43 protein-coding genes are annotated in these 53,945 nt (G+C 47.0%); 20 read left to right on the top strand and 23 right to left on the bottom strand.

The window, feature by feature from the left end:
• Positions 1–26 precede the first annotated feature (26 nt).
• The gene (locus QUA90_RS21830) at positions 27–614 is read left to right on the top strand and encodes an RNA-guided endonuclease TnpB family protein (RefSeq protein ID WP_445300133.1); all 588 of its coding nucleotides are present in this window, start codon (positions 27–29) and stop codon (positions 612–614) included.
• A 134-nt stretch (positions 615–748) separates the two neighbouring features.
• A complete protein-coding gene (locus QUA90_RS21835) occupies positions 749–1,369 on the top strand; it encodes a chromophore lyase CpcT/CpeT (protein WP_333322727.1) in 621 nt (206 codons plus the stop codon).
• Between the two features lie 245 nt (positions 1,370–1,614).
• Here QUA90_RS21835 and QUA90_RS21840 read toward each other — a convergent pair whose 3' ends face one another.
• Both QUA90_RS21840 and hemF read right to left on the bottom strand, forming a co-directional pair.
• Complete coding sequence (locus QUA90_RS21840; protein WP_006631392.1) at positions 1,615–1,977, bottom strand: STAS domain-containing protein; 363 nt, start codon at positions 1,975–1,977, stop codon at positions 1,615–1,617.
• Positions 1,978–2,034: 57 nt separating this feature from the next.
• Entirely contained in the window at positions 2,035–3,078 is a 1,044-nt protein-coding gene (hemF, locus tag QUA90_RS21845; protein WP_333322726.1) for an oxygen-dependent coproporphyrinogen oxidase, read from the bottom strand.
• 190 nt (positions 3,079–3,268) lie between these two features.
• Between hemF and QUA90_RS21850 the strand changes: the two genes are divergently transcribed.
• From QUA90_RS21850 to QUA90_RS21860, 3 genes are all read left to right on the top strand, one after another.
• Complete coding sequence (locus QUA90_RS21850) at positions 3,269–4,339, top strand: Mrp/NBP35 family ATP-binding protein (RefSeq protein ID WP_333057242.1); 1,071 nt, start codon at positions 3,269–3,271, stop codon at positions 4,337–4,339.
• A 131-nt stretch (positions 4,340–4,470) separates the two neighbouring features.
• Complete coding sequence (locus QUA90_RS21855) at positions 4,471–4,662, top strand: NAD(P)H dehydrogenase subunit NdhS (protein WP_293145052.1); 192 nt, start codon at positions 4,471–4,473, stop codon at positions 4,660–4,662.
• Positions 4,663–4,927: 265 nt separating this feature from the next.
• Positions 4,928–5,596: an HAS-barrel domain-containing protein gene (locus QUA90_RS21860; RefSeq protein ID WP_333040001.1), complete on the top strand. Its 669-nt coding sequence runs from the start codon at positions 4,928–4,930 to the stop codon at positions 5,594–5,596.
• Between the two features lie 192 nt (positions 5,597–5,788).
• Here the strand turns inward: QUA90_RS21860 and QUA90_RS21865 are convergent, their stop codons facing one another.
• Positions 5,789–5,977, bottom strand: a complete 189-nt coding sequence (locus tag QUA90_RS21865; RefSeq protein WP_333107600.1) for a peptide ABC transporter substrate-binding protein — start codon at positions 5,975–5,977, stop codon at positions 5,789–5,791.
• A gap of 426 nt (positions 5,978–6,403) precedes the next feature.
• Here QUA90_RS21865 and QUA90_RS21870 point away from each other — a divergent pair, with 426 nt between their 5' ends.
• Positions 6,404–6,640 (top strand): helix-turn-helix transcriptional regulator, encoded by a 237-nt coding sequence (locus QUA90_RS21870; protein WP_333173917.1) that lies wholly within the window; start codon positions 6,404–6,406, stop codon positions 6,638–6,640.
• Positions 6,641–6,739: 99 nt separating this feature from the next.
• Positions 6,740–7,042, top strand: a complete 303-nt coding sequence (locus QUA90_RS21875) for a Rieske (2Fe-2S) protein (RefSeq protein ID WP_333447700.1) — start codon at positions 6,740–6,742, stop codon at positions 7,040–7,042.
• Between the two features lie 205 nt (positions 7,043–7,247).
• Here QUA90_RS21875 and QUA90_RS21880 read toward each other — a convergent pair whose 3' ends face one another.
• Positions 7,248–10,148, bottom strand: a complete 2,901-nt coding sequence (locus QUA90_RS21880) for a TIGR02921 family PEP-CTERM protein (RefSeq protein WP_333447702.1) — start codon at positions 10,146–10,148, stop codon at positions 7,248–7,250.
• Positions 10,138–11,712: an exosortase O gene (gene xrtO, locus QUA90_RS21885; RefSeq protein WP_333447704.1), complete on the bottom strand. Its 1,575-nt coding sequence runs from the start codon at positions 11,710–11,712 to the stop codon at positions 10,138–10,140. Before xrtO ends, QUA90_RS21880 begins: the two co-directional genes overlap by 11 nt.
• 127 nt (positions 11,713–11,839) lie before the next feature.
• Between xrtO and smpB the strand changes: the two genes are divergently transcribed.
• From smpB to QUA90_RS21900, 3 genes are all read left to right on the top strand, one after another.
• On the top strand, positions 11,840–12,307 hold the full coding sequence (gene smpB, locus QUA90_RS21890) for an SsrA-binding protein SmpB (protein WP_006631384.1): 468 nt from the start codon (positions 11,840–11,842) through the stop codon (positions 12,305–12,307).
• 834 nt (positions 12,308–13,141) lie between these two features.
• Positions 13,142–13,867, top strand: coding sequence for a tetratricopeptide repeat protein (locus tag QUA90_RS21895; protein WP_333081773.1), 726 nt, complete (start codon positions 13,142–13,144; stop codon positions 13,865–13,867).
• Entirely contained in the window at positions 13,864–14,091 is a 228-nt protein-coding gene (locus QUA90_RS21900; RefSeq protein ID WP_333081774.1) for an Osc7112_2153 family protein, read from the top strand. The genes QUA90_RS21895 and QUA90_RS21900 overlap by 4 nt, the downstream gene beginning before the upstream one ends.
• 123 nt (positions 14,092–14,214) lie before the next feature.
• Here QUA90_RS21900 and QUA90_RS21905 read toward each other — a convergent pair whose 3' ends face one another.
• Positions 14,215–14,385, bottom strand: coding sequence for a hypothetical protein (locus tag QUA90_RS21905; protein WP_333447706.1), 171 nt, complete (start codon positions 14,383–14,385; stop codon positions 14,215–14,217).
• Positions 14,386–15,121: 736 nt separating this feature from the next.
• On the opposite strand from QUA90_RS21905, the gene QUA90_RS21910 reads away from it, so the two are divergent.
• Both QUA90_RS21910 and QUA90_RS21915 read left to right on the top strand, forming a co-directional pair.
• Positions 15,122–15,865, top strand: a complete 744-nt coding sequence (locus tag QUA90_RS21910) for a hypothetical protein (protein ID WP_333322719.1) — start codon at positions 15,122–15,124, stop codon at positions 15,863–15,865.
• Positions 15,866–16,070: 205 nt separating this feature from the next.
• Positions 16,071–21,719 (top strand): AAA family ATPase, encoded by a 5,649-nt coding sequence (locus QUA90_RS21915; protein WP_333447708.1) that lies wholly within the window; start codon positions 16,071–16,073, stop codon positions 21,717–21,719.
• A 286-nt stretch (positions 21,720–22,005) separates the two neighbouring features.
• On the opposite strand, the gene QUA90_RS21920 is transcribed toward QUA90_RS21915, so the two are convergent.
• From QUA90_RS21920 to QUA90_RS21955, 8 genes are all read right to left on the bottom strand, one after another.
• Entirely contained in the window at positions 22,006–23,466 is a 1,461-nt protein-coding gene (locus QUA90_RS21920; protein WP_333447709.1) for an IctB family putative bicarbonate transporter, read from the bottom strand.
• Between the two features lie 284 nt (positions 23,467–23,750).
• On the bottom strand, positions 23,751–24,638 hold the full coding sequence (locus tag QUA90_RS21925) for a histidine kinase dimerization/phospho-acceptor domain-containing protein (RefSeq protein ID WP_333081781.1): 888 nt from the start codon (positions 24,636–24,638) through the stop codon (positions 23,751–23,753).
• 156 nt (positions 24,639–24,794) lie between these two features.
• Positions 24,795–26,237 carry a 1-acyl-sn-glycerol-3-phosphate acyltransferase gene (locus tag QUA90_RS21930; protein WP_333447711.1) on the bottom strand — a complete coding sequence of 481 codons (1,443 nt, stop codon included), beginning with the start codon at positions 26,235–26,237 and terminating at the stop codon, positions 24,795–24,797.
• A 446-nt stretch (positions 26,238–26,683) separates the two neighbouring features.
• A complete protein-coding gene (locus QUA90_RS21935) occupies positions 26,684–28,690 on the bottom strand; it encodes a ribonuclease R family protein (protein WP_333447713.1) in 2,007 nt (668 codons plus the stop codon).
• A 314-nt stretch (positions 28,691–29,004) separates the two neighbouring features.
• Positions 29,005–29,220 carry a 30S ribosomal protein S18 gene (gene rpsR, locus QUA90_RS21940; RefSeq protein ID WP_006631377.1) on the bottom strand — a complete coding sequence of 72 codons (216 nt, stop codon included), beginning with the start codon at positions 29,218–29,220 and terminating at the stop codon, positions 29,005–29,007.
• Between the two features lie 168 nt (positions 29,221–29,388).
• Positions 29,389–29,577 (bottom strand): 50S ribosomal protein L33, encoded by a 189-nt coding sequence (gene rpmG / locus QUA90_RS21945; RefSeq protein WP_006631376.1) that lies wholly within the window; start codon positions 29,575–29,577, stop codon positions 29,389–29,391.
• Between the two features lie 38 nt (positions 29,578–29,615).
• Entirely contained in the window at positions 29,616–30,149 is a 534-nt protein-coding gene (locus QUA90_RS21950; RefSeq protein ID WP_333447715.1) for an RDD family protein, read from the bottom strand.
• Positions 30,150–30,262: 113 nt separating this feature from the next.
• Positions 30,263–30,505 carry a DUF7219 family protein gene (locus QUA90_RS21955; protein ID WP_190658612.1) on the bottom strand — a complete coding sequence of 81 codons (243 nt, stop codon included), beginning with the start codon at positions 30,503–30,505 and terminating at the stop codon, positions 30,263–30,265.
• A gap of 361 nt (positions 30,506–30,866) precedes the next feature.
• On the opposite strand from QUA90_RS21955, the gene QUA90_RS21960 reads away from it, so the two are divergent.
• Positions 30,867–31,721 carry an SGNH/GDSL hydrolase family protein gene (locus QUA90_RS21960; RefSeq protein ID WP_333447717.1) on the top strand — a complete coding sequence of 285 codons (855 nt, stop codon included), beginning with the start codon at positions 30,867–30,869 and terminating at the stop codon, positions 31,719–31,721.
• Positions 31,722–31,837: 116 nt separating this feature from the next.
• On the opposite strand, the gene QUA90_RS21965 is transcribed toward QUA90_RS21960, so the two are convergent.
• The 3 genes from QUA90_RS21965 to QUA90_RS21975 form a co-directional block, all read right to left on the bottom strand.
• A complete protein-coding gene (locus QUA90_RS21965) occupies positions 31,838–32,737 on the bottom strand; it encodes a DUF4436 family protein (protein WP_333322712.1) in 900 nt (299 codons plus the stop codon).
• Positions 32,738–32,968: 231 nt separating this feature from the next.
• Entirely contained in the window at positions 32,969–34,465 is a 1,497-nt protein-coding gene (locus tag QUA90_RS21970) for a carotenoid oxygenase family protein (RefSeq protein WP_333322711.1), read from the bottom strand.
• Between the two features lie 129 nt (positions 34,466–34,594).
• Complete coding sequence (locus QUA90_RS21975; protein ID WP_333322710.1) at positions 34,595–36,049, bottom strand: folate/biopterin family MFS transporter; 1,455 nt, start codon at positions 36,047–36,049, stop codon at positions 34,595–34,597.
• A gap of 148 nt (positions 36,050–36,197) precedes the next feature.
• On the opposite strand from QUA90_RS21975, the gene QUA90_RS21980 reads away from it, so the two are divergent.
• The 4 genes from QUA90_RS21980 (at position 36,198) to QUA90_RS21995 (ending at position 41,567) form a co-directional block, all read left to right on the top strand.
• Positions 36,198–36,677, top strand: a complete 480-nt coding sequence (locus QUA90_RS21980) for a hypothetical protein (RefSeq protein WP_333322709.1) — start codon at positions 36,198–36,200, stop codon at positions 36,675–36,677.
• A gap of 45 nt (positions 36,678–36,722) precedes the next feature.
• Positions 36,723–37,184 (top strand): cupin domain-containing protein, encoded by a 462-nt coding sequence (locus tag QUA90_RS21985; RefSeq protein WP_333447720.1) that lies wholly within the window; start codon positions 36,723–36,725, stop codon positions 37,182–37,184.
• A gap of 6 nt (positions 37,185–37,190) precedes the next feature.
• Positions 37,191–37,859 carry a class I SAM-dependent methyltransferase gene (locus tag QUA90_RS21990; protein WP_333447722.1) on the top strand — a complete coding sequence of 223 codons (669 nt, stop codon included), beginning with the start codon at positions 37,191–37,193 and terminating at the stop codon, positions 37,857–37,859.
• A gap of 351 nt (positions 37,860–38,210) precedes the next feature.
• Positions 38,211–41,567: a Calx-beta domain-containing protein gene (locus tag QUA90_RS21995; RefSeq protein ID WP_333322706.1), complete on the top strand. Its 3,357-nt coding sequence runs from the start codon at positions 38,211–38,213 to the stop codon at positions 41,565–41,567.
• 289 nt (positions 41,568–41,856) lie between these two features.
• On the opposite strand, the gene QUA90_RS22000 is transcribed toward QUA90_RS21995, so the two are convergent.
• From QUA90_RS22000 to kdpA, 6 genes are all read right to left on the bottom strand, one after another.
• Entirely contained in the window at positions 41,857–43,095 is a 1,239-nt protein-coding gene (locus tag QUA90_RS22000) for a sodium:proton antiporter (protein WP_333322705.1), read from the bottom strand.
• A gap of 175 nt (positions 43,096–43,270) precedes the next feature.
• Positions 43,271–44,413, bottom strand: coding sequence for a universal stress protein (locus QUA90_RS22005; protein ID WP_333322704.1), 1,143 nt, complete (start codon positions 44,411–44,413; stop codon positions 43,271–43,273).
• Between the two features lie 174 nt (positions 44,414–44,587).
• Positions 44,588–45,217: a K(+)-transporting ATPase subunit C gene (gene kdpC / locus QUA90_RS22010; protein ID WP_333322703.1), complete on the bottom strand. Its 630-nt coding sequence runs from the start codon at positions 45,215–45,217 to the stop codon at positions 44,588–44,590.
• 41 nt (positions 45,218–45,258) lie between these two features.
• Positions 45,259–45,528, bottom strand: a complete 270-nt coding sequence (kdpF, locus tag QUA90_RS22015; RefSeq protein WP_333322702.1) for a K(+)-transporting ATPase subunit F — start codon at positions 45,526–45,528, stop codon at positions 45,259–45,261.
• Positions 45,529–45,685: 157 nt separating this feature from the next.
• The gene (kdpB, locus tag QUA90_RS22020) at positions 45,686–47,779 is read right to left on the bottom strand and encodes a potassium-transporting ATPase subunit KdpB (protein WP_333322701.1); all 2,094 of its coding nucleotides are present in this window, start codon (positions 47,777–47,779) and stop codon (positions 45,686–45,688) included.
• A 69-nt stretch (positions 47,780–47,848) separates the two neighbouring features.
• Positions 47,849–49,609 (bottom strand): potassium-transporting ATPase subunit KdpA, encoded by a 1,761-nt coding sequence (gene kdpA, locus QUA90_RS22025; RefSeq protein ID WP_333322700.1) that lies wholly within the window; start codon positions 49,607–49,609, stop codon positions 47,849–47,851.
• A gap of 434 nt (positions 49,610–50,043) precedes the next feature.
• Here kdpA and QUA90_RS22030 point away from each other — a divergent pair, with 434 nt between their 5' ends.
• From QUA90_RS22030 to QUA90_RS22040, 3 genes are all read left to right on the top strand, one after another.
• A complete protein-coding gene (locus tag QUA90_RS22030; protein ID WP_333322699.1) occupies positions 50,044–51,144 on the top strand; it encodes a HAMP domain-containing sensor histidine kinase in 1,101 nt (366 codons plus the stop codon).
• Positions 51,141–51,833, top strand: coding sequence for a response regulator transcription factor (locus tag QUA90_RS22035; RefSeq protein WP_333322695.1), 693 nt, complete (start codon positions 51,141–51,143; stop codon positions 51,831–51,833). The genes QUA90_RS22030 and QUA90_RS22035 overlap by 4 nt, the downstream gene beginning before the upstream one ends.
• Before the next feature lie 205 nt (positions 51,834–52,038).
• Positions 52,039–53,945 (top strand): DUF4347 domain-containing protein (locus QUA90_RS22040; RefSeq protein ID WP_333322692.1); only part of this gene is annotated, 1,907 nt, incomplete at its 3' end.

A 53,945-nucleotide genomic window follows, 5' to 3' on the forward strand; every position in this document is an offset into this window, starting at 1 on the left:
TTGGTTAATATTAAGCACTTTAAAAACTGGTTTACAAGCTGCTGCTACTGTACTTCATAAACCTGGAATCCCCTGTAAAAAGGAAGCAAAAAGCTCTAGCCAAAAAGCAAAAAGGAAGTCGTAACCGTGAAAAAGCGCGGGTGCAACTGGCTAGAGTCCACGCACAAATAGTCGATGTCCGCAAAGATTTCTTGCACAAGCTAACAACTCAAATCATTCGTGAAAATCAAACGATTTTCGTTGAGGACTTGGCTATCAAGAATATGGTGAAAAACCATAAATTAGCTCTTGCTATTAGTGACGCTAGTTGGGGCGAGTTAATTCGCCAGCTAAGTTACAAGTGCCAGTGGTATGGGCGAGAGTTTGTAAAAATAGACCGCTGGTTTCCCAGCTCTAAACGCTGTGGAAACTGCGGTCACATTGTTGAAAAATTGCCGTTGAATATTCGAGAATGGGAATGCCCTAAGTGTGGCGCAAACCACGATCGTGACATTAACGCAGCAAAAAACATTTTGGCGGCTGGGCTAGCCGTGTCAGTCTGTGGAGGGACCGTAAGACCCGAACAGAGCAAATCTGTTAGGGCGGGTGCTATGAAGCAGAAATCTAATCGGTGACGATTGGGAATCCCTGTACCTTTAGGTCAGGGTGGATGTCAAAAATCTAATCTTCTGACTTGCCCCGATCGGCTAACCCTTTATCACAATTAAGTTTTTTTTGTCAACCCCTAATCCTGAAACATCAAACAAACATGACAATTTCTCCTGAATTAATAGCTTTAGCCCAGTACATGGCGGGCGAATTTGACAACCGGGAACAAGCGCTAGCAGAGCCGACGTGGTACGTCCACCTTCGTATGTGGCAAAGACCCCTGCCGGTTCGGTTATTTTCCGAACCCAGCATTGCCCTGTTTGCCGAACAAGCCAACATTCTGAAATTAGACAACCCATACCGCCCTCGAATCGTGCAACTGAGGCACTCACAGATAGCGCCAGGACTGATTGAAGCTCAGTATTATATGTTCAACGACATTACAGCCGTCAAAGGAGCCGGTTGCAACCCCGACTTGCTTAGAAAGCTAACGAAGGAGCAAATCCAACTCCTCCCCGGCTGCACCCTCTCGGTTTCAGTGGAAAATTTAGCCTCAAACAGCTATCGCTTTCGCGCATCTTTGCCGGAGGGCACTCGCTGCGGCTTTGCCTACGGGGGGCAAAATTACCAAGTAGACTTGGGATTTGAAGCCGCAGGCGAGGAATTTCTCAGCTACGACAAAGGAATAAGCCCCACGACAGGCAAGGCTATCTGGGGAGCTTTAATGGGCCCTTTTAGATTTGTCAAGCGTCAGGATTTTGCTCCTGAGATATTGGTTTGAAGCAAGAAGCAACAAGAAACAAGGAAGAAAAATTTAGCTATCTAGGATAGAAGGCAAGACTTTACCTGGACCTATTCTTCTACTTTAGTGTTTTGGTGAACCTCTCAATCTCTCAAGAAAGAAAGAAAACATAAGGAAGCTGGCAAGAATTTACCTGCTTCCTGTTCTTGTGCAGGGCTCCGGTGCATTTTGTGAGCCTCAAGCTTAAATTGAGCTTACACCGCAACCGATGCCAGCGGGAGTGGTCAACTTGCGCGTGGCACCCCCTCTAGAGCTTCTTCTTCCGTTTCAAAGATTTCAAACACAGAATCCATCATGGTGACTTCAAACACCAGTTTGGCTTCGGGATGAACATTGCAAATGCGGAAACTTCCCTTAACTTTATCCGCATCCCGCATACCTGCTACAAGTGAGGTCAGGCCAGAGCTATCGATAAAGTTAACCTGACCAAGATTCACTACAACATGGCGGCTAAGTTTGGAAATACACTCTTGCAACTTGAGGCGGAATTGCCAAGCTGTAGTGATGTCCAACCGTCCTGTCGGTGCTAAGACGATAACTGTTGTACCGTCTTGAAGCGTGTGGGTTTTTTGATCAATATGAATCACTGACCCTTCCCTCAAATTTATTATCTATCGCGGTGGTTACTGTCCCAGTAGTTTAACTCAGGTCGGTGACTGCTGAGGCATCCAATTCGCCCAATCTTGCGGTTTTAAGAACTTGGAGTAGAGTTCGGCTTCGGGAGAGTTGGGTTCTGGCTCGTAACAATATTCCCAGCGTACCAAAGGTGGCAGGGACATGAGAATCGATTCCGTGCGTCCGTTGGTCTGCAAGCCAAAGGTCGTGCCTCGATCGTACACCAAGTTAAATTCAACGTAACGGCCGCGACGGTAAAGTTGGAAATTACGCTCGCGCTCGCCGTATTCTTTCGATCGGTGCTTTTCAATAATAGGGGTGTAAGCCGGCAAAAATGCCCGGCCACAATCCTGTACGAAGGCGAACAGCGACTCCCAAGTTCTAGGTTCCGGCACGCCGATGTTGTTGCTGCACTCAGCCGCTTTGCCTTTGACATTATGGTCACGGTAAAGCGCGCCTTGAGCGCTTTGGTAGTCAAAAAACAGGCCACCCACGCCGCGGGTTTCTTGGCGGTGGGGGAGATAGAAATATTCGTCGCACCAAAGTTTAAATGTCGGATAATATCCGGGATGGTGGCGATCGCAAGCCGCTTTCAGAGTTTTGTGAAAATGAGCTGCATCCTCAGCCAACGGGTAATAAGGAGTCAAATCCACACCGCCGCCAAACCACCAAATCGGGCCGGCCTCAAAATAGCGGTAATTCAAGTGAACCGTAGGCAAGTAGGGATTGCGGGGGTGCAGCACCATCGAAGTGCCAGTTGCATAGAAATCGTGACCTGCGGCTTCTGGGTGCTTTGCCAGAATCAAAGCCGGCAAACTTTCGCCCCAGACTTGGGAAAAATTGACTCCCCCTTGTTCAAAAACATTGCCTTCCCGCATGACGCGAGAACGTCCGCCGCCGCCTTCGGAGCGTTCCCAAGAGTCTTCCTTAAATTTGCCAACGCCATCGAGCTGTTCGAGGGATTGACAAATTTCGTCTTGTAGGGTTTTCATAAATTGGCTGACTCTAGCTCTAGAGTCAGCGGGCGGCAAAAACGGGGAAGTGGCGGTTTTAAGTGTTGTAGAAACTGTCATAAAATTTTCTGTTGTCAGATTTGAGTTTTAGATGGGCGATGAATCCCAAATCCAGTCGTCATGTAATTATGCCACCGTAGGTCTGCAAATGATCGCTATGAAGTTACATTAAAAAATAGCAATAAAAATATACTTAAACGTGCGATCGAAAATTCGCTAACCCAATTGCAGAGCTATGGTGGAGAACACAATGCCCAATACACTCGATGTTAGTTCAGTCTTAGAAATCCTGCGACCCGTGCAAGACCCCGAACTGCAAAAGAGTTTGGTGGAATTGAACATGATTCGTAACATAAAAATTGACGGCGGTGTCGTCAGTTTTACTTTAGTGCTGACAACGCCTGCTTGCCCACTGCGAGAATTTATTGTCGAAGATTGCCAAAAAGCGGTCAAACAGTTGCCAGGAGTCGAAAAAGTGGCGGTGGAGGTGACAGCCGAGACGCCACAGCAGAAGGGAGTGGTCGATCGCCAAGGCATTGAAGGCGTTAAAAATATTATCGCAATTTCCAGCGGCAAAGGCGGCGTCGGCAAAAGCACGGTGGCGGTAAATGTGGCAGTAGCGCTGGCCCAAACCGGCGCTAAGGTGGGTTTGCTGGATGCGGATATCTATGGGCCCAACGACCCCAATATGTTGGGTTTGGGGGACGCAAAAGTGATGGTTAGGGACGGGAAAAGCGGCGAAAGCCTCGAACCCGCCTTCAACTACGGCGTCAAATTAGTGTCGATGGCGTTTTTAATTGACAAAGACCAGCCCGTCATTTGGCGCGGCCCAATGTTAAACGGGATCATTCGGCAGTTCCTGTATCAGGTGAATTGGGGCGATTTAGACTATCTGATTGTCGATATGCCTCCGGGTACTGGAGACGCGCAGTTGACAATGGCGCAAGCGGTGCCGATGGCTGGTGTCGTGATCGTGACCACACCGCAGACTGTGGCATTGTTGGACTCCCGCAAGGGCTTAAAGATGTTCCAGCAGTTGGGAGTGTCGGTGTTGGGAATTGTGGAAAACATGAGCTATTTTGTGCCGCCGGATATGCCCGATAAGCAATACGATATTTTCGGTTCTGGTGGTGGGGAAAAGACTGCTGCTGAGTTGGGAGTGCCGCTGTTAGGCCGCATTCCGCTGGAAATTCCGTTGCGGGAAGGTGGCGATTCGGGGGTGCCGATCGTGGTGGGGCAACCGGGTTCTGCTTCAGCTAGGGAGTTGCGGGCGATCGCGGGCCGCATTGCCGGTAAAGTTTCCGTAGCAGCTTTAGCCTAACAAACTCTCGTTTCGGGGCTTTGCCTCGCGTCTTCCGGTTGACGAAGATTTGCCTAGTTCTCAGGCTCTGCTTGGGAACTAGAAACGATAAACGGTAAGCTATAAAGAGCAAACTTAACATTCAAACAATTATGATTTTTCCAGGTTCGGCAGTTCGAGTTAAAGATAAGGGTGAGATTTACTACGCCTTTCAAGGACAAGTCCAGCGAGTTACCGACGGAAAAGTCGCGGTACTGTTTGAAGGCGGGAATTGGGACAAGCTGATTACGTTCCGCCTGTCGCAGTTGGAACTTGTCGATGCTACGGCTGGCCGCGCGAAATAGTCAGCGGTCATTAGTCATTGGTAATGGGTAATATAGCAATCCTAAATCAGTTGTAAAAATATGTAGGGGTAGTGCCCCCGTGCCTACCCCTCACGGATCGGGGCAACCACGGGGGGTTTGCCCCTACAACAATTACACAATTCATTTAGAATCGCTATATGTAATTTGTAATTGGTAAAGTACCCAAGACCAGGCTACTAGATGAAAACCCTTGACTAATGACTAATGACTGATAACTGATGACTAATGACTAATCACTAAAACTATGCGTTTACCTTTACCCCAATTTGCTATAAAAGAGCGCCATCCCGATCGCATTGCTGAGGTAATCGAGACCGCAACTTCGGAGTTTCTGGCTCAATGTTTAGAACCGGAAGACTTAAGCTTTCCCGTGATGCCACCTTTTGGGAGTTGGGTGAAGGCCGAGGATGAAGAGTCGAAAAATCAAATTTACGGCGTGGTTTATTATGCCACGACTAGCCCGATCGACTCGGTGCACAGAGCTCGCGCTTTGGGTTTGTCGCTGGAAGAGTTGCGGGAGGAACAACCGCAGATTTTTGCGATGCTAAAAACCGAGTTTCGAGTGGCGATTGTCGGGTATGAGGCTGCGCCGGAAAGGTTGAATGGTCACGGCCCATCTAGGGGTAAAATTTATCAGTATTTGCCGCCGCGCCCGCCGCAAATTCACCAGGCGGTTTATCGCTGCGAACCCGATGAGGTGATTGATTTTACGGTGCAGTTGGATTTTTTGAGGACGCTGCTGGGGGTGGCTAATGCGCCGGTGGAGGCGCTGACGGCGGCGGCGATTCGGGAGATTTATCAGTTGCGGATGCGCGATCGATCTTGGTTGGTGGAAGCGGGGAGGAGTTTGAGTGTTTTGTTGAAGGATGATTACGATCGGTTGCGGGTGATTTTGAGTCAGATTCATCCGTAGGGAAAAGCTGAATAGTATGTTTGAGGCCGATCGTCAAATAGTGAGGCGATCGCACGAGCCAGACTCTGGTATTTGAGCGACCTTACAATTAAATTGAGAAAGAAGAAACGATCGCACTTAATTTAAAATGCGATCGCCCCCTTCAGTTTTGCAGAACACTGCGTCTGATGTCAAAGAGCATTTTTGCCCAATTTAATCTAAAGAAACATAGCGAATCAAACTCCGCATGAGCTTGCCGATAGTCGGGGCAGGTAAGATCTGCGACCATTCTTGAACTGCTGCAAAACGACGCAAGTAGAGTGCGCTAACAATTTTATCGATTCCCTTCTGCGAGCCAATCACTAGGATCAGCACAGGTTCCCGGTCTGGTTCAGCAGGCACAGGATTTGGCTGTGATGTCGGCGAGGTCGGGATTTCGTTGATATCTGTCCCACATTCCGCACTTCTTAATATTATTCTGAGGACTTATATCAATAAATCGCTGTCAACCTTGATCAGCAAGGCTTACACCATTATTAAACTACATTGCTTTTTATAAAGAATCATTATCTATTTCCCGGACAATAATTATTATTGAGAAATAATTGCAGATTAAAGCCCTGGAATAACGGTTTTCCGTAAAAGCACTTCTGACTATGTTAAGAAGTGCGGAATGGAGGATCTGTGGAAACAAAAAGCTGTGTTTGAGTCATTGCGGTCTATCTCCTCGATCTAATAGGTGCTAATTGTCAACTGAGCGCAGTATACCGCATTAGATGACAATCAGCAACCTTTACAGGAGGCTGACTCTCTGACACAATCGGGAGCATGGGAAGAGCAGGTAAAGCCCTCAAAAAAATATTAGAGGCATACGATATCAGTCAATATCAATTGGCGGCAAAGATGGAAATCGATCGCTCAAACGTTAGCCGTTGGGTGAGCGAAGAACGAGACCCATCTGCCGAGGCGGTATTTGCGATTAAGCAAGCGTTGCAGACCTTCAATCGGGAGGCGGCTAATGAATTCGTCAGGTTGTACCTGGGAAATGGCGAGGAAAACGATTAGGTTATCAGGTGTGGATGAGACCTCACCGATCGCCCTTGCTGCATTCAAGGGCGATCGCCTATTAGTTTGCAATCATTTATTTAAAGCGAGAAAGATTATATGTGGGTAGAGATAACAGGGATCAATCAAGTTCCCGAATGGGGTGTGTTGAAGGTAAAAGTTGAGGGGACTTCGCTGATTTTGAATCGTCAAGGGGTGAATGTCACTTGTTACCGCAATGCTTGCACTCATTTAGAATATCCGATCGACATGGGTAAGGTAAATAACGGTATCATTACCTGTCCGTTTCATAAGTATCAGTACAAATTAGATAGCGGTAAATGTTTGAATGCACCCGCCGATTCCCTGGAATCTTATCCGGTAAAGATTGAGGGCGATCGCATTTTTGTGGAGATAGATTAGTTATTCGTTATTCGTTAAGTCCGACAGGGGTTTAAACCCCTGTCTCATAGCTCAAGTCGTCTCCAGACGACTGTAAATTAATATGTGATATCAAATCCGGCTTAAATACCCCCTCACTCTCTTAGTCTGCGGAGGCCGACTTTGCTTTTGTAGTAGCGGTTTCAACCGCCCAATCATCGAGGGAGTAGCCAACCCGGATTTACTGTCAACCTACCATTTTCGCGCGCCGCTGACGGAAGAAAATGACCAAAAGCCCGATCGCACCTACCACCAACAGCAGCCATTCTTCCGGTTCAGGAACCCCCGAAACATTCAGAGGATTATTCGGCTTACTTAACTGTTCCTTACCGGATTCTACCTCGCGTTCAAATCGATCGCTCTTAGCTTCCGCTGCTTTTAGCTGTTCCCTTTGCGCGTCATTAACTAACACAATCATCGAAGAATAAGGCGTCACCACTTTGAAAATTTTAGCTACTGCGTGCATCGCATCCAGTTGCGTTAATTGATTGGAACTTTTCTGCTTGCTAAGTGCCGTTATCAACTGCCGCGCAGCTATCGGTTTAAAGCCTTCATTTCCAGCATTTTTTTGCTCTGCAATTACCGCCGATTTTGCACTTTTTTTCGCCTGTGGTGTTTTGGCATAACTCCAAACATAGCCATCAACAACGCTAACTGTAGATTTATCCGAAGCTGCTGTCGTTGCTACTCTTTGCATCGCCTCTTTCATATCAGTAGCAACTCCGCCGCCACTATCTTGAATCACCTTTAAAGTTGCGTCGTCGTAGCCGGGGGGAAAACCTCCCAAATGCACTGTCCATAGAGGTGCAGAGATGGAAAGTTTAAGTTTGCGATCGTCCGACAATTCGTAACTGTGGCGATCGCTCACCAAAAATACAGTATCATAACTTTTCTCGCCCCGCAACTGTGTAAACTGTTGCAGCATATCTTTGAGCTGGATTGTACCGTAAAATGTCACCTTTGCCGCATCGAAACTGCGTAAATCTTCCACAAACTTAGGTGGCATTCCCGCAGCGCTGGCGACATACAAATCAACAGCATTTTTGCCTGCTGCATTAGCTTTCAACCATTCAAAAGTCTCTTTTACTTCCTTACTTTCCGCCGCCATGCTGCGGGAAGTATCGAGAATAACTGCAAATTTTTTGCCTTGCGGTAGCGAGTAATTTGCATCAGCCAGCGGCTTAGCAGAAATGATATTTCCTCCCGGTAGAATCGCCTGCTGCGCTGTTAGCGGTTGCTGTGCGACTGCGGGCAAAAAGGGTGGTAGCCAAGTTTCTCTGGCTTCTTTCCCGCTGTATTTTACCTCTTTTCCGGCGATCGTGCGGCGAGTATTTTGGTTCCAAAAAATGTTACGTTTTTCAGCCAAAACAGGCATCGCCCAACCCTGCGGCTGGCGCATGACTTTGTAAGTCAGCCACAGGTGCATTTCCGTTGGCCCCTCAGTTTGGGTGAATTCTCGTTTAGCCGGGATTGGAAAAGCCCGCAAACGGTATTGTTTGGGGCCAATTTGTTCTAGCAAAGCCGGATCGACTCTTTCTACTACCTGTTGGTTGTAGACTTGCTGGGCCGCACCGCGAGGCGATACCGTAAATACAAAACGTTTGTTTAAATCCCCAGTATCTCCCAGCCAAACTCCTGTAACTGCGGCGCTTTCAGGCAGGGAAAAGTAGTAAAATACTTCTTGTAAGTTCGGCGTTTGATTTTTGTAAACTTCGTAGAGTTGAACGTCAGCCCAGTCGCCGTTTTCTTTGACTGTCACTTCTTGCGACTGCAACCATACTTTTTCTTGATTGACATTCAGCAAACCTGCTTTAGCTTCTTCCCGGTTTGATGTTGACTGTACCGCGTGTTTTACTGCTTCTCTGTCGCCTTTTTGCAGTTCCGTATCGAAGAATTCGCCGTAGAGTTTTTCGGCTTTTTCCACATCAGCACTAGAGCCTTGATACAAAAACGGCGACATTAAAAAATTATAGCTGTTCTGCAAGGTGTGAGCCGCTTCGTCAGGGAAAATCCAAATATTTTTGTACATCTCATAAATGTGGTTGTTTTCTCCTACAGTGCTGAGGTAGCGGTAAGGGGACAAATAAGCGTTAACTAAGCCGGATCGAATTGCATCAGATTTGGCTAATAAAGTTTGGCGGCTGCTGTCGTTTGCGGGGGGAGTCGCCAACATTTTCAGTGCTGCAACTTGTGGCTGCTGCTGCAAAGCCGAGAAAATAGCCAGCCAAGCTGCTATGACTCCCAAACTTCCGATTAGCGCTTTATTTTTCCCGTATTGTTCAGCAAAACTCTGCCATATTTTCCGGCCGGAATGAATGTAGAGAAAGCCGTACAGCGAAGGCATAACCACGAACAAGCTACAGGTTAAACCAAACAATATAAACGATAGCGGTATCCAAATTAAAGCAGAGGCCCACGCCCCGTATTTAAACATCTCCAGAAATGGTGAAACCCATGTAAACTTGAAAAATTGAATGACGAAAAATAAGAATCCATAAAGTGTATACAATGCCACAGGTACAGCGTAATAAAGCAGCAATGTTGCCGCCCAAATACCAACTACTAGCATTAAACTGTGGCATCCTAATTGCAGCCATGCACTTCGTTTTTTTCCGTTTGCTTGTAAATAACGAGGCTGTTTATTATGAGAAGTTTGAGAATCTGAGATATTGTGAACATTTTCTCTTTTACCCAGATATCCGTATAGCATTTCCACTGAAAATGCCGCGATGCACAAAACAATAGTAGCGATGATTAGAGAACTAGCTGGAGTGAGTTCTCGCAGCAGGAACAAGCGGAGCAAACAAAGCAAAAATAGCGGTGCTTCTACGCCGTAAAACCAACGCATTAGCTGTAGGGGTTGCTTGCCAAAACGCCTACCTCCTATTACAGTACATACAGTGGGTACTGCGATCGTAGCTGCCATGGTCAAAGAAAACTCTAGGGGGATGATGCCATCGATTGTGGCTTTAATTAATGGCACTCCTATAATAGGCAAAAGTCCCAAGTAAACAATCGATAAAAACGTCAAATTCCACGCCCAAAAAATTGTTTTAAAAATTCCATCAAATACCTGTTTAATTTTCATTCATTTCTCCTTGTAAGCTTTGTTTAATGGTATCGTATACGTTACCAGCAAACTCTTTTACTTCATGATTTTCTGCTTGTACCGGACTGTCAAATAAAATAGAAACTAGCACCCAATTGTGATTTTTGTGAGTGAGATCGCTGCCGATGCGCGACAAGAAGTTATCGGTAGTTTGCTGTGCAGATTGCAGCCAGTATGTAGCGGATAGTTGGTTGTCTTGGAGAGACAGCCAGCGCCCCGTTACAGCAGGAGTTAGCTGTGTTTTTTCTATGCGATTGACGGGAATTCCGCTCGCTACAAAACACAACTCGGGGGCGTGATAAGTTTGCCACGATGTGCTGGCTACTGTGAGCATGGAACCGCGCAAGTTGCCGGCGACAAATCTGATTTTTTGTGTTTGCGTGTCCGGATAGTTGCCAAAGAATTTTTGTTCGCTAGCATTCAGGGGAATCGACTCTGATTTAATATATTCAGGCAATCTTAAAGGTGTGATCGCCATTTTTGACGTTTCTACATGAGACAGTTGAGCCATGACTGCCAAAACTATGACTGCGGCAATTATTCCGGGTTTGGCTAAAGGGTGATTCTGTAGTATTTTTGAGTTGGATTTTGCAGAAATACCGCTGGTTTTTTTTGGCTGAAATTTCGGTACTCGTTGCAGCATTAACCAGGTTACAAAAGAAGCACATACTAAACCGACAATTCCCAGAGGAACGTGCATAATTTGTGCTAGGTTTGGCTGGTTAAACACTTCTGAAACCAGGACTAACACGGCAACCCGGGCAGTGTTAGCAGACACTAACATTAAGAGATTAGCAGCGCCGACGGCTAGCCATCTTAAACTTAATTTACGCCCTTCCAGCCAGGTAGCAGCTAGCAAAAATAGCGTTCCGACTAAGAGGGTTTTAATGCCGCTACAAGGCACGTCAACGTGAGCGATGCCGTTTTCCAAAACGATAATATCGTAAGAAGAAATAGCGCCAACGTGCAGCATTGACAGCAACTGTTCTACTACCTGAGCAGTCAGCACTCGCGCCGGCAAACCTAAGCCGCTATTAAACTGACTGTTGAATGGTAAAATACAAGCCAGCAAGCCCGCCACAGGCAAGTTTTTTTGCCAAAAGTTCTGCTCGACGAATAAGCCGCACAGCCCGTAAGTTCCGAGGATAAATAGCAGGACAGTAACTTGTTTGATATCAATTATGTACTGAAGGGCGATCGAGCAAATACCCGCACTCAACATCAACAGCAGCGGATATCGCCTCAAAACGAAATTGGGCGAAAATCCGGGCGGGCGATCCTCTTCGAGGGCTGCGCTAACGCAGTTCCCGCTCGATCGCACTACTAATGCTACAATCAGAAAGCCAATTACTATTTTATATAGTGTGGGTATCTCAACAAACGAGGATAACAGCCACTTAACAGCCGAGATATTGGCCCAAAACCAAGCAAGCGCCAGCAAAAAAGGAGCCAGCCAAACCAAATTAACCGCAGGATGAGGAGTAACAGAATCTGGAATTGCAGAATCAGTGATATTGGTGCGCTGCATGATACCGCTTGACATTCACGTTGGTGACATCTTAGCTCAGCCAAATTGGTAATGTCCAGACCGATTATTTAAGTTTTGTCAAGCTTCGATTTTCTCTACAGAGAAGCTAGCGTTATAATAATTAATTTTAGCGGAGGTAAAAATGAGCGAAAAAAGCCCAGGATACAAAATTGTTAGCGATAACCGACAAGCGCGCCATCTCTATGAAATTATAGAGACATACCAAGTGGGAATCGAATTGAAGGGAACCGAAGTCAAATCAATTCGGGAAGGAAAAGCCAATTTGCGGGACGGATATGGTTTAGTTCGGAACGGGGAACTGTGGCTAATCAACGTTCACATTTCGCCTTGGAGAAGTGCTAGTAACTATTTTAATCACGAACCCCGCCGCACCCGTAAATTGCTGATGCACAAGCAGGAAATTCGCAAATTAATCGGCAAAGTGGAAGAAAAAGGCTTGACTTTAGTGCCGTTAAAAATGTATTTGAAAGGCGGCTGGGTAAAACTTGATATCGGTTTGGGTAAAGGGAAAAAACTGTACGACAAGCGCGAAGATTTGAAGAAACGCGAAGACAAGCGGGATATGGAAAGAGCGATGAAGCAATTTTAGTCATTAGTCATTAGTCATTAGTCATTAGTCATTAGTCATTAGTCATTAGTCATTAGTCATTAGACATCTCCGAAAAATCAACTCAAACCTTTGATACTCGAAGGTGGAAATTTAATTTATGGAGATGTTTATTAAGCTGTTCTGCATTTAAATTGTCTGTCAAAAAAAATTCAATTATTGTGGGGTGGGCGTCCCGCCCGCCCTGAATATACAATTTAAATGGGCGACAGCTTAGTCAGGAGTCATTAGTGGTTCATGATTGGTGATTGCTGATTAATGATTGGCTATTTTAAATCGATTTCGGTTCATTACTCATCATAATATTTTTCAAAATCCTCAAGGGAGGATTTTGAGGACTTCCACCGTCACTACAAACTTAATTAGAGTTATTTCACCGGAGTCCGTCTTACAGCAGATTCCAGGTTGATGAACTAAACCCCAGCTCGTTCCATCCCCGTAGGGAAACGGCCCAGGGTAAGTCCCTACACTTCATAAACCTGGAATACGCTGTATCTCCTCATACAGTCGCATACTGTCGATCGACCGACCGCTGACTAAGTATTATTACTTAAGCGAGGGGAAGAGTTCTACCTTCTTCCTGCTTCCCGCTTCTTTTTCCTGAAAATATCCGGATGGCTTGTGGAGTCTCATGAATGATTAACCTATGCTCGAATACCTCTGGCTAGTGGGAGCATTACCCAAGCATTCGGCTGTGGACTGACAAACTCTTATGAGAAATAGGCTCAAACCTGAGTCATTTCTTAAGATTATGATGCCATTAGGGTGGCAATTAAATCTGGTAAACAAAATATCGCCCAACTCTCAAGTTAAAAAATGCTAAAAATGACACCATTAGCTAACATTTTCAATGCTATGAAAGAGCCAGCGAAAAAGCATCACAACTCCAAGTGGGGAGCCTTCTTGCTGATGCTAGCAGTAGGCTTTGGCGGCTGGCAAATTGGGTTGCCGGAACTGGCATCTTTTTTTAATAATAGGGCTTTTGAAAACTACAAAGCCAATCGATTCGCTGATACTCAAGAAGCATATGAGTTAGCGCTCTGGGTAGATCCAAAAAGCCGAACAGCTCTTTACAATTTAGGATGGCTTTGCGAAGAGGTGCAAGATTTACAATGCGCCAGAGCAAAATATCTGCAAGCTGCCAAACTCGGTCTGCCTGCTGCTTACAGCAACCTGGCTAGGTTATATATAGTTGATCAAAAAAACTATCCGGCTGCGGTTCACTTCCTGTGGCAAGGTTTGAAATTAGCTGAGGACGATCGAGTAAAATATTCTTTACTCAAAAACTTGGGATGGGCTCGCCTGGAACAGGGTCGATATTCAGAGGCATTGCAGCATCTGGATGAAGCGATTAAACTTGATAGTGAAGGACCAGCAACTTACTGCTTAAAAGCGCAAGTCCTAGAAAAGATGAAAAATACTAAGGAAGCGCTACCGCAGTGGAAAATTTGTCTAAAGTATGCGGATTCTCAAGAATTCGATGAGGATATATGGATAGGGATGGCACGTCAACGATTAAACGAGGAAAAAAGAAATAAATGAAACGCACAGTTTTGCTTTCATCAACCCTACTGGCAATTATAACGGTCCTGGAGCTAAGTCAAGCCTCAAAAGCAGTGCCAACTCCTGCGACTGTTAAACCTGCCCTTAATCAATCAGTGGAAATGCTGTTCAGCTCGAATCCGTCGATGCGACAGTGCAGAGATAGAAATGGTGGAAAATATGCGTGTCCGAGATTCATCATGACTCCGGAGAGCGAAGAATAAGAGTTATTTTCAATAAATTTTGTAGAGTGTACCATCACCACTTTACACAAACAGGTATGTAGTATGTAGTAGTAGTATGCAGGGTGCGCACTGCGCACCTTACTATCGATCATTGCTGTGTCCTTACAGCCACGATGTAGCGATCACTTCGATATCCGCTAAAGGCTGATTTGTCCAATTTACTCGTCCCACCTTCTGAGCCGCTTTTTTCGCTGCTTCGCCGGAAATAATATCATCGGCTTCAACTTGCTTCAAACCTCCGTCAACTTTGTCAAGGAAGTAAACCCTATTCATAACTTCCTCAAAAGTAATCTCTGGTGGGATTTCCTCTACGACCTTTAAGACTCTATATTTTACTGTAAGTAGTTGGACAGAATTAATTACACAAAATAGAATCGGAAATTCTCTTCCTGTGAGGCTTGCAAAATTATATCTGTGTAAATATTTCTGTCCATGTACTTAATATCTGACATGACCCAGACTTTTTTGTTGAGTCTGCTCTAGGATAACAGTCTCTGTCCTCCTATCACAGTAGTCCGTGTCAGTATATCTACATAATCGTAGATTTACTTAGTTAGGCTAACAAATTTAGACAGGACGAAACCTAGACTGAAACTGGATTATATAAATTTGAGATTCAAATTTTACCGATAACCTCTAATTTTCAAAGTGCTTCAGATAGATAAAAAGCAATCAGTAGCCTCCGTATAATTACTGAATAATGGGAAATACTCAGTATTGAATGAGCAGTTTGGACAGTTGGCTAAACAGTAGTTTTCCCGATGGCTCTAACAAAAATTTTAAGTTACAATTGCTTGCAGCGATGAAAGTGCCTTCACTCATTTTTAGGGACTCCAAGTTGTGACTGCATCAGTCTGATTTTATTTGACTGATTGCCCTTAATGTGAGGAGATTTTAAAGGATTTCCTGTTACGAATAAGCCGCTACTTCAAATTCCTTGGAAGAGGGGAATTTTGGTATAGCTAAATTCAACTCCTAAATAGTTGCCCATTACTTGAGGAAAATTGAGATGAAAACACTTCTAGATATAATAGAGAAAAAGAATCAGGAGTTTGCTCAGTTGCCGTTTTTCGAGTATATGAAAGATGAAAGTGTGGAGCCTCGCCAAAAACTGGCATTTGCGCCAGTGATTACCCCACTGGCGCTGGAGTTCAGCGAGTTGTGCAAGCGGGTTTTGCGACAGGAACCCACGACAAACAAGATTCAAGAAATCGTGAATCGGCACACTTATGAAGAACATTTTCACTGGCAATGGTTGCTGGAAGATATGGAGAAGATGGGCATGAATTATTCCATGCCTTTCAGCGACGTTGTGCGATTCATTTGGAGTGAGCACACCAAGGTATCTCGCTCCATGCTTCCTCTGTTTGAACGCTACACCTACCAAGCCGATCCGATCATGAAGCTGGTGGCGATCGAGGTTTCTGAAGTCACAGCCAATGTTTTTTTCCGGGCAACCAATCCGGTGGCAATGCAACTGCAAGCCATGACAGGGGATGAATTACGCTATTTTGGTATGTGCCACAATCACATTGAAAATACCCATACGCTCCATACTCCAGCCTCTTTGCAAGCCATCAGAGAAATTGAAGTGCCAGAGGAGATTCGCCAACAAGCGATGGAGTTTATTGATGTCGCCTTTGACTATTTTGCAGAACTGGTCAATGAATTTTTGGTTTACATCAAAACTCATTCCTACGAAAATCCGTTTGGCAAGGCGGCTCTTTCAGAGCCAGTGTTGAGCGCCGTCTAATTTATTGCCATTGGTCAGTTGTTGTAGCGATGGTAGAACGGATAACGCTGCTGTTCTACCATCGTTTTTCAGTAGTATTAGTTTTATACTTACAAATGGCTTGTGCTCTATCTATTCCATCGGTTTATGCTGAAAAAAATATGAGTGTAGTGTGAAAGTAACCTTGAGAGTGGATAGAATGAATCCATTGTCTTGAATAGGGTTTATGCTAAAGAGCTTGATTGGAATTCCAGGATATCGAATTCATGAAATGATTTACACCAGTTCCAGAACGGTGGTTTACCGGGGCTGGCGAGAGTGGGATCAAACCCCCGTTGTGATCAAACTTCTAAAAACGGCTTATCCCAGCCTGGTTGAATTAGCACAATTCAAGAACCAATATGCGATCGCCCAAAGTTTGAACATGGCTGATGTTGTCCGTTTCTATAGTCTGGAAACCTACCAAAATCAGCTTGCTCTAATTATGGAGGACTTCGGAGGAATTTCACTCAAGGAGTATGCAGCGCTTTGGGGCCAGCAGTCTGAAGTGAACACCTCACTTGATAAGGCTCCTCGCTACGAGCCACTGTTTCTCACCGAATTTTTGCAGATTGCGATCGCCCTTGCCCAATCGCTCCACAATCTCTACCGTCATCGGATTATTCATAAAGATATCAAGCCTGCCAATATTTTAATTCATCCCACCACCAAGCAGATTAAGCTGATTGACTTTAGCATCGCTTCCCTGCTGCCCAGAGAAACGCAACTTTTGACCAGTCCTTCAGTGCTGGAAGGGACGCTGGAGTATTTATCCCCCGAACAAACCGGGCGGATGAACCGGGGCATTGACTACCGCACCGATTTCTATTCGCTAGGCATCACCTTCTACGAATTGCTCACTGGCCAGTTACCGTTTCAATCGGACGATGCGCTCGAACTGATACATTGCCACATCGCCAAACAAGCCCCCGCCGTCCATAACCTGAATCCTGCCGTGCCCCAGCTCCTCTCGGAGGTGGTGAGCAAACTGATGGCGAAGAATGCCGAAGATCGCTATCAGACCGCCTGGGGACTGAAGCACGACCTGGAAACCTGTTTGCATCAATGGAACGCAACGGCCATCATTGTGCCGTTTAAGCTGGGATACCGGGATACTTGCGATCGCTTCGTGATTCCTGAAAAGCTCTATGGTCGGGAAGCGGAAGTGACCATGCTGCTGGCAGCCTTTGAGCGGGTGCTGCAGGGTGCCACCGAACTGATGCTGGTGGCGGGCTTTTCCGGCGTGGGTAAAACGGCCGTCGTCCACGAAGTGCACAAGCTGATCGTGCGCCAATACGGGTACTTCATCAAAGGCAAGTTCGATCAATTCCAACGCAATATCCCCTTCTCGGCGTTGGTGCAGGCGTTCCGCGACTTGATGGGGCAACTGCTGACCGAGAGCGATGCCCAGATCGATCTATGGAAGACCAAGATTCTGGCGGCACTGGGCGAGAATAGCCAGGTGATCATCGAAGTAATTCCAGAACTCCAACGAATCATTGGTGAACAGTCTCCTGCGTCGGAACTGTCCGGCAGTGCAGCCCAAAATCGCTTTCATCTGTTGTTCCAAAAGTTCATCCAGGTTTTCACCACGCAAGAGCATCCCCTGGTGGTTTTTCTGGATGACCTGCAATGGGCAGACTCCGCCTCGCTCAAGCTGATGCAACTGCTGATGAGCGAAGCAAAAAGCCACTATTTGCTGCTGGTGGGTGCGTATCGGGATAACGAAGTTTCGTCCGCGCATCCGTTAATGCAGATGATCGAAGAACTGCAGCAGGCATCGGTCACGGTCAATAAAATTGCTCTAGCTCCCTTGACCCCCATCCACCTGAATTACTTGATTTCCGATACTCTAAATGCCTCACCAGAGCAAGCAATGGCCTTGACAAAGTTGGTGCATCAAAAGACCCAGGGGAATCCTTTTTTCAGCAATCAATTTATTAAATCGCTTTATGACGATGGACTGATTATATTTGATGCCTCGGTGGGCGGTTGGCATTATGACATCGCCCCAATCCGGGCTATGAGCCTGATTGAGGATGTGGTGGAATTTGTGGCCAAGCAATTGCAGAAGTTGTCGCTGGAAACCCAAAATGTCTTGAAACTGGCGGCTTGTATTGGCAACCAGTTTGACCTGGAAACGTTGGCGATCGTGTATGAGCAATCTCCCACAGAGACGGCTGCTGCTTTGTGGCAAGCCCTCAAAGAAGGAGTGATTTTGCCTTTGGGCGGCGAGGGATACAAATTATTCCCGGCCGATGGTTGGACACTTGTGACAGAAAATGCACCCATCCCTAGCGCTCAGGAAAAACCGATCGTCTCCTACCACTTTCTTCACGATCGCGTCCAACAAGCAGCCTACTCGTTGATTCCAGACGATGACAAACAGGCGACTCATATCAAAATCGGGCAACGGCTGTTGAACAATGTGCCAGAAGCCGAGCGAGAAGCCAACGTTTTTGAGATTGTGAATCACCTGAATATCGGTATCGAGTTGATTCGATCGCAGGACGAGCGGGAGCAACTCGCTCAACTCAACCTGATCGCAGGACGAAAAGCTCTCGCTTCCACCGCGCACAAAGCTGCTATGGAGTATTTGACCGGGGGAATCCGCTTGCTGCGATCGGACTGCTGGCATCGTCAGTATGTGTTAACCCTGTCTCTGCATGAGTCAGCGGCTGAAGCGGCTTATCTCTGCGGAGCCTATGAGCAGATGGAGGAACTGGGTGAGGCCGTGATGCAGCAAGCCAAGACTTTGCTCGATCGCGTGGGCATTTACGACATCAAAATTCAGGCCTATACAGCCCAAAATAATGTGCTGGCTGCGATCGCGATCGCTCGGCAAGCAATGGCACAGTTCGGCCTGGTTTTTCCTCTTGAACCCACCCCGGCTGACATTCAGGCAGCCCTCCAAGAAACGGCTGTTCTGCTGGGCGGGCGTAATCCAGAAGAACTGGTCGATTTGCCGATGATGACGGCGGCAGACAAACTGGCGGTTGTTCAAATTGTGGCCAGTGTGGCTCCCGCTGTTTATATTGCCACCCCGAATCTGTTTCCGTTGCTCATTTTGTCGCAGGTGAAAGCCTCGATTCAGTATGGTAATGCGCCCTTTTCTGCGTTCTGCTATGCCTGCTACGGGATTCTTCTAAACGGGATTTTGCAAGACGTTGAAGTGGCCGATCGGGTGGGCAAATTGGCGTTAGGGTTGAATGCCAAGTTGAATATCAACGTCATCAAGCCCACGGTTTTATATGTCGTGGGTGCTTTCCTCATCTATCTGAAATCTCATCTCCAGAATGCTGTGCAGTTGATGTTGGAAGGCTATAAAATTGCGCTCGACACGGGAAATATCTACTACGTCGGCTTCAATGCGAAAGATATTTGTCAGTATTCCTATTTCCTGGGGCGGGAACTGCCTCGGCTAGAGGAAGATATGCAGGCTTATAGTCTTGTCCTGAAGAATTTCCAACTAATTACCACCCTCAACTACTGCCGGATCTATCATCAAGCGGTTCTTAACTTACTAGGCAAGGCCCAGAATGCTTGTGTTCTGACTGGTCAAGCATTGAACGAGGAAGAATTATTACCTCAGCTAATTGCTGCAAATGAATTTACAGGACTTCACTATTTCTACGTTCATAAACTAATTCTCTGCTATCTGTTTGGGGATCTGTCTTTGGCGATCGCAACTGCTACTCAAGCCAGACAGTATCTAGGAGGAGGTACCGGATACGCCACGATTCCGGTCTTTCAGTTTTATGATTCGCTCACTGCGCTGGCTGCCTATCCTACTGCTACACCGTTTGAACAGGCAGAATTGCTGCAACGAGTGACTGAGAACCAGCAACAAATGCAAACCTGGGCCAGTCATGCGCCCATGAATTATCTGCATAAATTTGAGTTGGTGGCAGCGGAACAGTGTCGGGTGTTGGGTCAAACGGCGGTCGCGCTCGATCACTACGATCGCGCGATCGCGGCGGCCAAAGCCAACGAATACACGCAAGAAGAAGCCCTTGCCAACGAACTTGCAGCTCGATTCTATCTAGACTGGGGCAAAGAAGCGATCGCTCAGGTTTACCTGACGAATGCCTATTATGCCTACGGACGCTGGGGCGCGAAGGCAAAGCTAGATGACCTGGAACACCGCTATCCCCAAATCTTGACTCCGATCGTGCAGGGCGACGACGCAAGCTTTCCCATCCGGGCCGTTCGCTCCACCACCACCGGGGCGGGACGTAGTAGCAGTTCCAGCATTTCCGAAGCTCTAGATTTGGCAACGGTGATCAAAGCATCTCATGCGCTGGCCGGAGAAATTGAGTTGGAGAAGCTACTGGCAACGTTGATGCAGGTAGTGGTTGAAAATGCCGGAGCCGAAAAATGTGTACTGCTGCTGCGACATGAGGAAAATTGGGTGATTGCGGCCCAAACCGCGACCAATATTGAGCTCGAAACTCCGTTAGGAGTGGGGACCCAGCGCTCCCAACTCGGTGAAAATTCGGCGTTTGGCTTGCGCTCGCGACCCCTGCGATCGAGCCGCGACATTCCCCACTCCGTTGTCAACTATGTTTCCCGCACTGCCGAGCCTTTAGTGCTGGATGATGCCCGACTGGAAACGACCTTTGCCACCGATCCCTACATGATTCAAAAACAGCCCAAAAGCTTGCTGTGTATGCCAATCTGTAATCGAGGCAACCTGATTGGCATGGTGTATCTGGAAAATAATTTGACCATCGCCGCTTTCACCCGCAGCCGTATGGAAGTTCTGCGGTTGCTCACGGCGCAGGCAGCGATCTCGCTACAAAATGCAATGCTATACAACAAGCTTGCCCTGGCAAAAGCGCAACTGGAGCAAGCAAACCACACGCTGGAAGAGCGAGTGGAGCAGCGAACTCAGGAATTGCACGAGAAAAATCAACATCTCTCTGCCACCCTAGAGCAACTGCAACGCACGCAAACCCAATTAATTCAAACTGAGAAAATGTCAGGGTTGGGGCAACTGGTGGCTGGAGTGGCCCATGAAATCAACAATCCAGTGAACTTCATCTACGGCAATCTGATCCACACTGCTGAGTATACGGGGCATTTACTGGACTTAGTGGAGCTTTATCAACAGACCTATCCAGCGACCAACCGCCAAATTGAGGAGAAGATTACAGAAATCGACTTAGAGTTCCTGATTGAAGACTTGCCCAAGATACTGAGTTCAATGAAAGTAGGGGCCGATCGCATTCGTCAAATAGTCCTATCCCTGCGAAACTTCTCGCGACTGGATGAAGCAGAAATGAAGCCTGTTGACATCCATGAGGGAATTGACAGCACACTCATGATTTTGCAAAATCGGCTGAAAGCAAAACCCGATTGTCCTGCCATTGAAGTTATCAAAGAATACGGCGATTTACCAACGGTAGAGTGCTATGCAGGTCAGTTGAACCAGGTATTTATGAATATTCTGGCAAACGCGCTTGATGCTTTAGATAACTACAACGCTCAGCGTTCTGCAAAAGACGCACTCAATAATCCAAGTTGCATCACAATTCGGACTAAGTTATTTACTAACAATACTCACCCTAGTCATTCTAAAAGAGTGGTGATTCAAATTCAAGACAACGGTTCGGGGATGACGCAACAGGTTAGACAACAGTTGTTTGACCCCTTCTTCACCACAAAACCTATTGGTAAAGGGACTGGATTAGGACTGTCAATTAGCTATCAAATTGTAGTTGCTAAACATGGTGGCTCCCTCCAATGCTTTTCTGAACCCGGTCAAGGGGCTGAATTCTGGATTGAAATTCCTGTTAGCCAAAGCAGTAGTGACTGTACTGCCGTGGCTAACTGAGTATTCGTAGGGCTTGGAGGAGCGGTATTTGAGAAATAATATCATTTCCGGTTACACTCCTTATGATGTTGACGGTTGACGGTTGACTGTTCACTGTCCACTGTCAACCGTCAACCGTCAACAGCGAACTTGAATTTACTATTCCGATGCTAACGGATTGGATATAAGGGGTGGAATCCTTGCTGGACAATGGTTTCAAGTGCTGCGAAAGCGGATGATGTTAGGAGCAACACCCTCTTGCTCGCATCCGCACCGGGCGGGGAGAAAGCCCCGCCAGCAATTCTATCTACTCGCCCTCTGTCAAAGCTGAATCTTCCTTATGGTGCGAGTTGCTGTAAAAACTAGCAATAATCGCCACCATCAACCACCACAGCATATTAACTTCCGGCCGGTACCAAACTGTATCGACAAAACCGTGGGCCATCATGCCGGCTAAAGTTGCGATCGCCCCAATCAACCAAAACCCCTGATTCGATTTGAGATTTGGGATTTGAGATTTGGGATTTCGGGATTCTTCCTCTAAATTAGAGATGTTAAATTGTGCATCCCGCAGATTTTTGATCTGCAACAAACCTTGATTGACGGTGACAGTCATCAGCCAAAGGAAACACATTAAACCGATAAAACCGGTTTCCACCGCAATTTCCAGCAGCACGGAATAAGCGCTCAAAGCAGTGAATCTCGGCTTCATATAAAGCGGATAAACTTTATTAAAAGCAGTGTTTCCCGGCCCAATTCCGAGAATTGGCCGATCGCGAATCATGTCAATCACCGCCGTCCAAACATTAATCCGAAAATTGTTGCTGCTGTCACCTCGGCCGATAAACATACTCGAAACTCGATCGCGCAGAGGCTCGACTAAAGCCACTCCCAAAATTAAGGCTCCAGCCAAACCTCCTAACCCTAACGGCAGCGCCCAAGTTCGCCAGAACCGAGGCATCAAAGGGCTGTACCAGTACCACAGCAGCACTAAAAATACCACCAGTAGAGCCACAAAACCGATCCAAGCACCCCGGCTGTCCGTGTAGCGCAAACACGCGCAATTCACTATCAGCATCGTCAGCGCTAAAATTTTTGTTCCCCATCCTTTCCACACAAAAAGTGCGGCGGCGCTCAATGCAATAGCTGGCAGTAAATAGGAACCCAGCAAGTTAGGATTTCCCAGAAAGCTGTAAACTCGCGTGACATTGGCTTGAGTAGAAGTCGGATCGTTCCAAGTAGCTAATGGCGGCACTTTGTCAATCCACTGCCGCACGCCGTAGAAACTGACAACTAGAGAGACGTTCAAAAATACGGCAATTAACCACGATCGCCAACGGGGCGATCGCAATATCCGAGCCATCAGCGCAAAAAACAGCAAATACAGCGTTAGCTTGCTCCAACCAGTAGCAGCGGCGACTTTCACCGGCGACATGGCGGTTGCGACGGTGGCAATGCCCCAGTACAGCAGTACCAGCAAGTGAATCGGCGTGAAGGGGATCTCGCGATCGTCCGAAACAGTCAGCAGCACCCAAAATGCAGCGCTCGCCGCCATCAATACCCCCACCAAGGCATTGTTTACAAACGGCGCAAAACCGAAAGTCAAGGCCAGCAAAACAAAACCCAAGGGTTCTGCCCACTGCATCAGCCAGCTACTTTGTCGCCAACTGCGTAAAGAGCCGATCGCCAAATTGAATAAATAACTTCTACTTTGCCACTGAGAGAGTGGCAAATTTGCCAGAGTTAACTGTTGCCAAACTGAATTCATTTTTAGATTGATTATTGGGAATTGGGAATGGGGAATTGAGTCTAAAAGCATGGACAATTGGTACTAACTCCAATCTTGCGCCATTCTTCCTGAAGGCTTTTCTGGTCGGCTCCCCAAAGAATAAATTTCTTGTGGGTGGGGCACGCGAGCCCGCGCCTAAAAGGCTTATTGAGAATGGTGCAACATCTCAGTATTAATTAACAAATGACTTGTTTCTTCTTCCTTCTTCTTTCCATCCGTTACATCCGTTAGAAAATCCGTTGCCGAACTTCCTTCTTCCTTCTTTAGCCTTCCAACAATTCCGTAGCATTTGTGCAGGGCAGCCAGAGCACGTAGCGATATCCAGATTCCGGGGTTCCTTGAATCGAGAGTTGACCGCCTTGAATTTCCACCAATTGGCAGCAAAGCAGCAGCCCCAAGCGTTCCCGCGCCCCGTAACCAGCTAAAACAGGTGCGCTATCCTCTGCATTCTGTGCCACCAAAGCCGCCAACTCAGAAAACGCCAGCGTTAAGCGCTGCGAACCCTGTGTCGGGAATTGCGGTTCGAGTCCGAGGGAGTCGGTTTCGGAGTTCGATGGCGAACCGCTACCAGATCCGGCATTCAACAAGTAGTCGGTGTAGAGTTTAGCATGGGGCAAACTTTCCCCTAACCAAGGATGAAAAACCCAAACTCCGATGTTGATACCGTCTTCTTTCCGAGAAACGTGGACTCGAATCACGCTGCCTGCCCCAGCAGATTGAATAATGCTAAAAATTAAGTGGTGCAGCATTTGCTGAACCTTATCTTTATCTACCAACCAGATGCGCGACCCGGGCCCCATCGACAAATTAATTTCTTGCTCTCGTCTACTTGCCGCGGAGGACAGGATGGTCACAACCTGCTGGCACAAAGTTTCTATATCGACTGCGGTTCGCTTCAAGGTGAAAGCGGAATCATCTAGTTCTGCCAGTTCCAAAATTTCTTCAACTAGCGATCGCAAAGAGCGGCTGCTGTCTTGGATCACGTCAATATATTCTTTTTGCTTGCTCGTTAAGGGGCCATAAATTTCTTGTTTCAACACGCTTGCCATGCCGAGGACAGAAGTGAGTGGTGTGAGCAATTCCTGCGCTAAATTATTTAGCAGTTTTACCTTAATTGAGTTAGTAGACAAATCGATAGGTTTGTTAGTCATCGCTAATTTTTATTGGTTCATTGTCGAGCGAGGTTTTGCGGTTCATTAGACCTCTTCCAAAAGTCTATAACAATTTGTTTATAATTCACCAAAAAAAACGTAGTGAATAAACATATATATTCCTTCTTCCCTAAAAGCTCTTGTTTATCTGAGTAATTAAGATTTAATCATTGCTTCTAAAGCTGATTGCAAGTCTTGAGTGAGTTCGGCAACTGCTAACCTGCGGCTGGTTTGATATCGATCCCAACGATCGCTCACTGATATGGGTTCGCCCACGGTCATTTGTACTTGCTGTTTGCCCAACTTGGGGCGACCGAAAGGATTTCCCCCTTTGATGCGAGCCAGTACGTCCCACAGCAGTAAAGTTGTTTCTGCCAAACGTTCTGCTGTCAGTTGTTCTTCGACGTACCTGCCCGTGACGGACACGAAACTTTCTACAAGTCTCATGTGCCACATCCGAAGACTTGCTTCTTCAGCGAGGCGATCGGCTAATCCTCTTTCTAAGGGAGAAAGTGCTGCAATATCTTTGATATCTTCTCGATAAATATACTCCCAGCCTGCTTGTTCCAGACGGCGGCAGCGGTCTATTAAACTGCCTTTGGGCTTTAAGTTAAAATATTCTTCTGCTACTTGCAAACCCACGTCTAACAAAGCTTTCAGTCGAGCCATCATTACTTCATTGCCCGAATCATTTCCCGTTTTTTCTGGTAGCGATAGTGATGTCAAAATAGATGTTTCAGGCAGTAAAGTTTTATGATAAAAACGGCTGTAAAATTCTTCCATTACTGCTAGCAAATGGCTGCCAAGTCGAATCAGGCGCAGATATTGGAATTTGTGATTGTGGTTTTCGGAATCGGAATTTGCAGTCTTTAAATTTTCGATGTCGGTGCGATCTAATGGTGGCAGTCCGCAATCAATTTCTAATTGAGTTAAAAGTTTTTCTAGGGGTTGCCAAGGTGGGTTGATATAGCGGTATTGAATGCCGATCGGCACAATTAAAACTTTTTCAGTGCGTCCGGCTTTCAGCAAATCTTCAACGCACCAGAAGCCCATTTGAGCAATTCCCGGTTCGAGGGGGCTAACTATTTCATTGTGACCGTTGGTAGCGCCTTCTGGGGCGGCGGCGATCGGGAATTGGCTGTTGGCAAATAAATTGCGGGCCGATCGCAATCCGACGCGATCGATTTTACCGCGAACAATCGGAGTGCCACCGAGTTGGGAATACAACCAGCCGACTCCCGCACCGGCCCACAGGGGAATGCCGCGATCGTAGATAAAGTGGGAATGTACGGGGAATTGCAAGGGAATGCCTTTGGCGCGCGCTGCCTGGGGAACGAGTTTCCAAATTAGTTGTCCCAAACAGTAGGGATCGTCTGAGTTGGGATGGCGGAAGGCTAGCAAGAAGCGAACTTTCTGATTTTGAAATTGGTGGAATAGTTCGGCGAGGGTTTCGACGTTTTCGGCTTGAACGTGGCTGATACTCGTCCGAAATCGCAGCCACCAGGGGAGTATTTGCTTACAACCTTGCATCACTAGCGGGTTGTAGGCTGGGGGTATAAATTCCAGCGGCGGCTGAACTTGGCTAATTGAATTGGGCATTTTGCGATTTTAAATTTTAGATTTTAGATTTTAGATTACTAGGCTGCGGTAAAATTTTCCAATTTTTATGATGCTGAAGTTTTTTTATTAACCGCAGAGGACACAGAGGACACGGAGGAAGAGAGGAGATAGCAAAGCGTGTCAATTTAACGTCAAAAGTATTACCCGTCTTGGATTGAATATCATGTCCAGTCGATCGACCCCAATATTTTGGTCGGGGCGGGTTTAGGGGATTTCTGGCTTATATTACAGATCGGGGGTGAACTAGCCTTGACCAGAATTAGGATTATTTTACAGGACTAGATATGAAACCATCATCTTTTTTACCCCCCTACCCTTGACAAGGGGGATGCGAGGGGGTCAGAAACTCGACTAAAAACGAGATTTATCCTCAGTTTCAGCCTTCACCACAGCTTTTTGCAATCTAAAATCTAAAATCTAAAATCCTATTGTGCGGCTTCAAATATCATTTCCTGGAAGTTAATGACATCCGATCGCGGATCGCAGTGTGTGACTTTGACTTCTAGTCGATCGCCTATTGCGACCGATCGACCAAATCGCATTGCCAATTCTAAACCCAAATCTTCCAATAAAATCAATCCGAGATTGCTGTCTTCCCTCAGCCAGCGCAGCATTAAAGCTTCCCAAACTTCATCGGGGTTGCGCCGCAAATATTCCAATCCCCAATAGCGGTTGGTTTGGCGTTCGACGGTGGATGCTTCTTTAACTGCGGTGCCGAGACACATCACAATGTCCTGTATTTCTTCAGCGGAAAAAGGCAGTGATTCGCCCCGCAGGTGGGCTTTGATTTGGAAGTGCGTCAGCAAATCGGTATAGCGGCGGATCGGGGAAGTAACTTGAGTGTATAATTCCAAACCCAAGCCGGCGTGGCGTCCGGGGGTAAGGCCCATTTCGCTGCGGGGCATACAGCGGCGCACGGCGCAAGCGCGGGCGGGGCCTGCAGGTACGGCCAGCAGTTCTTCATCGGGAGGGAGTTCGGGCTGTGGCTGATAGCGGTAGGGTATGGGCAGGCTATGGGCTTGACCGTAGCGGGCGGCTAGTTCGCCGGCTAAAATCATCATTTCGGCTACTAGCATCCGGGCTGTGGAGTCGTCGATGACGTGGATTTTGATGTCGTCGCCGTTGACTTTGATGACGGATTCGGGCATGAAAATGCTGATTGCGCCTTGGGCTTCCCGCCATTTTTGGCGCAGTTTTGCCGCAGAGGCGATCGCTGCTATTTCCGGTTCTGCTTCGATTCCCAACTCCAGCATTTCGTCTACGTCATCGTAGGTCAAGCGGTAGGTGGGTTTTATGGTGCTGATGTGGATGCTATAATCTTGAGCCGCGCCGATTTCGTCTAAGGTGACGCTGAAGCTGAGGGCGCTGCACTCTTTGCCTTGAATTAAACTCATTGGCCCGGTTGCCAAAGCTGGGGGAAACATGGAGATCATTCCCGTGGGCAGGTAAACCGTAGTGGTGCGCTTTCTGGCTTCGAGGTCGAGTTCGTCTCCGGGGGAAAGCAAGCGGGTGGGATCGGCGATGTGTATCCAGATCCGCTGCTGGCCGTTTTCGAGGAATTCTAAGCTGAGGCCGTCGTCGATTTCGGTTGTGCTTTCGTCGTCAATCGTGTAAACCTTGAGGTGAGTTAAATCGAGACGATTTGTGTCGGAGTCGGTTGGGGGATTTTCTAGGCAGCGTTGGGCCACTTCTAATACCTTTGCGGAGAATTGTAGGGGAATTTGGCTTCGCCGCAAAAACAGGTTTTCGTGGGTACTCCAGAGGCCGAGATCGACTAGGAGGCCAAATGCTGCTTCGGGGTTTTCGGACCGTTGTAAGCTGGCTAAAGTTTCTAAGGCTGGGGTGCGGTGTGTTGCTTCTTCTCCGAGGAGGGCAAAGCGTTCTAGGGCGTCGAGGCGAGTTCGATCGCTATTTTCCCAATCTACATTTTCCCCTGCCAGCCGCTGTTTGACTCGATCCCAAAATCCTTGGGATTCTTGGTGTCGCTGCTGTTCTACTTCTTGCTGGTGTTTGATTTCGGCTACTTGGGCTGCCGGTCGCGGTTCGTAGCGATCGCCCTTTTGTTTGAAATACAGTTTGTCTGTTGATAGCAAACAGTAAGCCGCGTAACACTGGGCCGCACTACTCTCCGAAAATAGCAGCATTGCCAGGGATTCGGGATCTGCTGTTTCTCCGTCACCGACTAAAAGTTCCCAAGCTACTTCTAAACTCGACGGATCTGAGTATGCTTCTACTTCTTTGAGAAATTTGGGAATATCGGAGGGTTTGTATGTTTCTCCGACTACTTCGTAGGTGATTTGTTTGGGCGGTATGCTGTGCGGTTGACTGTTTTCGTCTACCACCACCCAGTTTTTCTTGCCGTCGGGGCGATCGGCAACTGCCAGACGGCGGTCGCCGTGCACTCTAAATTCTACTAACGTTCCCTTCTCCACTTGCCAGCTTTATATTTGAGATTTTGGATTTTTACAGTAGCCACTTATCGAGTTTCGAGCTTGCGATTTTAGATTTTGGATATTGGCAATTTTTCTGGTCAATTGTGAAAGTTAAAATCTAAAAAGTTGTTTTTTCTTCTTGCTTTTTTTTTTAACTTTTGACTTGTGATTAAGACTTGCGCTGCGGCGACTCTTAACCCTATTTCGCGATTATTTCGCTGCATTCTTGCTGCACTACTAATTACAGAAAGACGTTTTTTTCGCGCAAGTCTTATTCCCAGTCCAAAATCTAAAACCCAAAATCCCAAATCCTGTTAACCTTCTTGGTTTACGAAGGGCATCAAAGCTACAATTCTTGCTCTTTTGATGCTTCTGGTCAGGTCTCGCTGCTGTTTTGCGGTCAAACCGGTAATCCGGCGGGGCAAAATTTTACCGCGTTCTGTGACGTATTTTTTGAGCAAATCGACATCTTTGTAGTCGATCGGGTCTCCTGGTTTGATGGGCGAAACGCGCCGGCGAAAATAAGTCATGGTTTGTTGTTTGTTGACTGTTGTTTGTTGACTGTTGATTGTGAGTTTTTAGTTATTAGCCGTTAGTTGCTAGCCGTCAGGAAAGCATTGGTTAGTTATTTGCTTTTCGCGGCTCAATATCAATTGCCAACAACTGATGACTGATGACTAAGGACTAATGACTAATCACTACTTGATCTCTTTGTGGGCAGTGTGGCTGTTGCAATGGGGGCAGAACTTTTTGAGTTCCAGCCGCGCCGTCGTGTTGCGACGGTTCTTGGTGGTGGTGTACCGAGACACGCCTTTTGAGCGTTTGCTTACGTTTGTACGGCACTCAGTACACTCTAGAGTAATTATGATGCGGACGCCTTTAGCCATAATTCTAAATAAATTTCGACTAATTTAAACACAATTTATTATCTTCTCACATTGCTCTGCACTTGGTCAAGCAATCTTCTAACTTTGATGTCGAGGGAGTAGCCACGGCGGGTTCCGACGACGATCGTCCCGCCGATGCGATCGTGGAAAGCTTGGGGAAATCTTTCGGCGGAGGTGAGGGCAACGCTACAGTCGATCGCCAGGGGCAGCATCAGCAGCAAGACGGCGGCGTTGGTAGATGTGAGTCCACCTATACCTGCGAAGGCTAAGGCGGCGCCAAAGCCCAGTAAGGCTTCGCGCTTGCAGAGTTCTTGCACTCCGGGAGTCCGGTGGAATCTGGTATCGGCAATTTTCATGTCCAAGGCCCAGCGCCCCAGACTTTGACCTTGGTTTTTCCTGACGATGGCTACGCGCATGATCAGCCACAGCAGGACAAAAAATATGGTTTGGACAATCGCATTATTGCCCAGAAGCAAACTGGGCAGCCAAACTGCGATTCCGTCGATGCAGAGGGCCGCGGCGCGGCGGCCGACGGATACTTTGGGAAGGAGGGGTACTAAATCAGAACTCATAGGCAAAAAGGTCGATCGCCACTAGCTACTTTTTCATTTTTCATCTTAAGCTGTGGATTAATCGATCGGCATCAATGGCGCGTAACTCAACTTCCAAGCCAACCGCTAATTATTCAAGCTGAAAATGGATTTTCGCCAATTCCCAACTGCTTTTTCGACTTTTCCACCTGTTCCCACAGTGTTTGGATCTGAGTAAATGCCTGTTCCACAGAGATTTTACCGTTAGATGTCAAGGAACTGATGTAACCCACTCGCTGAGAAAACTCTTGTAAATTCGCATTAAATACCAAATTCTCTGGTTTTACCTCACCGTAATAGCGATTTTGAGGATATAAAAAATTTGAATTTGCTACCATTGCTTTAACCTCGCATGAAAAGTTGTTTCCTGAACTAATCAATAATATTATAAACTGCGAACACCTGCTCAAGTTGTGCCGTAAGTAGCAGAAATCATGTGACATTGGGCGAACTTTTTTGTGATGGGAATTACACGGACTGATCGGGGCAACAAAAACCTCAGTGATTTCACCTGTACAACTTACGCAGGCGGGGTCAACAACCAGGTTTCTGCCTTAAGGCTTATAACTTAGGATGTGGCGTCCAAACCAGGTTTTTGTTAGTCCATGACTGAGTTATTGAAATAAGTGACAAAAACCCCTGCAATGGATAATATTATTGCAGACATAAATAGTTAGAGTTTTAATAGGAATCTGCGTAATGTCTCCCAATGCGCTATCGCCCCGTCCCAAACCCCGGCTGAGGCAATTTTTAATTAGACTTGCCATTGCCGTAATTGCTGCTGTTATCGCCTTCAACCTTCCTCACTCCTTAATTCCAGTGTTTAAAGAATCCGTATCCCAAGCAACGCCGGCACCAGAAATCCAGAACTTGCTCACTGGCAAGCGCAAAATTGTGATAGTGGGCGACAGCATCACCGAGGCGGGGAAATACCCCGGAGGTTACGTTTGGCTGCTGGAACGCTATCTGAATGCCCTTTATCCCGATCGCAAAATCGAAATCATCAACGCCGGGATCGGCGGTAACAAATCGACTGATATGCAAGCGCGCTTCCAGAAAGATGCGATCGACCAAAAGCCAGGTTTAGTGATGATTAATGTCGGAGTCAACGACGTTTGGAACGCTTTCATAGACTTCCCAAACAATCAGTTTTATCCGGAAGGCAACTGGTCCGCGGGAGTGCAAGTGGCAGAATATCGGGAGAAAATAACTCAAATGGTGCTGGCCGCAAAAGCCGCAGGAATTCGACTTGTACTGCTTTCTCCTACTCTGATAGGGGAAAGTATCGACGGCCCAGAAAATCGCAGGTTGCAACAGTATGTTGCCGCGATGCGAGAAATTGCGTTAGAGAATCAGTGCTTGTTTATAGATTTGAATACGCCTTTTCGGGAAGTTATCGGCACGTATCAAAAGCACGCGGGCAAGACTCTGAATTTGTTGGCTGCAGATGGAGTGCACCCCAATCAATCGGGATATCGAATTATGGCTTTTACTATCTTGCGCGGTTTGGGCGTACCCGCAAAGGATATTGAGAATTTGGAAGTCAAAAATTGAATCTTTGAATTTAGTTAACAGTTGACTGTTGGCTGTTAATTGAAAGTATCAAAGCTACAAGCCCCCTGATTTATATCGGGGGTAAATTCTTCCAATATAAAATCTAAAATCTAAAATCATTCAATCGGCGGATGATACCGCTTTAACCAACAGCTACCGATAATCACCAACGCCACCACAACTATAATTTCCGTCCAAAAAAAGGAAAGGAAATCGCTGGCAGTTCCCACGGGAGGCACCCCCGGTTGAGCGTTGCGAATCGCGGGAAAAGCAAACAGCATGACAGCAGTCCAACTCAACATTCCCACTTCCGGCAACTTGCCTGATTTCATCACTTTCAATGCTAGCAAAAGCGCCATAATTGACAGCACCCACATGATCACAATTATCACTAACGCAAAGAATTTCACCGGCAGTGATCGAGTTGCAGAAACATCGATATAAATAAAGATAGATGAATTCTCTTCCATCGGCTTATAGCTGATGTCGAAACCGGGAACATCGGCATTAAACTTAAATTCCAGCGGCACGGGATTCAGTTCAAAGGGAGCAAACTTTTTCCCAATCGAAGGCAGCGGGTCAATCGAAATAGCTACTTTAGCAATGTGCCTATCAAACGGGTAATTGTTAATTTTTCCTTTGACTAAGTTAAACTTCAATGCAGGGACAATCATCGGTTTACCTTCTTTAAAGGTAATTTCCGAATCCGGTACGTTTGCGCCGTTAACTGTCATTAACAAGTCTTGAGCTGGGTAAGTTGGCCCTTTTTTATAGATACCTTTTAGTTCAAACTGCAAGCGGGCTTCTAATTCGTTTTTAATGGGATCAACGGCTATTAATGTCATTTTGACCTCAACCAAGCCTTTGGACGCTACAGTGCTTTCTGGAGATAGATTATAAGGCTCTTGAGCGTTAGCATTGTGAGAGTAAATAGATAAGATGATTGCGAAAATTGCGAGGAAAGTGCCAATTAAAATAAGTATTTTTTTGAAATTAAATATGTTGATAGTTTGCATTTATTATGATATTTTACATCTTGAATAGTTGTTAGCACTCCCAGCAGTCCGCCAGGGGTTTAAACCCCTGGCTCATAGCTAAAGTCGGTTGAAACCGACTAAAGAAACTCGATCGATAATAAATCTTGGTTTTAGTCCTCTTTTAGAGGACTTTCGCTGTGAGCCGGGGGTTTAAACCCCCGGCGGGCTGTGGCGCTCATCGGCGCAAGAACCAGGCGAATCAACGGGCAACTACGAACCGATAGGAAGCAGTACATTTGGTGTGAAACTTCCGTGCAAACCGTAGGGAATGTGCTGTTTTAAATGCAAGCGCGCTACCGGGCCTTTGGTGATGTCGCGAGCATCTAAAATCACTAAGGTCGATCGATGATTAGCTGCATCATACATTAAAACCAGCAGCCAGCCGTCATCCTCCGCAACAGCATCGGGACGGGTAACAAACACCGGTTCCCCCGCAAAACCGCGTGGTGCCGCACTCCAAATGTGCCTTTCACCAGTCACGAAATCAATTTTGAGGATAGCTTGCAAAGGAGCATTTCCCGTGGGAGCATCAGCAGCACCGATATAAAGATATCGGTAAGGCTGTCCGACATTATTGGGATGCAGAGTCGGAAACTCGCAGCACCGAGTTTCAACAACTTGATGCTGCACGGTTTTGTCTTGCAAATTTAACTTAAACCGCCACAATTCGCCTGCGGGGACGCTCTCAAAATCAACCTCGCGAAAATCGCCGTCCGCTTCTACTGTGGGAAATGATTCGTAACAAACTGAGTCAACAAAAACTTCGTCTCCTTCTTCCCAGGCGTTGCAGTGGTGGAAGACAAAACAAGGTTCGGTTTCTAATATCTTTACCTCGTCAGTGCCGTTGCGGGGAATTAAAATTGCTTGCGTTGGCTTGTTTGGCGAAAATTGAATGCACTGGGATGCACTCCGAAATCCTAACACGAAAAGCAGCGGATTGAAGCTGACGGGATTTTGGAAGAATATGCAGTAATTCGGGGTAATTACCATGTCGTGCAGGAAGGCAAAACCCGGTATTGCGTGGGCGTGACGCTGCAAAAGTTTGCCGCTTTCGTCGAGTTCGTAAATCGTGATGGTACTCGACAAACCGGGCTTGACCGAAAAGTTTACTAATCTGTCTCCTTTGCCATTTTTCCCTTTTTCAATTCTGGGGTGGGCGGCGAAGGCTTCACCGGGTTGTAAAATGCCGTCTAGAGTGTCTAAGCCGAGTGTTTCTAGGGTGCGGGGGTCGAGTCTGTAGGGCTGTGCGGCTTCCCAAAGTGCTAGCAGTTTGTCGCCCCAATAAATGATGTTGGTGTTGGCAATGTTTTTGATTTTGACATCAAAGATGTTGGCTAGCCAGCCCCCTGGCTTCTGTGTGCCGAAAACGCCTCGGTGGAGGATTTTTCCGGCTTTTTGTTCGGCGATATAGCCTTCTGTGTGTATGAATCGGTTGCGGAAATGGGCGCGACCTTCGGATATTGCGATCGCACAAACCATCCCGTCACCGTCAAACGGGTGGTGGATGCGCTGGCCGTTGACATCCAATAATCCCGGCCCGTTGCGAAAGAATGTGCCTTGCAAGCCAGCGGGGATTTCGCCTTCTATGTCGTCAATCCAGTAGTCGGATTCGTTGGGTTGGGATTCGTAACCGCGCTGCCAGTCTGTGCGATCGTATGATACGTTTTGAGCTGCGGTTTGAGATGCGGAAAGTTGTAAGTCTTGCATTGGTGTTACGGGAGCGAATTTTTTAACCGCAGAGAACACAGAGGGCGCAGAGAGAAGGAAAATCGGAGAATTTGGAAACACAGTTAAATTCATCCGTGTATCCGTGTCAAAATCCGTGTGTGCCTGCCTTTATTTGCTGTCTGCGGTGCGGCTTTGTGACCTTACTGTCGGTACTAAGTCGGGAAAGTATTCGGGCATGAAATGCTGTCCGCCTGGTTTGGAACTGCCGATTTCTGGTTCTAATACGGGAAGAGACTTTTGAGAATTTGGATCGGCGCTTTCTGTACTATCGGCGGGCAGCCAATTTAAGAAGGGTAGGGGCAGAAGTGTGGAGAGGTTTGTGATGACAATTAGCAGCCAGAGGTTATCGAAATTGCGATCGGTAATTCCTAGCAAGTGGGTCAAAAGTGCGCCGCCTTCGTGGGAAATAAGTCCTGCTAAGTTGGTGACTGACATCAATACGGCAAATAAAGTTGCTTCCACGCCTGGGGGACACAATCTGGCGGAGAGTACGAGCACCGGCATATAAGCAATTTGTCCGATTACTGTCAGGATCAGGCTGTCTCCGATGCTGAACCATTGATCGTCAATTCCTAAAGCTCTGTTGGCATGAGTTACTAATAATAAAGTAGTCATGCCCAAAGTAGCCGCAAGGACGGTTGACCAGCCAAAAATTACTCGAAATGGAACTGTTTTGAGGAAGCGTTGAAACAGCCAGATGCCGGCGAGGGCGGCAATGCTGGTAACGAGGCGCACTCGGCCCAGAAATTCTGGTTGAAAGCCTAATTCGTTGGTGGTGAAAAAGAAGAAGGCGGAGTCTGAGCTTGGGGTGGCTTGCCAGAGGAAGAGAAAGGCGGTGGGCAGCCAAATTGTTTTTTGGGTAACAGCTTGCCGCAGTTGTTTGAATTGGTCTTTGACTGTTTCAAAGTCGGTTCTTTTGTCGGTTTTTTCTTCGGCAATTAACCAAGCTGTTGCTGATACAATTAGCGGGAAAGATGCGGTGATTAAAAAGATAGTATGAGTGCTGAAGTGTTGCAGCAGGGAACCGCTGAGGTAGGCGGTAATTAGTCCGCCGAGGGCTGCAGCGCCCCAAGACAAGGATTGCAGGGAACCGGCGTCGGTAACGGATTCTTTTCTGGCCCTTTCGACTACCAGGGAGTCGGCGATTACGTCACTGACGGCGAGGGAGAGGGAACTCAGGGCGATCGCGCCTGTAGCTGCAAGCGGTGTGTGTACAATTGTTGCGAGGCTCACCCATGCTAAGGTTCCCAGCAGCCCGGAGAGGACGATGTAAGGGCGTCTGCGGTAGCCGAATATCGGTAAGCCGTCCGACATGAAGCCGAACACGGGTTTGATAATCCAAGGCAGGGCTACGACGCCCAGCATTGCCGAAACTTCTGCCGGACTCATACCTAGTTCGTCTTTGAGAAAGAAGCTGACGGCTAAGCGGGCTAGTCCGAGAATGCCTTGGACGAAGTAAATCAGTAAGATGGCTATGAGTTCGGGGGTTGGCTCATTCCCAAAGAATACTTTTTCTTTTAAAGATTCTTTGAGTTTGCTGACGCCGGAGGAGGAAACGAGCATTTTAGCAATATTTCTTAATGAATCTCAATATTTATAACACATTCTTAATGGCTTGCGGGAACTGTCGGAGGTGGGATGCGGAAGTGACGGGGAAGTGGCAGGTAATATAAAATTATGATGAGCTCGAATTAAAGGATTTTTGGTAGCAATGAAAGCAGAGATTAGAATTGTCTTTCTCGCAGCGACTTGGATTTTAGGAATGGGGGCTAATTTAGCCTCAGCAATACCCGTTGCTAACAAGCAAGGTGATTATCCGGTGCCACCTGCGAGACAGCGGGGCAACAGGCAGGTAAATTGGTTGGTTGTTGACTCTGATTCTAAAGGGTTAAATTGCCGGATGGCTCAGAGATTTCGATCGATTTCTGTAGACGGTTTGGATGCGCCTGCTGAGTTGTTTGAAAGAAATAAACATAATGTTTCGCAGTGGCCTGTGGTGACTGTTTTTCGGCGGGGACAGCGCTTGGAAGCGGTGACGGGAAATAATGCTAATCAAATTATGATTTCTGACTCTCAGGGCAAACCTTGGCTGCCGATTTCTACTGATAAGGGTAATTGTTTTGTGCGGGCTAACAGCCGTTTTATTAAACCGATTCGGGAAAATCCTACTACTTTGAAACCGTTAGAATAGCTAATTTTTTTTATAAAAGTGGGCAATTGGTGAAAGGAATGTTTTATGATTATCGATCCTAAAAATGTGCCACAAATTACGGGTTCCAAGTACCCTCAGCAATTCCAATCTGCTGTTGCGGGGAGAGTTAAAAAACGATTGGGCGATGCTGCCGGGTTGCAGAATTTTGGGGTGAATTTGGTGAGACTTGCGCCGGGAAGTTGTTCTGCTCTCAGGCATTGGCACACTCGTCAAGATGAGTTAATCTATGTTCTGGAAGGGGAAGTTACTCTGATTACAAATTCGGGAGAGCAAGTGCTGAAACCGGGTATGGCGGCGGGTTTTCCGGCGGGTGATGCAGACGGGCATCATTTAGTCAACCGCAGCAATGCAGATGTTGTTTATCTGGAAATTGGCGATCGCACTCCGGGAGATAGTGCCGAATATCCCGATGATGATTTAATTGCCAAAGCTAGCGATAATGGTTGGATTTTTACTCGTAAAAATGGCGAGATTTATGAGGATTAAAAATTTATGAGTCAAGTGAATCTTTGGACTTCTGCGGAACACGCTTTGTGGTATCTTGCTAAAGCTGATGGAATTCCTCACCGCACTGAAGGTGAAGCGATTTTGTTGGAGGAAGTGCCGAAAAATGTGAAGCGAATTCTGGATGTGGGCACGGGAGACGGGCGGTTGCTGGGTCTGCTTAAGTGCGATCGACCAAATGTTGAATGTGTGGCGATCGACTTTTCGCCGACAATGCTGGAAAAAGCCAGAATTCGCTTTGGTGATGACCAGAATGTCACGGTAATTGAGCACAATTTTGACGAATCGCTACCGGCGGATTTGGGCAAGTTTGATGCGGTTGTTTCTAGTTTTGCGATTCATCATGTAGCAGACGATCGCAAACGTTCGCTTTACACCGAGATTTTCGAGCTTTTGGAGCCCGGAGGCATTTTTTGCAATTTGGAACACGTAGCGTCAGCAACTCCCGCTTTGCATGATAAATTTCGAGAGGCAATTGGTATTAGCGATTCGCCAGATGATCCGTCTAATCAATTGCTTGATGTAGAAACGCAATTGCGCTGGTTTAGAGAAATTGGTTTTACCGATGCAGATTGTTATTGGAAGTGGCGGGAACTCGCTTTATTAGTTGGGGTGAAACCAGTCACCCCTGTCAACGTGGTGCAGAAGGCTCCCTAATGCTTGAAATTTCGTTGCAGCCGCAAACTCGCTTTGATTTTTTTCAATCGCGCGAGACAATAAACTTTGTTTATTATTGATCTGCAACCGATAGGATGACGTAAAGTTGATCGATCGCACCAGCTACACGGGCTGGGTGAAACCAGTTTCATAGCTAAACAAAACATTAGTAGATTGCAAAGCCTACGCACTTCCTTTAGCCAGCCCAACAGTGGAACTTAATAAAGTTGGTAGCGTCATAGATTCTAATTTGCAATATCGCACTACGCGCGATGGAAATCGCGATCGCTTCCGCTAACCCGCGAGATCCGCGCTAGAGCAACTCCGCTCAGTTAGCATCTATCAAAAAAAATGGCTACACTCGAAGGTACCCCCAACAACGATGTTTTAATTGGCTTTCCTGGAAGTAACTCCCTCTCCGGCAAACAAGGCGATGATACGCTGTTTGGCGCAGAAGGGGACGATCAAATCTTTGGCAACCAAGGTAATGACTACATCTTGGGCAACCAAGCCAATGATACCCTCTACGGCGGCAAAGACAGTGACAAGGTTCAAGGCGACGCAAACGAGGATTGGGTGTTTGGCGATAACGGTAATGATACCCTCGAAGGAGGGCAGGGCAACGATTTTGTGCGCGGCGGCAAAGAAAATGATTTGCTATCTGGAAATGAAGGCAATGATGTCCTATTTGGAGATAGCGGTGCCGATACCTTAAGGGGTGACGAGGGTGACGACATTTTTGTCATCGGGCGAGTACAAAATAATTCAGTTAATACCGGCAGTTCTACTCTTGCCAATGCTGACTTGATTGCCGACTTTAGCCTGGGTACAGACTTAATAGGACTCGATGGAGGCTTGGAATTTCAAGACTTGAATATCTCTCAAGGAACAGGCGATTTTGCCAGAGATACGATCGTTCGAGATAACGTGACAGGCGAATATCTCGCTATTTTAAAAGGTATTAACAGCAGCAGTATCCGAGCCGCCAATTTCACCACCTCACTCACTCCACTTACCTCAAACTCAACCCCCAGTATCTTAGAATTCAGCACCTCTAGCTACAGTGCCGACGAGGGCAAGAGTGGCACTTCCGAAATAGTCGCCACACTTCAACGCACTGGCAGCACCGAGGGGGCAGTCAGCGTTCAAGTGGAACTAGATACAACTTCCACAGCTACTGTTACCGAAGACTACATTAACAATCTGCCAGTTACTATCAACTTTGCCAGTGGCGAAGAATCCAAAACAGTATCAATTCCTCTTGTGGGAGATACGATTGTCGAACCAGACGAACAGATTAAAGTGAAATTGGTTAATCCTGTAGGTAGGGTAACTTTAGGAAGTCAGCCAACTGCTACTTTAACTATTATTAACGATGACATATCAATCCCCAGTCTCTTAGCATTCAGCACCTCTAGCTACAGTGCTAACGAGGGCAACAGTGGCAGTCCCAATCAAGTTGTCGCCACAGTTCAACGCACGGGCAGCCGTGAGGGGGCAGTCAGCCTCCAAGTGGAACTAGATACAACTTCCACAGCTACTGTTACCGAAGACTACATTAACAATCTGCCAGTTACTATCAACTTTGCCAGTGGCGAAGAATCCAAAACAGTATCAATTCCTCTTGTGGGAGATACGATTGTCGAACCAGACGAACAGATTAATTTGAAATTAGTTAATCCAGTAGGCAGGGGAATTTTAGGAAGTCAGCAAACTGCTAGCTTCACTATTATTAACGATGACATTTTGCCAACGGTCAGCATAGCTGCTATAGATGAGGCAGCATCAGAAACAGGCAACAATCCAGCCACTTTTCGCATCAGTCGCACGGGTGAGGGTGGCGGCAACTTAACAGTCAACCTAGCAATAGACGGTAGTAGCAACAATCCAACTAAACCTAGCGACTACACCCTCAGCGGTGGTGGCTTTTCTGTCAACAGTTCAAATGTCACTGTCACCATCCCGGAGGGACAAAATTTTGTAGATGTGAGCCTCACGGCTGTCGATGATATCCATGCTGAGGCACAGGAGACGCTGAAGCTGAAACTAGCAGATGGGAATTACCAAGTTGATGCTAACCAAAACAATACTACTGTCGCGATCGCAGCCAATGATACTGTAGTTGTCAATAGCAATGACAGCCTGATAGACTACAGTCTGGCAGAAGGTTCGTTTCGACAAGCACTGCTGAATGCTAACGCTTTTACTGGGAATGATACTATTACTTTCAATCTGCCAGCCGGGCCACAGACAATCAATCTCACAGGAGTATTACCTGAGATTAGTGGCGATGTCACTATTACTAATAACACTGGTTCTAGCAACTTGACAGTACGGCTGGATACGGGCGGAATTTACCGGATTTTCAAGGTAAACAGTGGAGTCAGTGCGACTTTTGATGGATTAACCATCGCCAATGGTTATACAAGAGACGGCGCCGGCATCTATAACGACGGTGGCACAGTCAATGTGACCAACAGCACTCTCTCTAACAACACTGTGACAGGTGACACTGTGACAGGTGGCAGGGGTGGTGGCATCTACAACAATGGCGGCACAGTAAATGCGACCAACAGCACTTTCTCTAACAACCGTTTGAGCAATTTCTTTAACCCCAATTTGAATCCCATCCCCAGTGGTGGTGGCATCCACAATGAGGGTGGCACAGTAAATTTGACTAACAGCATTTTCTCAGGCAACAGTGGCTTCGCACCAAGCAGAGGCGGTGCCATCTCAAACAATAGCGGCACAGTAAACGTGACGAACGGCACTTTCTCAGGCAACCGCGCTACCAATGGCGGTGGCATCTCTAACAATGGCCCAGGCACAGTCAAAGTAGCAAACAGCACTTTCTCTGGCAACGTTGGAGTGCGTTTTACCCTAGGGGTTCCGGCAGGAGTAAATGGTGCTGCCATCTCTAACCAAGGCGGTACTGTGGAGGTGACAAGCAGCACTCTTTCTGGCAACGATGCGGGCGGTGGCAGTGGTGGCGGCATTTATAACCGTGAGGGTGGCACAGTCAAAGTCACGAACAGCACTCTTTCTGGTAACACTGTCGGTAGTTTTTTTGAGAGTGGTTTGTTTGGTGGTGGCATTTATAACGATAACGGCACAGTAGAGGTGACGAACAGCACTCTCTCTGGAAACACAGCAACCAACGCAGGTAGCAGGGGTGCTGGCATCTATAACAAAGCTGGCACGGTAACGCTGACAAACAGCACTCTCTCCGGCAACAAAGCAAACCCCTCCAACAGTGTGCCATCATTTCCCTCGTTGTCTTCCCCTGCAAGTGGCGGTGGTATATGGAACGGCGGCACGGTGAATGTCAAAAATACTATCATCGCTCTCAACAGTGCCACCACTGACCCTGACGTTTTCGGCAGCTTCGCCAGCGGTGGCTACAACTTAATTGGCGACGGTACTGGCAGCACGGGTTTTACTGCTGTTGGCGATCAAGTTGGCACTGCTGCTGCACCTATTGACCCCCTACTAAACCCCCTGGCAGATAACGGCGGTTCGACTCAGACTTTGGCACTGCAACCGGCTAGTCCCGCTATTAATGGTGGCGACCCAGCTTTTGTTTTAACGTCTGGACCTTTTATCGGTCCTCCCTTCTACGACCAGCGGGGTATCTCTCCTTTTAATCGCGTTAGCGGGGGAATTATTGACATCGGCGCTTTCGAGTTCGAGTCTCCTCTTGTCCCTTAACACCTGTAAGATGCGTTGCAATGCCTTTGCTTTCAACTTAAGAGTGAGGGAATAACTCACGCACAGAAAGCAACGGTGTGCGCTTTGGGGGCGATCTAGAATTAAGATTTAGTAGGGTGCGTGACTCTCAATCATCTCACTGGTAAGTGAAGAACTCAAAGTCACACACCTTACTCAATTAGTCCTGGACGCAGAAACCAGTTTTTTTTAGGAAGAGACTGCATGGTTAATCTTTAATAGAAGCGAAAAACCCTGTTTTTAAAGGTATTTATGCGTCTAGGACTATGAATTAAATTAAATCCGGGACTTTAGGTTTGATTTGGCGCTCGTACCAGTTCATTAACGGGGTGGAAGTAATGCCGTGCAAAACCACAGAAATTATGATTGTTGTAAAGGTAATCCAGGCAATTTTTTCGGCGGTTTCGCCTTTTAAACCGTTACCAAAAGCATAGGTAAGATAATAGATAGAACCGACACCACGGATACCGAACCACCCGCAGAGCCAGCGGCTGGCGGGGTGCAAAGGACTGCCGATCGTACTAATCCAAGCTCCCACAGGCCGGATTATAAAAATCAACAATCCAGCTACTAGGAGGGCGTAGCCTCCATATGCCAACATAGGCTCTAAGCGCAAAAGTGAACCTAATAGTAAAATAGTTCCTACTTCCATTAACTTTTCTATACGCTCGGTAAAGTGCAGTTGGGAAAGCGGCTTTTCTGGGTTGCGGTAACTCCGCTGCACGACAATTCCTGCTACAAAAACGGCGAGAAATCCGTAGCCGTTGACTACTTCTGTGAGGGAATAGGTAAGCAGAATTGTGCTGAGGGCAATGAAATCTTCCATTAATTGATCGGCCGGTCTATAGTGTTGGAGTTGCCGATCGATCCAGGTGACGGCTTTAGCTACTAAAATACCCATAACGATACCTGCGGCGATCGCCCAAATCAAGTCAACTGCTACCCACTGCGCAAACCAGTTCGACCAGTTGTTATCTTTTAGCGAATAAATGCCGAAATAAACAAAGGGAAAAGCTAAAGCATCGTTCAAACCGCCTTCCGATGTTAAACCAAAGCGCAATTCATCGCGATCGTCTAGATGAGCTAACTGAACTTCTGAGGCCAAAACTGGATCGGTGGGAGCGAGAATTGCTCCCAGTAAAATCGCCGGGCCCCAATCTAATTTTACAAACCAATGACCGATAGCGGCCACTGCAAAAATAGAAATCGGCATTAAAAAACCGATCAGCCGCACTGTGGAATTCCAAGCCCAAAATTGCAGCGGGCGATTCATTTTTAAGCCGCAACTGAACAGAGAAACAATAACTACAAATTCTGTAAGCCTTTCTAAAAATTCAGCTTCGGGACGCAAGTCAATCAGCTTGACGCCGTAGGGTCCCAATCCGATACCGACAATTAGATAAATTAAGGCATAAGATACAGGCAATCGCGAAATCCAGCCGGAACCCAAGGTAACGGTAAGCAGGAGGATGCCAATAACTAGCAAGTTGAGAATGTAATCATCCACCATAGCGATTGCATTTTTAATCAGGTTACTAAGTGCGATTCTGGCACGTAAAATCTTCGGGTGCATCCACCGCCCGCTAGATTCAGCTATCCTCCGAAAGTTGCAGTTTTTATGCTAAATGACTAACAACTCACAACTCACAACTACTGACTACTGACTGCTGACTAATAACTAATGACTACTGACTTTTTTCGGTAGCGATGATGTGCAAATCTACGTGTTTGAGCGATCGCACTAACTGTTGAGTCAAAGAACCCCGCAGCAGCAAATGCCAGCGGGATTGCTGGCTTTCGCCGATCACAATTTGAGTAATGCGATACTGTTTAGCTACCTCCGAAATCACTTTGGCTATATTAGTCCCGTTTACCCGCAAAAATTGCCCCTTAAATTCTTGACATAGTTTCTCACAAGTTTCAACGTGCAAGCTTTCTGCTTTTGTTAAAAATCGGTCTGGATCGTTGACAAACACAGCATAAAATGGAGCATTCATGTAGCTAGCAATCCTCGCGCCCCGCCGCAGCAGTTGCAAGGAGTTCGGATAAGTTGAGATGCACACTAAAACTCGTTCGTGAATGTTGCAAGATTGACCTTTTAAAGTTGCAGCATCATCTTCCACATTGTCTGCGACTTCTCGCAGGGCGAGTTCTCGCAAAGCGATTAAATGACGGCGCTGGAAAAAGTTTTCTAAAGATTGTTCAATTTTTTCTGGAGCATAAATTTTGCCTTCTAGCAACCTTTCTTCTAAAGTTTCCGGCGTGACATCGACAACGACTATTTCGTCAGCATCTTCGAGGACGCGATCGGGCACTCGCTCTCGCACTACAACTCCGGTAATTCGAGCTACTAAATCGTTGAGACTTTCTATGTGCTGAATGTTGAGGGTGGAGAAAACATCAATTCCAGCCTTGAGAATTTGTTCGACATCTTGATATCGTTTTTCTCTCAGAGAACCCGGAATGTTTGTATGAGCCAGTTCGTCTATTAATGCTAATTGAGGACGGCGTTCGATGACAGCATCTGTATCCATTTCGGTGAGCATTTTTTCGCCGCGCCGCATTGTTTTTTTGGGTACTATCTCCAATCTTTCTGCTTTAGCTGCTGTCTCTTTCCGGCCGTGAGTTTCTAACAGTCCAATTACCACATCAATGCCTTCAGATTTGAGCCTGTGTCCTTCTTCCAGCATTCGGAAAGTTTTGCCGACACCGGGGGCCATGCCGATAAATATTTTGTGCTTTCCCCGGCGGGTAGTGCGATCGTAAGTGCGGTTCGGTTGGGCGTAAACCGCGTCTGGATTGTTGGTAAGTTCGCTAGAGTGAATCATAGCTGAGTAGTGAGTTGTGAGTTGTCAGTTGTCAGTTGTTAGTTGTCGGTTGACAGTTGTCGGTTGTCAGTTGTCAGTTGGCGGTTGTCAGTTGGTAGTTGGCGGTTGCTATAAATAACAAGTAACAAATGACTAATGACTAATGACTAAGGACTACTGACTATTGACTGTAAACTATTGTAAACGATCGAGAGCCAAATTCAGTTTCAGGACGTTAACTCCCGGTTCACCGAAAATGCCGAGAAATCTGCCATCTGTATTTTTGGCTACCAACATTTCTACTTGATTTAAATTCAGCGATCGTACTTTTGCTATCCGCTGAATTTGCGTGCGAGCTGCCTCTACACTAATGTGTGGATCGAGGCTAGAACCAGAGGTGTACACTAAATCAGCAGTTGGTTTGATACCAGCTTTGTTAAGGCGATCTAATTCAACTTTCACCCCTTTAAAACCATCTTTCTCATTGCCTCGCTTCAGCAAAACCGAGTTACTGGGGGCAAGGTTGCTAGCACCGGAAACGCCTGTTCTTTGACTAACATTTTCTCCCTTTGTCGGATCGTAATTTTCTGTCGCAAAGCTGCTGTAATTGGTGGTGCTGGGACGGCTCCAAAAATATCTTTCCGAGGAGAAAGGCTGACCGATTAAAGCAGAGCCAACTACAACTCCTTGGTTGGTAATTAAGCTGCCGTTTGCCTGGGAGTTGAAGGCCATTTGGCCGATTACTAGCAAGATTAAAGGGTAAATAAGGGCTGTAATTCCCCACAAAACCAGGGTAAGGCGAATGGCTCTAATTATTTCTCTCATAAATTACCTCGATCGGTTATTTGCTAAGGGTTAATTATTGACTAAAATCTTTCCGGCTGAAAGATGACTACGAACAAGTAAATAGAAAGGGCGATAATCACCAAACCTAGGAGACTTAAACCCCAGACAGCTTTTCGGGTCAAATCTTCACCCGCAGCAGCGTAGACAGCGGGGGCAACTATAGCATTGAAACACATTACTAGAAATAGCTGCACCGGGATTGGGTGGCGCTGCCAAAGCCTTTGTGTTAACTCAAGATTTTCTTGGAAATCTCTGGGAAAAACATCCTTTAGCAAATCATTTCGTTTCATAAATTCTCCTGATTTTGGGAATAAATATCGGTCTTTTTATTGGATGATTTTTTGGGTAAAATCGAGGCAGAGCCTCTGGATCTGCGTTGCCCGGCAGAGCCGGGGAACGAGATTAATCCGTGTATCCGTGTCAAAATCCTTGTCATGCTTTCCCGATCTATGCTAGCCCAACGGCGGTAATCAAAACATCAATAACTTTGATGGCGATAAACGGCGCGACTGCTCCGCCCAATCCGTAGATTAAAATATTCCGCTGCAACAGTTGATTTGCAGTCAAGGGTCTAAACTTTACACCAGTTAATGCTAGTGGAATCAAAGCGGGAATAATCAAAGCATTGTAAATTAATGCCGACAAAACTGCGGATTGACCGCTGGCTAAACCCATGACGTTTAAAGCCCCAACAGGGGAAAATATTGCCGGAATAATTGCAAAATATTTAGCGATATCGTTGGCTAGGGAAAATGTGGTCAGCGCGCCGCGAGTAATCAGCAATTGTTTGCCAATTGTAACTAAATCAATTAGTTTTGTGGGGTCTGAATCTAAGTCCACCATGTTCGCTGCTTCCTTCGCTGCTTGGGTTCCCGAATTCATCGCGAGTCCTACATTTGCCTGGGCTAGTGCGGGTGCGTCGTTGGTTCCGTCTCCTGTCATTGCTACTAATTTGCCTTCGGCTTGTTGCTTGCGAATTACGTCGATTTTGTCTTCGGGAGTGGCTTCGGCAATGAAGTCGTCAACGCCTGCTTCATCGGCAATTACTGATGCTGTAATTCGGTTATCTCCGGTGAGCATAATGGTGCGAATTCCCATTTTTCGCAGTTGGTCAAATCGATCGCGAATTCCCGGTTTGATGACATCTTTTAAATAGATAATGCCGTAGGTGTCGCTGCCTTGACAAACAGCTAAGGGTGTGCCTCCCAAGCGGGAAACTCGCTCGTAAGCTGCATCGAGATCCGGCCCGAAATTGCCGCCGCGCGATCGCACAAAACCCTTCACCGCATCAACCGCACCCTTGCGAAGCTCCGTCCCATCGGGCAAATCCGTGCCAGACATCCGCGTTTTTGCGGAAAAATCCAGCCCAGTGGCGTTAGCGCGATCGAAATCCACCTGTGCGCCCAAATTCTGAGCCAAACGGACGATCGACTTTCCCTCTGGAGTATCGTCAAACACGCTCCCATCCAAGGCTACCTGCGCCACTTCTTGCAGCGAGTGACCGTTAACCGGAATGAATTCTTCGGCTAAACGGTTCCCCAGCGTGATCGTCCCCGTTTTGTCCAAAATCAGCGTATTCACGTCGCCGCAAGCCTCCACAGCGCGTCCAGAGGTCGCTATCACGTTAAACTGAGCGACGCGATCCATGCCCGCAATGCCGATCGCGCTCAGCAAACCTCCAATGGTTGTTGGAATCAGCGCCACCAGCAGCGAAATCAGCGTCACCACGCCCACGGGAGTTTTCACATAATTTGCGATCGGCGGAATCGTCGAAACCACAATCAAAAACACCAGAGTCAGCACCGCCAGCAGAACCGTCAGCGCGATCTCGTTCGGCGTTTTAGAGCGTTCTGCGCCCTCTACCAGCGCGATCATCCTGTCCAAAAACCCCTTACCCGGATCTGCCATCACCCGCAGCGTCAGTTCGTCGGAAAGGATGCGCGTCCCGCCGGTAACGGAACTGGCGATGTCCGATCCGGGTTCCTTGAGCACCGGTGCGGATTCGCCAGTGATCGCAGATTCATCCACCGACGCGACACCTGCGATCACTTCGCCGTCGGCAGGAATGACATCGCCTGCGATCACTTTAATTTGGTCGCCGCGTCTCAGAGATGTCGAACTAACTTCTTGAATTGAACCGTCTGGTAGGAGTTTGCGGGCTGTTGTGTCGGCTTTGGTCGATCGCAGTGCATCTGCTTGCGCTTTCCCCCGCCCTTCTGCTATCGCTTCGGCAAAATTAGCAAATACCAAAGTAAAGAACAAAATAAACGTGACTAAACCGTTGAAAACTCTCTGATTTTCGCCGGGAACCGGGCCGAACAGCGTCGGGTCGATAGTTAATAATGCAGTCACAATTGTGCCAACCCACACCACAAACATCACCGGATTTTTCAGCATCACCCGTGGGTTTAGCTTGACAAAAGCTTGTTTAAAAGCTCTTTGATAAAGACCTTTTGTATTTGCTTTTGGCGTGTGCTTGCGAGACTCACGAGAGCCTCTAGCAGGTTTTTTTGGGGGATCAGGGGTATGGGAAGAAGTCATATCGATTGGGGATTTTTAATGAACCACAGAGAACACAGAGAAAGAGAAGAGTGAGGTTGAGAATTTTGGCTACTGAGGTGGAGGAGTTGGTGTTGCTAAGGGTGTTGTGGGTGCAGTTATCGGTGTCGGTTCAAATTTGCCGCTGCTAATTTCATATCCTTCGGCAATTGGCCCTAAAGCTAGAACTGGGAAAAATGTCAGCGCGCCCAGAATTATAATTACTCCTGCGGTGACGCCGGTGAACAAAACTGAATCGGTTCTGAGAGTGCCCGTTGTTTCGGGAACCAGTTGTTTGTTCGTCATGCTGTCAGCTAAAAGCAGTAGGGCAATAATCGGAACGTAGCGCCCCAACAGCAGGCTAAAACAGGTGCTTAAATTCCACCAAAGTCCGGTAGCTGCGGGTTGAGAGTCGGCCAATCCTTCCAAGCCAGAACCGTTGTTGGCTGCAGCCGAAGCGTATTCGTACATCACCTGGGAAATGCCGTGAAATCCCGGATTGCTGATGCCGCTCAAACTGTCGGTAAATGCGAGGGAAATGGCACCAGGGATTAAAACTGCGATCGGGTGAATTAACAAAACTACGCTGGCTAAAACAATTTCTCGTTTTTCAATTTTGCGTCCCAAAAATTCTGGCGTTCTCCCCACCATCAATCCGGTGAGAAACACGCTCAAAATGGAGTAAATAAACAAGTAAGCAGTTCCCGTTCCTTGTCCGCCCCAAACGATTTGCAGAAACAAATTAAACAGAGTAGCAAAACCACCGGGAGGCATTAAAGAATCGTGCATCCCGTTGACAGCGCCGCACATTGTCCCTGTCGTAGTGACAGCCCACAGTGCAGTCTCTGCCCAGCCAAATCTAACTTCTTTGCCTTCTAAATTTGGTTGTTGTGTGCCCAGTAAATTATTAATTTCAGGGTTGCCGCTGTACTCGCCAAATGCTGCAATCCCAATCAAGATAACGTAGATGCCAAACACCATCCAAAAAATCAGCCATCCCTGCTTTTTGTTGTTGGCAAACCTCCCGTAGGTGTGAATCATAGCTGTTGGTATAGAAACCATTGCTAGTGTTTCCAGCAGGTTGGTAAAAGGGTTGGGATTTTCAAAAGGATGAGCCGAGTTAATGGCAAAAAATCCGCCGCCATTTTCTCCCAGTTGTTTGATGCTTTCAAAGTGAGCTACTGGGCCGCGAGCAATGATTTGCGTGCCGCCTTCTAATGTACGAGCTACCGCCGGCCCTGCTAGGGTTTCTGGCACTCCCGACATTAGCAAAAGTAAGGCACTTATTAAAGAAAGGGGTAGCAGGATTCGGGTGATTGATTGAATTAAATCGATGTAAAAGTTGCCCAATGGACGGCCGGTTAATCCCCGGATAAAAGCAATCCCTACTGCTAAACCTGTAGCGGCTGAGGTAAACATTAAAAAACCCAGAGTTAACTGGGATAAATAAGTGAATGTTGTCTCGCCGGAGTAATGCTGTTGGTCGGTATTGGTAAGGAATGAAATAGTTGTGTGCAGCGCAGTATCCCAGGTTGGGGCAGTTAAGCCGGTGGCATTTAAAGGCAGCACTCCTTGAAGCATGAAAATTAGGAAAACAAATATGCCCATTGCTGCATTGCTGTACAGTAGCGATCGCGCATATTGCCAACCTGTCATCGAATCTATAGACCGGATATTGCTGGATTTATAGATGAGTTGTTCTAGAGGTTTAATAGCCGGGTCTAAAATGGTTGGTTCTCCCATGTACACCCGCGCCAGGTAATTACCAAAAATAGGGGCGATCGCTACTACAATGATTAGCGTTAATGCGATTTGAATTAATCCTTCAAGCATAACTGAGCCAATACTTCCTTAAAAGTGCAATCTGCTTTTAAAAATCAATATACTTGCCATTAGGATTTTTGATAATCAGCCCGCAGGTATAAGTTGCCGTTTACCCGTTATGCTTAGCTGCTATATATTTTTACGGACAGACAAATGTTTAACTATTTAGCAGTATCTATGCTGGCAGATATAGATGTTCTCTAAACGCTTGTTTTTGCGTCAAAAGAGACAAATTTCGGGAGCATCTCATATTTGTAAAAACACTTCTTCTGGCTCCTAAATTCTGACTCTTCCCTCCTGCCTCGCAGCAAGAGAGCCTCAAAACTCCAATTTTTATCTTGCTGCTTTCATTGAGATGCTCCCCAAATTTCGGCGATGAAAAACCGCAGGAATAAGGCAGAGAGTAGAGTGTAAATATAAAATATAAAATGGATGGATAAAGGATGTTAAGCAGCTTATTGAAAATCACAGACAACCAGGCAATTCAAGAGAAGTATTTGCGGGGGATGTGGTCGATCGCAAGTTTATTTGCGATCGTTGTAGTGCTGGAATTTACTACGCCGTCGGAGTATCTGTTTGGGTATTTATACACAGGGCCGATTTTACTGGCAAATTCGCGCTTGAGTCGGTTGGGTAAGTTACAGATTACGCTGGTAGCAGTAGCTTTGACGCTGTTAAATTTGTGTGTTCCTCCTGGAGAAATGATCGCCCTAGCGACAGTTGCAAATAGATCGATCGCAGTCATGGCTTTAGGGGTGACGGGATATTTGAGCGATCGCAACCACCAGTACCAAGAAGCGATCGCGATCGCTAAAGCTGAGTTGCAGTCGCAGCAGCAGCTAGCAAGCATCCGAGAAGATTTTGTCTCTACTTTGAGTCACGACTTAAAAACGCCGATGCTAGGGGCGATCGAAACAATTAAAGCTTTTCAGTCAGCAAAATTTGGGAATGTCACCGCCAGTCAGCAAAAAGTTCTCGAAACAATGGCGCGATCGCACAAAATGTCTCTACAATTAGTAGAAACGCTGCTGGATGTTTACCGCAACGATGCCGAAGGTTTAAAACTGCAACTTGCGCCCGTAAATTTAGTTGCTTTGGCAGAAGAAGTAATTGCCACCCTGATAGATTTATCGGCAGCGCGCCGGGTTTACATTAATATGAGTTACGGAGAGTCAGATTTCCGCCGCTCTTTGTGGGTAAACGGCGATGCAGTGCAACTTCAGCGCGTTTTTGCTAATTTGTTAACAAACGGAATTAACCATTCTCCTCGCGGTGGTAAAGTAGAAGTGGTGATGGAATTTTATTCAAGTTATCAGGTGGTGAAAGTTATTGACAGCGGGTTAGGAATTACTGCAGAGGAACTGCCCCGCTTGTTTGAACGTTTTTATCAAGGAAACGGCGATCGGCAAGCCAAAGGATCGGGATTGGGCTTATACTTATCTCGCCAAATTATTGAGGCGCACGGCGGTATAATTTGGGCAGAAAATAAATTGCCACACGGCGCTTTGTTTGGATTCCGACTCCCTGCTATCCCAGAGAAATGAAACCAGCTTATCCATTGCGAATTCTCCTAGTTGAAGACGACGAACTGTTTCGGTTGGGGCTGCAAACGCGGTTGCAGCAAGAAATTTGCTTGCAAGTAATTGCCGAGGCAGAAGATGGCGAAACAGCAGTAGAACTGACTCAGGAACACTTGCCCGATGTAGTGGTTCTCGATGTCGGTTTGCCGGGAATTGGGGGTATTGAAGCGTGCCGCCAAATTAAACAGCGACATCCAGCAATTCCCGTTTTAATCTTAACTTCTCATTCGCAAAAATCCTTAATTGAAAGATTGATTGGTGCGGGTGCTCAGGGCTATTGTCTCAAAGGAATTGCGGCGGAAACTTTGGTGTTGGCAATTCGATCGGTGGCGGCGGGCGCTTCGTGGTGGGATCAGGCCGCGACTGCGGAAATTCGGGCGGTTTTTGCTAATCCCGAACCTGTGAAAAATGGGTTAAAATCGGAACTTTTAGAGAATCCGCTGACGAAGCGAGAACAGGAAATATTAGCTTTAGTTGCGGCGGGAAAAAGCAATCAGGAAATTGCACAAATATTGTGCATTGCTCCGGGGACGGTGCGAGTTCACGTGCACGCGATTTTGCAAAAGTTAGAAGTGCGCGATCGCACTCAAGCAGCAGTGCTCGCTATTCAGAAAGGATTGGTTGCTGAAGAACTTTTGGCGATCGAACCCTAAAAGGTCAACTTTTGTACTGGGATTGTCGGTTTTTGAAATAATTAATTATTTGCTAAACGCGCCTCTACAAGATGAATCTGTAGCAGCTTCACGGAAAGTTAATATCAGTCTTGATTGTTAATTTTACTCATGACATTTAATGTGTGAATTTGCTAAGCTCGACACATCTTAATTTTCCTACGGTCATCTAACCAGAGGTGTAATTGTGCAAAATTTTACCAGTTCAGTTTTTAGTTCGATCGCCTTTCTCGATTCTGCTGTTCCAGATGCCCAAACTCTCCGCAACGGCATCGCAGCGGGGACAGAATTAATTATCCTTGATGCGGTCCGGGATGGAGTAGCACAAATTACTGAAGCGCTAGCGAGTCGCAGCAATATAAAAAGTATTCATATCATCTCCCACGGTCGCCCCGCGAGTTTGCTGCTAGGCGCGATCGATCTAAACTTGACAAATTTAAAAACTTATGCTAACCAATTGCAGCGTTGGTCGCGATCGCTGGCAGACAGTGGAGAGATTTTGTTGTACGGGTGCGATGTAGCGGCGGGCGAAAAGGGCGCTAACTTTGTGCAGCAACTGAGTCAGCTAACTAACGCAAAAATTGCTGCTTCTAGATCGCCGATCGGCAGTTCAGCTATAGGCGGAGATTGGGAATTAGATTATACAACGGGAGCGGTGTCATCTGGGTTGGCGATCGACCCAGCAACAAGAGCCACCTATCAATTTGCCTTCGGCCGTACCCTCTACGACGGCACAAACTATTCACCACTACCACCAACATCAGCAACCACACCAGGCATCGGGACAGCAGCCGGTACTCAATTAGCTTACGGGCAGATACCTCTACCTGCCCCAGTGGGTACTGCTCCCCTTGCCACTGGTGCGTTCTCGCCCAACACGGGCATTGATACTGCTAGCGTTACCGCCGCCAATAACACTACAGGCTATGCGGGCTACACCAACTACAGATACACTCCTACTCCTGCGCCAGGAACATTTACTCCAGTCAACGCAACTTTCCCGGCCCTCAACCTTACTAACGGCTATAGCGTCTCTTTCAACGTTGCAATTACCGCGGAAAACAGTGGTAGTGACGATCGAGCAGGTTTCAGCATCATCGCTATTAGCAGCGACGCTCCAAAAGGCATTGAACTCGGTTTCACCAACGGCAATCTCGGCCCTAACGGAGGCATTTTTGCCCAGCAAGATAATCCCCTGTTCACTCGCGGGGAAAATGCAGCTTTTAACATCAGCAATGCTACCGACTACAAACTGGTGGTTCAAGGCACGAGTTACAGCCTGTTTGCTGGCGGCACAGCATTGTTGACAAATCAGTCGCTGCGGAACTACGGAGCATTTAATCCAGCAACCAGCCAGCCTGCTTTACCCTTCAATCCCTACACCCAGTCAAGCTTTTTATTTTTCGGCGACGCCACGGATCAAGCAAGTGCCACTTTTACTCTCGGCCCCATCTCGGTTAATAATTTCCCGGTAGCCGTCAATGACAGCTACAGCGTCGTGCACGACAAAGTGCTCAGCCAATTTCCGGGAGTCTTAAGCAACGACACCGACGCCAACAGCGACCCGCTGAGTGCGACTTTAGTCACAGGCCCAACCAAAGGTACGATCATATTTAACCCCCTCGGCGACTTCACTTACACTCCTAACCCTGGCTTTGTCGGTACTGATAGCTTCACCTACACCGTTAGCGATGGGACTGATACTAGAACTGTCCCCGCCACGGTGAACATCAACGTTACCAATAATCAGCCCACAGCAAATCCCGACACCTACACGGTTCTGCACGATAAAGTTCTCAGCCAATTTCCGGGAGTCTTAAGCAACGACACCGACAGCGACTTAGATATGCTGAGTGCGACTTTAGTTACAAGCCCGACCAACGGTACGATCATGTTCTATCCCAAGGGCGAGTTCTTTTATACTCCTAATCCAGGCTTTGTAGGCACTGATACCTTCACATACAACGTTAGCGACGGGGCTGCGACTGTCCCCGCCACGGTGAACATCAACGTTACTAATAATCAGCCCACAGCAAATCCCGACACCTACACGGTTCTGCACGATAAAGTTCTCAGCCAATTTCCGGGAGTCTT

The organism is Microcoleus sp. D3_18_C4, assembly GCF_036702355.1.
Lineage (GTDB): Bacteria > Cyanobacteriota > Cyanobacteriia > Cyanobacteriales > Microcoleaceae > Microcoleus.

Coding starts and splice junctions, on each gene's coding strand:
- QUA90_RS21835 (WP_333322727.1), top strand. CDS start 749: ATGACAATTTCTCCTGAATTAATAGCTTTAGCCCAGTACATGGCGGGC.
- hemF (WP_333322726.1), bottom strand. CDS start 3,078: ATGACAGTTTCTACAACACTTAAAACCGCCACTTCCCCGTTTTTGCCG.
- QUA90_RS21850 (WP_333057242.1), top strand. CDS start 3,269: ATGCCCAATACACTCGATGTTAGTTCAGTCTTAGAAATCCTGCGACCC.
- QUA90_RS21855 (WP_293145052.1), top strand. CDS start 4,471: ATGATTTTTCCAGGTTCGGCAGTTCGAGTTAAAGATAAGGGTGAGATT.
- QUA90_RS21860 (WP_333040001.1), top strand. CDS start 4,928: ATGCGTTTACCTTTACCCCAATTTGCTATAAAAGAGCGCCATCCCGAT.
- QUA90_RS21870 (WP_333173917.1), top strand. CDS start 6,404: ATGGGAAGAGCAGGTAAAGCCCTCAAAAAAATATTAGAGGCATACGAT.
- QUA90_RS21875 (WP_333447700.1), top strand. CDS start 6,740: ATGTGGGTAGAGATAACAGGGATCAATCAAGTTCCCGAATGGGGTGTG.
- QUA90_RS21880 (WP_333447702.1), bottom strand. CDS start 10,148: ATGAAAATTAAACAGGTATTTGATGGAATTTTTAAAACAATTTTTTGG.
- xrtO (WP_333447704.1), bottom strand. CDS start 11,712: ATGTCAAGCGGTATCATGCAGCGCACCAATATCACTGATTCTGCAATT.
- smpB (WP_006631384.1), top strand. CDS start 11,840: ATGAGCGAAAAAAGCCCAGGATACAAAATTGTTAGCGATAACCGACAA.
- QUA90_RS21895 (WP_333081773.1), top strand. CDS start 13,142: ATGCTAAAAATGACACCATTAGCTAACATTTTCAATGCTATGAAAGAG.
- QUA90_RS21900 (WP_333081774.1), top strand. CDS start 13,864: ATGAAACGCACAGTTTTGCTTTCATCAACCCTACTGGCAATTATAACG.
- QUA90_RS21905 (WP_333447706.1), bottom strand. CDS start 14,385: ATGAATAGGGTTTACTTCCTTGACAAAGTTGACGGAGGTTTGAAGCAA.
- QUA90_RS21910 (WP_333322719.1), top strand. CDS start 15,122: ATGAAAACACTTCTAGATATAATAGAGAAAAAGAATCAGGAGTTTGCT.
- QUA90_RS21915 (WP_333447708.1), top strand. CDS start 16,071: ATGCTAAAGAGCTTGATTGGAATTCCAGGATATCGAATTCATGAAATG.
- QUA90_RS21920 (WP_333447709.1), bottom strand. CDS start 23,466: ATGAATTCAGTTTGGCAACAGTTAACTCTGGCAAATTTGCCACTCTCT.
- QUA90_RS21925 (WP_333081781.1), bottom strand. CDS start 24,638: ATGACTAACAAACCTATCGATTTGTCTACTAACTCAATTAAGGTAAAA.
- QUA90_RS21930 (WP_333447711.1), bottom strand. CDS start 26,237: ATGCCCAATTCAATTAGCCAAGTTCAGCCGCCGCTGGAATTTATACCC.
- rpsR (WP_006631377.1), bottom strand. CDS start 29,220: ATGACTTATTTTCGCCGGCGCGTTTCGCCCATCAAACCAGGAGACCCG.
- rpmG (WP_006631376.1), bottom strand. CDS start 29,577: ATGGCTAAAGGCGTCCGCATCATAATTACTCTAGAGTGTACTGAGTGC.
- QUA90_RS21950 (WP_333447715.1), bottom strand. CDS start 30,149: ATGAGTTCTGATTTAGTACCCCTCCTTCCCAAAGTATCCGTCGGCCGC.
- QUA90_RS21955 (WP_190658612.1), bottom strand. CDS start 30,505: ATGGTAGCAAATTCAAATTTTTTATATCCTCAAAATCGCTATTACGGT.
- QUA90_RS21960 (WP_333447717.1), top strand. CDS start 30,867: ATGTCTCCCAATGCGCTATCGCCCCGTCCCAAACCCCGGCTGAGGCAA.
- QUA90_RS21965 (WP_333322712.1), bottom strand. CDS start 32,737: ATGCAAACTATCAACATATTTAATTTCAAAAAAATACTTATTTTAATT.
- QUA90_RS21970 (WP_333322711.1), bottom strand. CDS start 34,465: ATGCAAGACTTACAACTTTCCGCATCTCAAACCGCAGCTCAAAACGTA.
- QUA90_RS21975 (WP_333322710.1), bottom strand. CDS start 36,049: ATGCTCGTTTCCTCCTCCGGCGTCAGCAAACTCAAAGAATCTTTAAAA.
- QUA90_RS21980 (WP_333322709.1), top strand. CDS start 36,198: ATGAAAGCAGAGATTAGAATTGTCTTTCTCGCAGCGACTTGGATTTTA.
- QUA90_RS21985 (WP_333447720.1), top strand. CDS start 36,723: ATGATTATCGATCCTAAAAATGTGCCACAAATTACGGGTTCCAAGTAC.
- QUA90_RS21990 (WP_333447722.1), top strand. CDS start 37,191: ATGAGTCAAGTGAATCTTTGGACTTCTGCGGAACACGCTTTGTGGTAT.
- QUA90_RS21995 (WP_333322706.1), top strand. CDS start 38,211: ATGGCTACACTCGAAGGTACCCCCAACAACGATGTTTTAATTGGCTTT.
- QUA90_RS22000 (WP_333322705.1), bottom strand. CDS start 43,095: ATGGTGGATGATTACATTCTCAACTTGCTAGTTATTGGCATCCTCCTG.
- QUA90_RS22005 (WP_333322704.1), bottom strand. CDS start 44,413: ATGATTCACTCTAGCGAACTTACCAACAATCCAGACGCGGTTTACGCC.
- kdpC (WP_333322703.1), bottom strand. CDS start 45,217: ATGAGAGAAATAATTAGAGCCATTCGCCTTACCCTGGTTTTGTGGGGA.
- kdpF (WP_333322702.1), bottom strand. CDS start 45,528: ATGAAACGAAATGATTTGCTAAAGGATGTTTTTCCCAGAGATTTCCAA.
- kdpB (WP_333322701.1), bottom strand. CDS start 47,779: ATGACTTCTTCCCATACCCCTGATCCCCCAAAAAAACCTGCTAGAGGC.
- kdpA (WP_333322700.1), bottom strand. CDS start 49,609: ATGCTTGAAGGATTAATTCAAATCGCATTAACGCTAATCATTGTAGTA.
- QUA90_RS22030 (WP_333322699.1), top strand. CDS start 50,044: ATGTTAAGCAGCTTATTGAAAATCACAGACAACCAGGCAATTCAAGAG.
- QUA90_RS22035 (WP_333322695.1), top strand. CDS start 51,141: ATGAAACCAGCTTATCCATTGCGAATTCTCCTAGTTGAAGACGACGAA.